We start from the raw sequence: 56,147 nt of genomic DNA, 5'->3' as shown, positions 1-56,147 counted from the left end.
TGAGGGCATGGCGACGATGAACATATCCCTGACGGACGAGATGAAGGCCGAGGTCGACACGGCGGTGTCGACGCGCGGCTATGTGTCGAGCAGCGAGTATATCCGCGACCTGATCCGCAAGGATCTTGAGGTTCAGCGTTTTCGGGCACTGATTGCCGAGGGAATGGACTCGCCGGATGGCGGCGCGATGGATCGCGCCTTCTTCGACCGGATGGATGCCGAAATCGACCGGATGGAGCGCGGGTGACGGCGAAACCGGTTCGATACCGGGTATCGGCCGAAACCAACCTTCGGGATACGGCGCAGTATCTTGTCGGCGAAGGCGGAAAAGCGTTGGCGCGGCGTTTTACGGGTGCCGTCCGGGACGGGGTTGCCCGAATTGCGAACAACCCGGCCATCGGCGCCCTGCGCTATGCGTTGCCGGCGGCTGTTCCAGGCTTGCGGGCGTGGCCGCTGCGAGACTTCCCCTACCTGATTTTCTATCGCGACTTGTCCGACCGGATCGAGGTGCTGCGTGTCCTCCACGCCCATCGCGACATCCCCGCCCTCCTGCGCGACGACTGAAGCCCCGGATTTCGGGCCTTGTCGCCGGACCGGCATTGCCCCGTCCCGGCGGCGGCGGTATAGACAGCGCACCCTTTCTTTAAACGTGCGGACAGATCCATGAAGTTCACCCTTTCCTGGCTGAAAGACCATCTGGAAACCGAGGCGTCGCTGACGGAGATCACCGATGCGCTGACCTCGCTGGGCCTGGAGCTGGAGGGCGTCGACGATCCGGCGGCGAAGCTGAAGCCGTTTACGATCTGCTATGTCCGCGAGGCGAAGCAGCATCCGAATGCGGACCGGCTGCGCGTCTGCATGGTCGAGACCGAGGAAGGCGGCGAGCCGGTCCAGGTCGTCTGCGGCGCACCCAATGCGCGGACCGGGATGAAGGGCGTCTTCGCCCCCGCCGGCGCCTATGTGCCGGGTACGGACTTGCTGCTGAAACCGGGCGTCATCCGCGGCGAGGAATCCAACGGCATGCTGTGTTCCGAGCGGGAGATGGGCCTGTCGGACGACCATGACGGCATCATCGACCTGCCGGAAGATGCGCCGCTGGGGAAATCCTTTGCGGAATATATGGGCCTGGACGATCCGGTCATCGAAATCGCCATCACGCCGGACCGGGGCGACTGCCTGGGCGTGCGCGGCATCGCGCGCGATCTGGCGGCCAAGGGTCTGGGCACGCTGAAGCCGATCGATCTGGAGCCGGTCGCCGGGACCTATGACTCGCCGCTGAAATGGGCGCGGTCGGACGCGATCGGCGATGATTGTTCCTATGTCGCCGGGCGGCATTTCCGGGGCGTGAAGAACGGCCCGTCGCCGGCCTGGGTTCAGCGCCGGCTGACCGCCATCGGCCTGCGACCGATTTCCGCGCTGGTCGACGTCACCAACTATGTCACCCATGATCTGGGCCGCCCGCTGCATGTCTTCGACGCCGCCAAGGTGAAGGGCGACACGCTGCTGATGCGTCACGCCGAGGCCGGGGAGACGATCCTGGCGCTGGACGGCAAGGAGTACACGCTGGAAGCCGGCATGCCGATCATCGCCGACGAGAACGGTCCGCAGGGAATCGGCGGCGTCATGGGCGGCGAGTTGAGCGGCTGCACCGACGAGACCACCGAGGTCTTCCTGGAATGCGCCCTGTTCGATGCGGTGCGCGTGGCCGAAACCGGCCGCCGCCTGGGCATCGAATCCGACGCGCGCTACCGTTTCGAACGCGGACTGGACCCGAAAGGCGCCGAATGGGGCGTCGCCGTCGCCGCGAAGCTGATCGCCGAATGGTGCGGCGGCGAGACCTCTCATGTCGTCGATGCCGGCAAGATCCCGGACAATGTGAAGACGGTCGTGCTGCGCCCGGAGCGTCTCAAGAGCTTCGGCGGACTGGCCGTGAAGACCGAGGAAGCGGTCGACATTCTAGAGCGGCTGGGCTTCACCACCATGCAGCCCTACGGCATGATCACCGTCAATACGCCGTCCTGGCGCAACGATGTCGAGCACGAGCAGTGCCTGATCGAGGAAGTGCTGCGGATCAAGGGCTTCGACCAGATCCCGGCGGTTTCCATGACGCTGGACGGGGAATTGCCGCAGCCCATCCTGACGCTGACCCAGCGCCGCATCGCCTTCGCCAAGAAGGTGCTGGCCCAGCGCGGCATGTACGAGGCGGTGACCTGGTCCTTCCTGGCCAAGGCGGACGCCGTGGCCTTCGGCGGCGACGCCAAGCTTCTGGCCATCGCCAACCCGATCAGCGCCGATCTGGACACGATGCGCCCGACCATCCTGCCGAACCTGCTGGCCGCGGCGCAGCGCAATACCGGGCGCGGCCACGGCGATGTCGCCCTGTTCGAGGTCGGACCGACATATCGCGGGCGCGGGCCGAAGGATCAGGACACGGTCGCGACCGGCCTGCGCTCCGGCAAGGCCGTGCCGCGGCACTGGAACGAGACCATGCGCGAACCGGACGTGTTCGACGCCAAGGCCGACGTTCTGGCGGTGCTGGAGGCCTGCGGCGCGCCGGTCGACAAGCTGCAGTCGGACAACAGCGATGTGCCGGACTGGTATCACCCCGGCCGGACCGGCTGTTTCCGCCTGGGCCCGAACGTTCTGGCCCGTTTCGGTGAAATCCACCCGGCGGTTGCCAAGCGCTACGACCTGCGCGGACGCGTCGCGGCCTTCGAGATCTTCGTCGAGAACATCCCGCAGCCCAAGGCCAAGAAGGGCGCCGGCAAGACCCGGCCGCTGCTGCAGGCCTCGTCCTTCCAGCCGGTCGGCCGCGACTTCGCCTTCCTGGTGGACGCCGATGTCCCGGCGGAGAAGCTGGTGCGCGCCGCGTTGGGCGCCGACAAGGCTCTGGTGGCCGATGCCACCGTCTTCGACGTCTATGAAGGGGCGGAAATGGACGGCAAGAAGTCCATCGCCCTGTCCGTGACGCTGCAACCGGTCGACGCGACGCTGACGGACAAGGAGATCGAGGCGGTCGGCGACAAGATCGTCGCCAATGTCACCAAATCCACCGGCGGCACGCTGCGCCGATAGGGGGTCTATTGGCCGTCCGCATCGGCAAGAAGAAGGTCAAGCAGGCGATCATCGCCGCCCTGTTCCTGGCGGTGACGCTGACCTTCATCCCCGCCATCACCGTAGTCTACATCGCCTGCGGGCTGCTGGACGTAATCCGCAACGAGCGGCGGGATTTCTACCTGTTCCAGCGCTATTTCAGCGGCAACGGCTTCACCACCTGGCTGGTCGCGCCCCTGAATCTCCTCCTCGATCTGGTCAGCTACCGGAACCGCAAGATCTACCGCCCGGAGGATTTTTCGGAAGAATGCCAGGCGGAGCTGGAAACGGTCCTGTCCTTTTTCCGCGACAACAAGGATGCGGTCATCCGGCGGATCGATGGCGAGCTGGGGACCGAGGCCAAGCGCGGCATGTTCCTGTTCCGCTGGTTCGGGCAGCGCTACAACCGCGACTTCGCGCCGCTGAACGGCGATTTCCGGCATATCCGCACCATCGCCGTCTCGGTCTTCCAGGGTACGGAGCGCACCAATTTCCACTTCGGCCCGCTGCGTCTGACCCTGCGCGTGCTCTACAATCTGACGCCGGTGAAGGATGCCGAGGTCTTCATCGAATGCGGCAGGACCAAGCATTACTGGGCCGACGACCCGCTGTTCATCTTCGACGACACGCTGATGCACCGCTCCGTCAACGACCATGACGGCCGCCGCTACGTCGTCTTCATGGACGTGATCCGCCCCAGCCCGGTCCCGGCGCTGCTGCGCGCGCTGATGGTCCCCGTGTCCTGGGCGGCAACAGCGTTCAAGTCGATCTATTACCGCCGCTGGACCATGCTGGGGACGGGTAAGGCACCGGCGGAGTAAAGGCGCCAGGATCCGGCTCAATCCGCGCGGATCAGCGTCCCCGTGCCGTGTTCCGTGAACAGTTCCAGCAGGATCTGGTGCTGGTGGCGGCCGTCCAGGATGACTGCGCCGTCGGCCCCGGCGCGGACCGCTTCGATGCAGGTCTGAATCTTGGGGATCATGCCACCGGAGATCACGCCCTGGTCCTGCAGTTTCTCCGCCTCGGAGACGGTCAGGTCCGGGATCAGGTTGCCGTTCTTGTCCAGCACGCCGGCGACGTCGGTCAGCAGCAGCAGGCGTTTCGCCCCGGCCGCGCCGGCGATGGCGCCCGCCGCGGTATCGGCGTTGATGTTGTAGGTCTCGCCGTTCTCGCCCATGCCGATCGGCGCGATGACGGGGATGAAGTCGCTCTTGCGCAGGATTTCCAGAATGGTCGTGTCGCAGTCATAGGGCTCCCCCACGAAACCGAGGTCGAGCACCTTCTCGATATTGCTTTCCGGATCCTTGGTCGTGCGCTGCAGCTTGCGCGCCTTGATCAAGCCGCCATCCTTGCCGGACAGGCCGATCGCCTGACCGCCCTCCGACTGCAGCGAGGCGACGATCTGCTTGTTGATCGAGCCCGCCAGGACCATTTCGACGATATCGACCGTTTCCTGATCGGTAACCCGCAACCCGTCGACGAAGACGCTTTCCTTCGACATGCGGGACAGCATCTCGCCGATCTGAGGGCCGCCGCCATGGACGACGATCGGGTCGACGCCGACCTGTTTCAGCAGCACGATATCGCGCGCGAAAAGCCGGGCCAGACGGGCATCGCCCATGGCATGACCGCCATATTTCACGACCAGCGTCTTGTCGTTGTATCGGCGCATGAAGGGCAGCGCCTCGGTCAGGATGCCGGCCTGTGCCAGCCATTCGACGCGCCGCCGCGCCTTGTCCGCCGCTACATGGCCGGATTCACCCGTCGTCATCGTCCCAACCTGCTCCCTTGTTATTGTTTGTCGATCCGGTTTGCCGGACCTTACCCCGGCTCGGCGAAGCTTGCCAGTTCGGCGCGCAGTTCTTCGATGCCCAGGCCTTTTTCGGAACTGGTACTCAGCGGCACCGGCACCGCGGCGGGATGCTTCTTCAGGGCTTCGGTGACCGCCGCCTCAACCTTCCGGACACCGCCGCCGCCCAGCTTATCCGTCTTGGTCAGCACGACGCGATAGTTCACCGCCGCCTTGTCCAGCAGGGTCAGCAACTGCTCGTCATTGGCCTTCAGCCCATGACGGCTGTCGACCAGGACACAAAGCCGTCGCAGGACGGCGCGCCCGCGCAGATAGTCGTGGATCAGCTGCGTCCAGCCCTCGACCATCGGCTTCGGAACCTTGGCGAAACCATAGCCCGGCATATCCACCAGGCGCAGCCGGTTCTCGTATTCGAAGAAGTTGATCTCACGCGTGCGGCCCGGCGTGTTCGAGGTCCGGGCCAGCGTCTTGCGGCCGGTCAGCGCGTTGATCAGGCTGGACTTGCCGACATTCGACCGGCCGGCAAAGGCGACTTCGGGCAGGATCGGGTCCGGCAGCTGCGCCATGGCGACGCAGCCCAGCATGAAGCGGCATTCGCCCGAGAACAGCTTCCGGCCCACTTCAAGCTGCGCGGCGTCGGGTCCGGTCTGTTCAAAATCCGGCATCGCGTCAGTCCGACTTGGTCTCGTCGGCCTTCTCGTCGTCAGCCTGATCGGGTTCGTTCTGCGCGTTGCCAGCCTTTTTCGCGGCGGCCTTTTTCGTGGCGGCCTTCTTGCTCTGGGCCTTCTTGCCCTTCGCCTTCTTGCCAGCGGCCTTCTTGGACTCAGCCTTCTTAGGTTCTGACTTCTCAGAATCAGCCTTCTTCGCGGCAGGCTTCTCGATGGCGCGCTTTTCGTTCGACTTTGCCTCGACCGACTTCTTGTCGGCATCCTCGACACGGCCGCCGCCGATCGCCACGCCCATGCGCCGCATGATGACGTATTGCTGCAGGATCGACAGCGAGTTGTTCCAGGCCCAGTAGATCACCAGACCGGCCGGGAATCCGCCCAGGATGAAGGTGAAGAAGATCGGCATCAGACCGAAGATGCGCTGCTGGATCGGATCGGCGGGCGGCGGGTTCAGCTTCTGCTGGAACCACATGGTGAAGCCCATGATGATCGGCCACAGCCCGATGTTGAACAGCACCAGCCAGGCCGGCACCTGCCAGTCGATCAGCCCGAAACCGGTCAGCAGGCCCAGCGGGTCCGGCGCCGACAGATCCTCGATCCAGCCATAGAAGGGCGCATGGCGCATCTCGATGGTGACGAACAGCACCTTGTAGAGCGCGAAGAAGACCGGAATCTGTACCAGGATCGGCAAACAGCCCGACAGCGGGTTCACCTTTTCCTTCTTGTACAGTTCCATCATCTCCTGCTGAAGCTTCTGCTTGTCGTCGCCGAGGCGATCGCGCATCTCGACGATCTTCGGCTGCAGCAGCTTCATCTTGCTCATGGATTTGTAGGACTTGTTGGCCAGCGGGAAGAAGGCCAGCTTGATCGCGACGGTCAGGGCCAGGATCGCCAGGCCGAAATTGCCCAGGATGCCGTTCAGCCAGTGGATCGCCAGGAAGATCGGCTTGGTCAGGAAGTAGAACCAGCCGAAATCGACCGCCAGGTCGAAATTCGTGATTCCCAGATCCTCGCCGTATTTGTCCAGCAGCGTGGTTTCCTTCGCGCCGGCGAAGAACCGGCCGGTGGATTCCGCGCTGGCGCCGGGCGCCACGGTCTGCGGATCGTTCAGATAGTTGACGTGATACTGACCCTCGACGGTGCGCGGCGTCCGGCGGAAGGTTGCCTGAACCGGGCTGCCCTGATCCGGAACCAGCGCCACCAGCCAGTATTTGTCGGTAATGCCCATCCAGCCGCCGGTCGTGGTGAAGCGTTCCGTGCCCTTCGGCTTGTCGGCCAGTTCGTCGTAGTCGCGCTCTTCCAGAACGCCGTCGAAGACGCCGATCAGGCCTTCATGCAGGATGTAGAAGTTTTCCAGCTTCGGCATGCCCGAGCGGAAAATGCGGCCATAGGTCTGGGGCGCGACCGAGGCATCGGACCCGTTGCGCAGACGCTGCGTGACCGTGACCATGTAGTTCCGGTCGATTTCGAACACCTGCTCGAATGTCACGCCGGCGGCGTTGGTCCAGCTCAGCGTCACCGGGCTTTCCGGGGACAGGGTCTCGCCGTCGGCTTCCCAGACGGTCTCGCCATTGGGAACCTCCAGGCCGTCCGCGGCGACCCAGCCGAACTGCACCAGATAGGGTTTTCGGCTGCCGGCCGGCTCCAGCAGATCGATCAGCGGGGAATCGTCCTCGATCGTCTGGTGGTAGCCCTTCAGGGTCAGATCGTCGACCCGCGCGCCGCGCAGATTGATCGAACCGGAGACACGGGGCGTTTCAATGGCGATCCGCGGCGCCTGCTGCAGCGCATTGGCGCGGTTCACCGGATCGACCACCGGCTCGGCCAGATCGCTGGAACCGGAGACATTGGGGACACCGTCATCCATGCCGGGCGTGGGAACGCCGGCCTCGCTGCCGTCGACCGGCGCCTGACCCTGCTGGCCCGTCTGGGCGGTCTGGGTCTGCTGTGGCGGGGCGGGGGGTGACGGGAAAAAGGTTTCCTGAAGGAAGGGCCAGGCAAACAGAACCAGGACCGACAGGCCGATTGCCAGAATCAGGTTTTTTGAATCGTTCATTCCGCCTTGCCTCTTTCCGGGGCCGGTGCCGCCCGGTTTCAGACGTCCCGCCAGAGCTTGAGCCGCTTGAGGGCCCGCTCCAGATCGCCGCGCAGGGCGGCGTAGGAACGGGTGGGAGTGCTCTGCCGGGCGATCAGGACATAGTCAAGACCCGGCACCGCATGCCGGGTCATCACTTCCTCGCTCAATGCCCGAAGGCGGCGTTTGGCCCGGTTGCGGGCCACGGCATTGCCGACCTTCTTGCTGGCAGTAAAACCGATGCGGGCGCCGTCACCGCCGCCCGCATCCTGGAACTCTTCTTCGCTGCCGACGGCTGTCCGGCGGGGTGACATCGTGTCGCTCCAGGGACATGCCTGCAGGACCAGGCCCGGCATGCCCGCGCTGGTTCGCGCCCGCGTCACCCGCAGGAACTCCGCCCGTTTCTTCATCCGCGCCAGAGTGATCGTCCGTTCGGTCATGGCGATCATTCGGCGTTGGGGAACAGCCGGGCGGGCCGTTCCGATCAGGCGGACAGCTTCGCGCGGCCCTTGGCGCGGCGGTTGGCCAGCACCCGGCGGCCGGCCTTCGTGGCCATGCGCGCACGGAAGCCGTGGCGACGCTTGCGGACAAGGCGGCTGGGTTGATAAGTGCGTTTCACGGTTCGTCTCCGACGTCTTTTGGGGTTGCACCCCGGAATTCGACGCCGCTGTATAGTGGGGTGAACCGCCCAAGTCAACGCGATCCGCGCGATTCTCCGCACGGGTCCGGCAAGGATCGTTTCAGCGGCGGGACGACAGATGGATCGGGGGCCCGAATGAAGAGCCTGTCAGCGCGGCTTCTGCTGCTGACCATCATCTTCGTAATGGCGGCGGAAGTGCTGATTTTCGTGCCTTCCGTCGCGCGTTTCCGCGAAACCTACATCCGCGACCGCATGGCGGCGGCGCATCTGGCCGTGCTGGTTCTGGACGCGACGCCGGACGGCATGGTGTCCGAGGAACTGACCCAGGAACTGCTGGGGTTCGTCGAGGCACATTCCGTCGCGGCCCGGCGGGGCGACCTGAAACTGTCGCTGATGCTGAAGTCGCCGCCCGCGGTGGATGCCACCGTCCGGCCGGCTGAGGAAGGCCCGATGACCATGATCGCGGAAGCCTTTTCGGCCCTGACCCAGGAGGAAGGCCGCGTCCTTCGCATCGTCGGACCGTCACCGCGCAACCCGGCGGTCGAGCTGGAAATCGTCATGGAGGATGGCCCGCTCTGTGAGGCGATCCTGGCCTTTGCCTTCCGGGTGTTCTGGTTAAGTCTCGCCATCTCGCTGATCACCGCGTTGCTGGTTTTCCTGGTATTGCGCCGTCAGCTTGTCCGGCCGCTGAAACGGCTGATCCGCAACATGGCCCGGTTCCGGTCCCATCCCGAAAATCAGAACCTGGTCATCCGGCCCAGCGGCCGCCGGGACGAGGTGGGCGTGGCGGAGCGCGAGCTGGCCGCGATGCAGACGACGATCCGCGATGCGCTGACCCAGCGGAAGCATCTGGCCGCGCTGGGCACCGCTGTCGCCAAGATCAACCACGATCTGCGCGGAATTCTGTCCAGCGCACTGGTCGTGTCGGACCGGCTGGAAAATTCCGACGATCCCGAAGTCCGCCGCATCGCGCCCGGCATCCTGGACGCCATCGAACGCGCCGCCGCGCTGTGCGGCCGGACCCTGAACTATGCCAGCCAGGACGGCGGCACGATGCGCTTCGAACCGGTGCCGCTGGCGGCCTTGATCGAGGATGCCGGCTTCGGGCTGCCAAACGGCGCGCGGCTGACCTGCCGGATCGACCCGACCACCACGGTGCACGGCGACCGGGCGCAGTTGTTCCGGGTCTTCGGCAATCTGCTGCGCAACGCGGCAGAGGCCGGGGCGACCGAAATCGCCGTGGCCGCCGAATGCCGAGACGGGGCGGCGGAGGTGACGGTATCCGACAACGGGCCGGGCCTGCCGCCACGGGCGCAGGAAAATCTGTTCAAGCCGTTCGAAGGATCCGCCCGGGCCGGCGGTACCGGGCTGGGCCTGTCGATCGCGCGGGAACTGGCGCGGGATCACGGCGGGGACCTGGAGTTGCGCAGCACCGGTGCCAGCGGAACCGTCTTTGCCCTGCGGCTGCCGGACGGTCCGACGCCGGAAGATGCCTGACCGGCCCTGATCCGCGACTCTCACAGTCCGGTGATCACATCTTCAGAATTGCGCAGGCGGCCCCAAATAGGCGGTATCGGCCTCTTCCCTATCGGCCGGGACGGTCGCCGGACCTTTGCCCCCCACATTGCCCGGCGGCCGTCCACCCCCTCCCACAAAGTTCAATCCATTGGCGGCAGATTCCTGCACAGACGCACGGAATCCGCCCGGTAGCCGCTTTCAAAGAATTTCTCGAAGGTATGGCCTGCCTTGATCGGCAGGGTATCGTCGACCGCCTCATAGGCGACATGGACGGCGGCGCAGCCGTGACGGGCGGCAAGTCTGTCCAGACGCGCCAGCAGCATCTGGGCCGCCAGGTTGCGGCCATAGAGATCCGCGGCGATGAAGGGGTCGACCTGCAGCACCCGGCCATGACGCAGGTCCGGGCGGGCATCGTAGCCGGCCAGCCCCATCAGATAGCCCTTCTCGTCCAGGACGCACTCCATCCCGACATCGTCGCGCGCGCCGGACAGGATCGGCCGGCAAAAGGCGCGCCATTCCGCCAGCGTCAGATCACCGCGCAGCCCGTGTACCAGCGGCAGAGCCATGTCGATCAGGTCCTGCCGCATCGGCACGACCCTCAGATGCACGAGAGCGGGGGAAAGGTCGACAGGCTGCATAACGGGTCTTCCGGTGCGGTTCACCGCCGAACGGCGGGCACGGTTACAATGGCGCGGTCCGGGCGGGCAGACCTTGATACAGGTCAATCTGTCGCATCGCCCGGATACCGGGCCCACAGTTGCAATTCCTCTTACATTTGGCATGATCGGCGAAACTGGCTGGGCAGGATGAAATGAACCGGTGCAACCCTTCGGGATCGCAAGACGATCTGGACATCCTTGGCGCCCCGAGGCCGCTGCCCTACGCCGTCGACAACCCCTGTGCGGCCTGCGAAATCCGTGAAATGTCGATCTGCGGCGTGCTGGATTGCGAAGAGCTGGACGAGCTCGTCAAGATTCTGACCCGTCAGACCCTGGAAACCCACGACCCGATCATCGATGAGGGCGAATCGGCGGATTACGTTTTCAACGTGACCGGCGGCGCGGTGAAACTGTTCAAACTGCTGCCCGACGGTCGGCGCCAGATCACCGGTTTCCTGTTCGAGGGCGATTTCCTCGGCATGGCCATGAACGACACCTATTCCTATTCAGCGGAGGCGGTGGGCGATGTTTCCCTGTGCCGGTTCAACCGCCGCAAGCTGGAGGGCCTTCTGGACCGGTTCCCCAAGCTGGAACGTCGCCTTCTGTCCATGGCCTCCAACGAGTTGGCTCAGGCCCAGGACCAGATGCTGCTGCTGGGTCGCAAGACGGCGCTGGAAAAGCTGTGCAGTTTCCTTTTGAACCTGTCACGCCGGGCGCAGAACCGGGGTTACGACCCATCCATCCTGCATCTGCCGATGAGCCGGAACGACATTGGCGACTATCTGGGATTGACGACGGAAACCGTGAGCCGCACCTTCACCAATCTGAAACGCGACGGGACAATCCGGTTGCTGGAAAGCGGCCGGGTTCAGATTAACGACGTCGACCAACTGCAGGATCTGGCGGAAGGGGCCTGATCCGACCCGCGGTTCGTCGGTGTCAGCGAGGCCGGTTCCATGCGCATTCTCTGCGCGATGCTCAAACACGAAACCAACACTTTTTCACCGATCCGCACCGATCTTGCGCGGTTCGAGGATTGGGGCCTGCATTTCGGCCCGGACGCAGCGGCGGCCTATCGCGACACCGCGATGCCGCTGGCGGCCTATATCAAGCTCGCCGAGGCGGAGGGGGCCGAGATCGTTACCCCCGTCGCGGCGGAGGCGATGCCCGCCGGGCCAGTCACCGCAGAGGCCTATGACCGACTGAACGGTGCCATTCTGGAAGAGGTCGCGCGCGGCTGCGACGTCGCGCTGCTGGACCTGCACGGCGCAATGGTGTCGGAAACGGAACCCGATGGCGAAGGGGCGCTGCTGCGGCGAATCCGCGAAATCGCACCGGACCTGCCGATCGCGGTAACCTGCGATCTGCATTGCAACCTGACGGCCGACATGGTCGAGAACTGTACTGCGCTGATCGGCTACAAGACCTATCCCCATGTCGACATGTACGAGGTCGCGGAACAGGTCGGACGAATTGTCCTGGACGCGGCAAAGGGCACGGCCTCGCCGGTCATGGCCTGGGGCCAGGTGCCGCTGCTGTCCCAGACTCTGTGTCAGGGCACAGATGACGAACCGATGCGCGGGTTGGTCGCCGCCTGCCGCGACTGGGAGGCCCGGGACGGAATCCGTGCCGCGACGGTGTTCGGCGGATTCGCCCTGGCGGATATCGCGGATGCCGGAAACAGCGCGGTCGTGATCGCGGACCGCGCGGATCTGGCAGAGGCGGCGCGGGACGATCTGCTGACCCGGACCTGGGCGGCACGGGAAGATTTCATCTATCGCCATCGCGATCTCACCGACGCCGTCGAAACGGCCAAGGGATACAATGACGGGCCGGTCATCCTGCTGGACCATGCCGACAATTGCGGGTCCGGCGCGACCCAGGACGTGATGACGGTGATCGCGGAAGTGCTGCGCCAGGATCTGGACGATGTCGCGGTCGCCGCGGTCTGGGACCCGGCCGCCGTGGAGGGGATGCGGCATGCCGGGATCGGGGCGACGGTTTCCATCGACCTGGGCGGCAAGACGGACATGCCCAGCATTGCGGAGGCCGGCAAGCCGCTGCGGGTCACCGGCACCGTGGAGGCCCTGTCCGACGGGGAATTCACCGTCGAGGGTCCGATGTATACCGGCGTAACGGTCCGCTGCGGGCCGACGGCGCTGCTGCGGGTGCGCGGTGTCCGGATCATCGTGACCTCGCTGCATCACGAGCCTTGGGATACCGGCATCTTCACCATGATGGGGATCGATCCGGCGCGGACACGGTATCTGCTGCTGAAGTCCCGCATTCACTATCGCGCCGGCTTCGGTGCCCTGCCCAAGCACACGCTGACCCTGGACGGAACCGGGGTGACGACATCGGACAACACGCGGCTGACCTATCGGAACCTGCGTCGGCCGATCTATCCCCTCGACCCCGAAACCACCTGGAGCGCTGCGGAATGAGCGGAATTCATCCCGGGCCGCGCAACAGTCTGACCGACGTTGCGGGCCTGCTGGTCGGCAATGCGCAGGACGAGACCGTGCGCACCGGCACGACGGTCATCCTGTGCGACAGCATCCGGGCCGTGGCGGCGGCCGATGTCCGCGGCGGCGGTCCGGGAACGCGGGAAACCGACGCGCTGGCCCCGGCGCGGCTGGTCGACGGGATCGATGCCGTGGTCCTGTCCGGCGGTTCCGCCTACGGGCTGGACGCCGCCGGGTCCGTGGCCGCCTGGCTGGGCGCACGGCACCGCGGCTTCAACACCGGCGACACCCATGTTCCGATCGTGCCGGCGGCCATCCTCTATGACATGGCCAATGGCGGCGACAAGGAATGGGGCGAGGATCCGCCCTACCGCGCCCTGGGCCGCAGGGCCGCCGAAACCGCATCGGCGGATTTCGCCCTTGGACGGTCCGGCGCGGGATATGGGGCGCGGGCGGGGTCCCTGGCCGGGGGGCTGGGCAGCGCGTCTGCCGTCGATCCGGTCACCGGCGCGACTGTCGCCGCCCTGGTCGCGGTGAACTGCTTTGGGGAGACGGTCTTTCCCGACGGCCGCTTCTTCGCCGCGCCTTTCGAACAGAACGGTGAGTTCGGCGGCCTCGGCGCCTCTACGGGGCCGGCTGATCCGGAACCCGCCTTTCCGAAACTGTCCGGCCATGCCGCGACGCGCCAGAACACCACCATCGCGGTCGTCGCCACCGACGCCATTCTGGGACATACCAATGTTCAGCGCATGACGGTCATGGCGCAGGCCGGGCTGGGACGCGCCGTGCGGCCGATCTATACCCCATTCGACGGCGACACCGTCTTCGGCCTCGCGACCGGCACGGGACCGGTGGTCGATCTGCTCGGGCTCGCCCGGATCGGCGCCATTGCGGCGGATTGTCTCGCCCGTGCGGTGGCGCGCGGTGTCTACGAATCCTCAGCCCATCCCGGCCGGGCGCCGAGCTGGCGGGACCGGTTCGGCGGCGGATCATAGGTCTGCGAACGGAAAGACGCTTCATTCCGGGATGAACCCTTGGTACTGTCCCGGCAACAAGAGCGCCGGCGGGCTCACCGCAGCGCAAAGGACAACAGGGATACAGCGATGAAGAAGATGTTCGGAGCGTGCCTTCTGGGTGCCGCGCTCGGTTTGACCGCCCTTTCCGGAACCGCATTGGCGAAGACCGGCGCAACGCTGGCGATCACGCTGGAACCGCCGCATCTCGACCCGACGGCCGGGGCGCCCGCCGCCATCGATGAAGTCGTCTATGCCAATGTGTTCGAGGGCCTGACCCGGATCGACGCGCAGGGCCTGGTGAAACCCGGTCTGGCCGAACGCTGGGTGATCGAGAATGACGGTCTGACCTATCGCTTCATCCTGCGTGAAGGCGTCACCTTCCATGACGGGGCCACGCTGGAAGCGTCCGATGTGAAGTTTTCCTTCGAACGCGCCGTCTCGGAGAATTCCGAGAACGCGCAGAAGGGCCTGTTTTCGGCCATCGATTCCATCGAGGCGCCGGACGACCGTACCGTCGTCCTGAAGCTGAACCGCAAGGAAGGCCTGCTGCTGTGGAATCTGGGCTGGGGCGATGCGGTCATCGTCGATCCGGCCTCCGCCGACAACAACAAGACCAATCCGGTCGGCACCGGCCCGTTCCGGTTCGAAAACTGGGCCCGCGGCGACACGATCAAGCTGGTTCGGAACACCGGTTACTGGGGCAAGGCCCCGGCGTTGGAGCGCGTCACCTTCAAGGTCATCGACGACGCCGCCGCCCAGGTCGCGGCCCTGCTGGCCGGTGACGTGGACGCCATTCCGAATATCGGCGCGCCCGAAACCGTCGCCCAGTTCGAGGCCGATCCACGTTTCGCCGTTCTGAAAGGCACGACGGAAGGGGAAACCATCCTGTCGATGAACCATCGCCGCCCGTTGCTGCAGGATGTCCGGGTCCGCAAGGCGATCCAGCATGCGATCAACCGCAAGGCCATTGTCGACGGTGCCATGTTCGGGTTCGGCACGCCCATCGGGTCGCATTTCGCGCCGCACAGCCCGGCCTATACCGATCTGACCGGCGTGACCCCATACGACCCGGCGAAGGCCAAGGCCCTGCTGAAGGAAGCCGGGGTCGCCGAGGGGACGAAACTGGTCCTGAAACTGCCGCCGCCGACCTATGCCCGGCGCGGCGGGGAAATCGTCGCGGCGCAACTGGCCGAAGTCGGCTTCGAGGTCGAGCAGATCCCCGTCGACTGGGGTCAGTGGGTGTCCGAGGTGTTCAAGGGCGAGCATGATTTCGACCTGACCATCGTGTCCCACACGGAACCGCTGGATATCGGCATCTATGCCCGGGACGAATACTACTTCGGCTATGAGAATCCGGCGTTCAAGGACCTGATGGCGAAGATCGACGGCGTTTCCGACCCGGCGCAGCGCAACACGCTGTACAAGCAGGCCCAGCGCATCCTGGCGGACGAGGCGGTCAACGGCTTCCTGTTCCAGCTCGCCAAGGTCGCGGTGATCCGAAAGGAACTGAAGGGCATGTGGACCAATGCGCCGATCCAGGCCAACGACATGACCGCCGCGCGCTGGGAGTAACCGGCGTGATCGCGGCACGGTCGGGGGTCTCAACACCATGACGGGTCCCGGATGATCGGGTTCACGATCCGCCGGCTTTCCGCGCTGATCCTGACCCTGCTGGCGGCCTCCATCGTGGTTTTCCTGGCCCTGGAACTGCTGCCGGGCGATGCCGCGCAGCTGCTGCTGGGGACGGAGGTCCGGCCGGACACGCTGGCCGCGCTGCGCAGTCAGCTGGGGCTCGATCGGCCCGCCCCCGTCCGGTACCTGGAATGGATCGGCGGCCTGGCGGTTGGCGATCTGGGAATCAGCCAGGTCTATCGGGTACCGATCTGGGAGATGGTGCGCGACCGGCTGGCGGTCTCCCTGCCGCTGGCGGTGCTGGCGTTCGCGATGTCGACCCTGATCGCCCTGCCGTTCGGCATCGCCGCTGCGGTCCGGCGCGGGGGACTGAGCGATGTTCTGGTCATGGGCTTCGCGCAGATCGGCCTTGCCATCCCCAATTTCTGGTTTGGCATTCTGCTGATCCTCCTCTTCGCGGTGCAGCTCGGATGGGTCGGGGCGGGGGGCTTCCCCGGCTGGCAGGACGGTGTCTGGCCGGGGCTGCGGGCGCTGATCCTGCCCGCCCTCGCGCTCGCCCTGTCGGAGGCCGCGATCCTGTCCCGCATGGTGCGGGCCTCGATGCTCGAAACGCTCGGGGAGGATTACGTGCGCACGGCCCGGGCAAAGGGGTTGAGCGCCGGGCGCATCGTGATCGGGCACGCGCTGGGCAATGCGATGATCCCCATCGCCACGCTGATGGGCCTGCAATTCGCCTTTCTGGTGGCCGGGGCGGTGATCGTGGAGAACGTTTTCTACCTGCCCGGCCTCGGACGGCTGCTGCTGCAGGCGATCTTCGAACGCGACCTGATCCTGGTGCGCGATCTGGTGCTGCTGCTGTCCGGTTTCGTCGTGCTGCTGAGCTTTCTGGTCGACATCGCCTATGGCGTCATCGACCCCAGACTGCGGAGGAGTGGCGGATGAGAGCGCGCGTCCCGCAATTGTGGATCGGCGGTGCGCTGACCGGAATCATCCTGCTGGCCGCGATCGTGTCGCTGTTCTGGACACCCTACGGCATCGATCAGCAATCGATCGTCGACCGGCTGCAGGGGCCCAGTGCCGGCCACTGGCTGGGCACGGACATGTTCGGACGCGATATCCTGTCGCGGATTCTGGGCGGTGCGGGCACGGCACTGCTGGTCGGACTGGCCGCGATCGCACTGGGCCTGGCGGGCGGGCTGCCGCTGGGCCTGGCGGCGGCGATGAACCGCGACGGGCCGGCCGACATGCTGATCGCGCGCGGCGCGGATCTGATTTTCGCCTTCCCGGCGCTGTTGTCCGCCGTTCTGATTGCCGCCGTGCATGGGCCGGGCGCCGTCAATGTCGTGGTCGCCGTCGGCATCTTCAACATCGCCGTCTTCGCCCGCGTGGTGCGCGGCGCGGCGCTGTCAGTCATGGCGCGGCCCTTCCTGCGGGCCGCCCTGGCCATGGGCCGACCCTGGCCGTCGGTGGCGGTGAAGCACCTGCTGCCCAACATCGCCGGCGTCATCGCGGTGCAGGCAACGATCCAGTTCGCGGTCGCAATCCTGGCGGAGGCCGGGTTGAGCTATCTCGGTCTCGGCGTGAAACCGCCCAATCCGAGCTGGGGCAAGATGCTGGCCGACGCCCAGACCCTGCTCTATGTCGATCCGCGCCAGGCGATCTTCCCCGGCCTCGCCATCCTGTGGGCGGTGCTGGGCCTCAACCTGCTGGGTGACGGATTGCGGGACTTCCTAGACCCGCGCCTGCGCAAGATCCGGGCGATCTGAGCGTATCGCTTAACCGACTTTCCGACAGGATGGTCGGAAAGGTCAGCCGCGATCGCGCGTCCGGATCGGCTCGGCATAGGCCAATTCGACGTCCCAGGGGAACAGGATCCAAGTGTCCTGCGAGACCTCGGTGACGAAGGTATCGACCATCGGACGACCGGCCGGCTTGGCATAGACCGTGGCGAAATGGGCCTTCGGCAGCATGTCGCGCACGATCTTGGCGGTCTTGCCGGTGTCGACCAGATCATCGACGATCAACCAGCCCGCACCATCGCCGGCATCGGCCGGTTTCAGAATCGAGGCTTCGCCCTGTTTCTTGTGGTCGTAGGATGCGATGCAGACCGTGTCGATCAGGCGCACTTCCAGTTCGCGCGCGACGATGGCGGCGGGGACCAGCCCGCCGCGCGTCACGGCGACGACACCGTCCAGCGGCTGCAGGTCGGCCAGGCGCCAGGCCAGGGCACGGGCATTGCGGTGAAGTTCTTCCCAGGAGACCGGATAGTCCCGGATGCGCGGCTCTTTCATCGTCCGATCGTCCGTCTATGGTGAATTGGAATGGCGATCTGACTACCCGATGGGCGCGCAACGGGCAAGAAAAACCCCCGGCGAGCTACCCGCCGGGGGTTTTCGGTTCAAGAATGCCCTGTCGGACTAGCGGGCGAAACGCACCGCAATGAAGATCTTGCGGTCGCCGCGCAGCACCTTCAGCAGAACGGAGGACCGTCCTGCATCCAGCGCCTGCTTGACTTCGCTCTCGACCTCACCCGGATTGCCGACCTTGTTCTGGTTGACCTCCAGGATGACGTCGCCGCGACGCAGATCCTTCTCTTCGGCATCGGAACCCTTGGCGACATCGGTGATGATGACGCCGCCGCCTTCACCGCGATCCACGCCAAATTCCTCAGCCAGGACATCGTTCAGGGACGCAATCTCCAGACCCAGGGAATCGAGCTTCTTGACCTGGGCGGACCCGCTACCCTGGCCCCCCTGCTCCCCGGTTAGCGAGGCAAGGTCGATCTTCTCACGCTGGCCCAGCGTCGGCGTCAGGTCGACTTCCTTGCCGTTGCGCCAGACAACCACATCCACCGGCTCGTCGACGGCGGCATTCGCCACCAGCCGCAGCAGTTCACGGGTATCGGCCACCGGCTTGCCGTCGAACTCGATGATGATGTCGCCGGCCTGGAAGCCTGCTTCGGCTGCCGGCCCGCCGTCATGCACGGTGGAAATCAGCGCGCCCTGCGCCGTCGCCATGCCCAGCGAATCCGCGATGTCGTCGGTCACTTCCTGGATGGAAACGCCCAGCCAACCGCGCCGGGTCGAGCCATAGGTCAGGATCTGGCTGACGACATTGGCCGCCTGGTTCGACGGGATCGAGAATCCGATGCCGATCGAGCCGCCGGTCTGCGAGAAGATGGCCGTATTGATGCCGATCACCTTGCCGTCCATGTTGAACAGCGGACCGCCGGAATTGCCCCGGTTGATGGAGGCGTCGGTCTGGATGTAATCGTCATAGGGACCGCTCTGGATGTTGCGGCCGCGCGCGGAGATGATCCCCGCCGTCACGGTGCCACCAAGGCCGAGCGGATTGCCGATCGCCACGACCCAGTCGCCGACGCGCGCCGCGTCGGAATCGCCCCATGGCACTTCCGGCAGGGACTTGCCCTCGGTGTTGATGCGCAGAACCGCCACATCCGTCGCCGGATCCGAGCCGACGATTTCGGCCGTGTATTCGGAATCATCCTGCAGGATGACCTTCACCTCATCCGCGCCGTCGATGACATGGTTGTTGGTGATGACGATGCCTTCCGTGCCATCAATGATGAAGCCGGAGCCCAGGCTTTGGGCGCGGCGCGGCTGCTCGTCCCGATTGCCTCGGCCGAAGCGCTCCAGAAACTCCTCGGGGAACGGGCCCGACCGCTGCACCGCGGTTTCCGAAGAAATGTTCACCACCGCCGGCAGCAGCTGCTCCGCCAGGTCGGCGAAGCTTTCCGGCGCCCCCCGGGCAAAACCCGGGCGCGCGGCAAGGAACAAAACCGCCGTGCAGACCGTCATGATGGTCAGCAGGCGCAGCAGGCGGATCTGACTGGCGGACCCGTCGGCGGCCTGGGTCAGGGCGCGCGGCCGCGACCGGTCGACACCGCTGCGATAGGTTTCGGGCTGTCTGAGATGCGTCATGTGCTTCCTCTATAGTCTCGCGCCGGTGCGTGCCGCCGCGTCTCTGATCGCGGGTTACGATAACATGGCCTGTCGGACGTGCATCCGGTTTTCCCCGGGCCGGTCCCCGGTCCGGCAGTCGCCGCATCGGGAAAAATGCGCTTCTGCGATTTGGTGCGCGAACCGGGCGCCGTCAATGCGGGCTGGCCGCGGGACGGCGCAATGCCACAGTTTCGCCTCAATTTCTGGCGATCCGGGCCAGTCTGCCGCGCCAAAGCAGGGTTGCGAAACACGCAAATGTGATCACCCCGGACAGGGCGATGGCCCAGGCCATGGGCAGGGCCGAGCCGTCGAATCCATGACCAACCAGCAGGCCGACCCCCGAGGCGATGGCGTATTGGAAGGTGCCGTAAAGGGCCGATGCCGTACCGGCCTTTTCGGGATAGGGCGCGACCGCACCCGCCTGGGCATGGGGCAATACGATGCCCATGCCGATGGAGAAGACCACCATCGGTGCCAGGACCGTGGCGACGCTTTCCACGCCGGCCAGCAGGAACAGCAGCATTGTCAGGCCGCCGACGGCATTCAACGTTGCGCCGATGCCGACCGCCCGGCGCCGGTCCGCGATCCGGGATGCGGTCCGTGCCCCGATGATGAAACCCAGCACGGCGGCGGAGAAGCAGAAGCTGAACTGGGTCGGCTCAAGGCCCAACACGGAGATGAAGACGAAGCTGGAGCCGGAAATGAAGGCGAACAGGCCGGAATAGCTGCCCGCCGCGCAGAGCGTATAGCTGATGAACCGCGGGTCGACGGTGAGGCTGCCGATATTGCGGGCGATGCGCCGCGGGGAGGTCGCCGCCGGATCGCGCATCCGGTTGGTTTCGGACAGCATCAGCGCACCGCCCAGAAGGGCCAACCCGCCCGCCGCCGAAAGGGCGACGAAACATGCCTGCCAGCCGAAGGCATCGGTCAGATAGCCCCCCAGAATCGGCCCGACCAGGGGCGCCAGGCCCATCGCCGCGGCGATCTTGGCCAGGACCCGGCCGGATCCGTCCGGGCCGTGCACGTCGCGGACGATGGCGCGCACGATCACCTGCCCGGCACAACCGCCGACGGCCTGGACGAAACGCGCCCCGATCAGCACCTCCATGGTCGGGGCCATGATGCAGGCGATGGAGGCCGCGAAATACAATGCCAGCCCGAACAGGATGACCGGCCGCCGCCCGAACCGGTCCGACAGCGGCCCATAGATCAACTGGGAGAAGGCGAAGGCGATCATGTAGACCGACAGGGTCAGCTGAACGGTCGCGACATCGGTATCGAACGCCGCCTGAATACCCGGCAGGGCGGGCAGATAGAGGTCCGTTGAGATCGGACCGATGGCCACGATCAGGACCAGCAGGGCCGTGGCGGCCCGGCTGGCGGGATCTGAAAGAAACTTCATTCTTGTGGCGGTCCATTGCGGGTGAGGAACAGGAACTGGCACAGCGCGGTGATCGCGACCAGCAGGATGACGACCGCCAGCAATCGCGCCGTTCCGTCATAGAGCGGCTGAACGATCAGGCTGGTACTGGCGGCGCAGAAGAACTGAAAGAAGCCCAGTACCGCCGAGGCGCTGCCCGCGACGCGCGGAAACGGGCGCAGGGCCTCCGCCATACTGCCCGGAATGACCATGCCGAAACCGATCGTGTAGACGCTCATCGGCGCGATGACGCGGAACAGCGTCAGCTCTCCGGACAGGGCCAGCAGCAGCCCGGACCCGCTCAGCAGGAAGCAGCATCCGAACAGGACGACCCGGCGCGGCCCCCAGCGCGGCACCAGCCGGCCGGCCAGAAAACTGCCGGTCGCATAGCCCGCGACGGTGAAGATCATCAGATAGCCGAACGTGTCCGCTCCGATCCCCAGCTCCCCGATGAACAGGAAAGGGGCTTCGGTGAAATAGGCGAAGAACCCGGCGAAGGCGAGGCCCGAAATCAGCACCTGCCCCATGAAGAAAGGCGTGCGCAGAAGGTGAGTATAAATTCCGATCAGCCGCCCCGGCCGCAACGCCTCCAGGTTCTTCGTCTCGTTGGTTTCTTTCAGGCGAAAGACGCAGACGGCCAGAAGAATCAGCGCCAGACAGGTGAGCAGCACGAAACTGGCACGCCATCCGATATGGGTCTGGATCAGACCGCCCAGCATCGGCGCCAAGGCCGGAACAACCGCCAGAGCCGTCCCCAGAATTGCAAAGGCCCCTGCCGCCGACGGGCCGTCGAACATGTCGCGCACCACGGCCCGGCCGACCACCGGCCCGACGCAGGCAACGAACCCCTGCAGGAACCGGCCGGTCTGCAGCGCCTCGATCCCCCAGGCGAAGGCACAGGCCAGGCTGACAATGGCATAGAGAACCAGTCCGGAGAGCAGCACCGGCTTGCGGCCATAGCGGTCGGACAGCGGACCGAACAGCAGTTGTGCGCCGGAAAAGCCGAGGAAGAACAGGGTCAGCGTCAGCTGCGTCTCGCTCGGCGCGACGGAAAACTCCTCGCGGATCGCGGGCAGCGACGGGACATAGAGCGCCATGGAGGCAACGCCCATTGCGACCAGAGCGGTGATCAGCGCCAGGAATCCCGGCGCGATGCGTGTCGCCATGCGACCCGTCCTTTCCTGTCGTACGACCCGCCGACAGGGGACAGTCGGTCAGCCGATCCGGTGCAGCCGCGCACCTTCCGAGCCCAGCCAGTCCCGCGCCGTCCGATACTCCGGATAGACGGAGGCGACGGTGCGCCAGAAGGCCGGGGAATGGTCCATGTGGACGAGATGCGCAACCTCGTGGCTAACCACGTAGTCCAGGATCGGGGGCGGCGCAAGGATCAGCCGCCAGTTGAAGGACAGATCGCCATTGGCGGCGCAGGAACCCCAGCGCGTCCGCTGGTCCCGGATACTGATCCGGCCCGGCCTGCGACCCAGAGCGGCAGCGCGCTCCAGCGCCAGAGGCCGGATTTCCGCACGCGCCCGCCTCTTCAGGAAATCGGTCAGGCGCCGCGACAAATGCTCCGCCCCGCCGGTCACGACCAACGCCCCGTCCTCCGCCCGAACCACGCCGCGCGCTTCCGGCATATGAACGATGCGATGGTCCTCGCCGCGATAGGGCACGATCCCGTCCGGTACGAAGTCCACCTTGTCCGGCAGCCCATCCAGCGCCTTCAGCGTCCAGCCGGCATTGCGGTCGAGAAAGCGCAGGGCCTCCGCCTGCGCCACGCCGGGCGGCACGGTCAGCACCGGCATGCCCTGGGTTGCATCGACGGTCAGCTTGATCCGCCGCGCCCGGGGATGCCGGCGCAGCATGATGTCGACCGGCCGGCCGTGCAGGTCGACGCGGACCTGTGTCTCGCGCGGTCCTTCCGGGGGTCGTTTGACGATGCTGCGGAAAAAGCCCATGGACGCTGTCTAGCCTGAATCGGACTGGTCCGGGAAGCCGTTCCGGCATAAGGTCCCGGCGTCATGACGGTATCCGACCCGCCCACTGCCGGACGATCCGGCCTTTCGCCACGTATTGCGCCCCTGGTTCTGCTGATCCTCGGCAGCATGTGGGGTCTCAACACCTCGTTGATCAAGCTGGCCGGACTGGAGGGCGTGCCGCCGATCGGCCTGTCGACGCTGCAGATGTCCGGCGCCGCCATCATCGTGGTGCTGTTCTGCCGCTGGCGCGGGATCGGTCTGCATTTCGACCGGGCGCATCTCTCCTATTATCTGCATGTCGGGATCCTCGGCACGGCCGTGCCCAGCGTCAATCTGGTCAACACGCTGCGCGAACTGCCCGCCGGCGTCATGGTGCTGGCCATCGCGACCGTGCCGCTGCTGACCTATCTCGGCAGTCTCGCCCTGCGGATGGAGCGATTCGATATCGGCCGCTTCCTGGGTGTGCTGCTGGGCCTGGCCGGCGTCGCGATGATCGTCCTGCCGCGCACCAGCCTGCCGGAAGCAGAGGATACGACATGGTTCCTGATCGGTATGATCACGCCCGTCCTGTATTCCTATTCCGCTATCGCGGCGGCCCGGCTGCGCCCCGACAATGGCAGTTCGGTCGGCCTGGCGGGCGGCATGCTGGTCTGCATAGCCGCCCTGTTATGGCCGATCGCGGCGCTGACGGCGCAGATCTATCTGCCGAATGTCGTCGCGCCGGACACGGCAACGGTGTGCATCGCCATCGTGACCCTGGTCACGGCACTGGCTTACTTCCTGTATTTCGAACTGATCCGGGCGATCGGTCCGGTCAGCATCAGCGTCGTCGGCTATGTCGTCACCCTGACCGGCATGATCTTCGGGATGATCTTCTTCGGGGAGAGCCATTCCGGCTGGGTCTGGGGTGCCGCCGCGCTGATCTTCACCGGGCTCGCCCTCGTCAACGGCCGACAGGCCGCCGGCGCGCTGATGAGTTCTGTGAAGGGATAGGCCGGGTTTCGTGTTCCTGCGAAAGCAGGAGCGCCCGAACCGGCTATTCGTAAACCGCGACAGGGTCGCCTAGAACATCCATCACCGGTTCGATCCCCAGGCCGGGTCGGTCGGAGACGATCAGGCATCCGTCGGCAATTGTGGGCGCGCCGGTAGCGATTTCACCGTCATTGTAGTTCTGCAGATCGGTGGTGTTCAGCAGCATGTCCGGCGGGGTCGAGGCGGCAAGATGGGCGACGGCGGCCGACGCGATCTCCCCGCCCCAGACATCCTCAACCGTCATCGGCAGGCCGCGTGCGGCGCAGATATCGCGGATCAGGCGTGCCTTGGTCAGCCCGCCCTGCTTGGCGATCTTCACACAGATCGTGTCGCAGGCATCGTCGGCGATGGCCCGGAACAGGTCGTCCGGGGTCTTGATGGCCTCGTCCAGTTTCAGCGCATGGGACGTCCGGCGCCGCACCGACAGGCAGTCGTCATAGCTGTCGCAGGGTTATTCGAACGTGACATGCAGGTCTCTCGTTTCGTATGCGAAACGAAGGGCCTGATCCCGACGCCACCCACGATTGGCATCGACGATCAGCGATTCCCCCGGCCGCATCAGTGCGGCGACGGAACGGACCCGTGCAGCCTCCGCCGACGGGTCGCCGCCGACCTTCATCTGGAAATGCCTAAAGCCCTGCGCCCGGTAGTCGGCCAGCCGTGCGTCCAGATCGTCATGCGGCGGCTGCGGGATAGACCGGAAGATCGGCAGCGCCTCCGACCGACACCCGCCCAGCAGCATATGGCAGGGCACGCCCAGCGCCCGTCCCGCCAGATCCCAGCAGGCGACATCGATGGCGGATTTGGCATAGGCGTGACCCTGAAGCCAGCGGTCCATTTCCGCATCCACCGCCGCCGGATTGCGCGGATCGAGCCCCAGCAGGCGGGGCGCCAGTTCCGCCACCACTGCCGGGATGCCCTTGTCATGGGCCGGCAGATAGAAGGCGACCATCGGCGCGCTCTCCCCCCAGCCGGTCAGGCCCGTGTCGCTGTCCAGCGCCACGACATGGGCGGTCCCGGCATGCATCTCGAACCCCTTGCCCCAGCGCCAGGGCCCGCCCTTGATGGGCAGCGGCGCAGCATAGAGACGGATACGGGCGATTTTCATGGCGACCCCTAGGCGGCTGCGGAACGGCGGCGACCTTAGCCGCCTTGCAACTGTGTTGAAAAGCGTATGGATCGACTACCATTCCGGCAAACGGAAACGGGAAGGCGTCACGATGCTGTTGAAACGCGACGAGTTGGAAGCCATCCGGGACGGCCGGCCAACATCCGTCCACCGGGTCTGGCGACGGCCGACGGTGAAGGCGGGCGGGACGCTGAACACGCGGATCGGACAACTGGCAATCGACGCCGTGACGCCGGTGGACCTGGCCTCCCTGCCCGACGCAGTTCAGGCGCAACTGGCCGGACGCGACGGCCAGGCCTATCGCATCGACCTGCATCTTGCCGGGCCGGATCCAAGGATCGCCCTGCGGGAGGATGCCGATCTGACATCAGCGGATATCGCCGGGATCCGGACAAAACTGGCGCGACTGGACAAGGCCTCGGCACGCGGTCCCTGGACGATGGATGCCCTGACCCGCATCGCAGAACAGCCGGGCGTGGTCGCGAAGTCACTGGCGGCAGAGGCGGGGGTGGAGCGGGACCGGTTCAAGACCGACATCCGCAAGCTCAAGGCGATGGGCCTGACAATCAGCCTGGAAATCGGTTACCGCCTGTCGCCCCGCGGCAAGGCCTTTCTGGCCGCTTCCCTTCCCCGGGATGAGACCTAGCTTCCCACCGGAAGATGAGCGAGGGCAGGATGTCCAGGGACCCCAGACGCTGGCTGACGGTGACACCGCAGGGATTGTACTGTGCGGCGGGCGACTTCTATGTCGATCCGACGCGGCCGGTGGAGCGGGCCGTCATCACCCATGGCCATGCCGACCATGCCCGCGCGGGCCATGGCAAGGTGCTGGCAACGGCGGAAACCCTGGCGATCATGCAGAGCCGGTTCGGCGCGGACTGCTGGGGCGCGGCACAGGCGGTCGGCTTCGGCGAGCAGGTCGGGATCGGCAATGCGGCGGTCTCCCTGGCCCCCGCCGGGCATGTCCTGGGCAGCGCGCAGGCGGTGCTGGACCATGACGGCGGTCGGGTCGTCGTTTCCGGCGACTACAAGAGGCGGCGCGACCCGACCTGCGCGGAATTCGAGCCGGTGCCCTGCGATGTCTTCGTGACCGAGGCGACCTTCGCACTGCCCGTTTTCCGGCATCCGGACGATGCGGGCGAGATCGCGAAACTGCTCGATTCCTTGCGCCTGTTCCCGAACCGCACGCATCTGGTCGGCGCCTATGCGCTGGGCAAGGCGCAGCGGGTCATCCGCCTGCTGAGGGAGGCCGGGTATGACCGCACGATCTATCTGCACGGCGCGCTGGAGGCCTTGTGCACGCTTTATGAAGGTCTGGGCGTCGCGCTGGGACCGCTGGAACCGGTCGCCGGGAACAAGAAGGACAAGGCGGGCGAGATCGTGATGTGCCCGCCGGGCGCGCTGAACGACCGCTGGGCGGCGGGCTTCCCCGACCCGGTCACCGCCATGGCATCGGGCTGGATGCGGGTCCGGCAGCGCGCCCGCCAGCGCGGCGTCGAACTGCCGCTGATCCTGTCCGATCATGCCGATTGGGACGAGCTGACGCAGACCCTGCACGATGTCGGCGCGCCGCAGGTCTGGATCACCCACGGCCGGGAGGACGCACTGGCCCATTACGCGCAACAGGCCGGCTTCCAGACCGAGGCCCTGTCGCTGGTCGGGTTCGAGGAGGGCGAGGACGGATGAAGCGCTTCGCCGATCTGATGGAGCGGCTGGTCTATACCGGCGGGCGCAACGCCAAGCTGGCGATCCTGGCGGAGTATTTTCGCACCACGCCGGACCCGGACCGGGGCTGGGCGCTGGCCGCCCTGACCGACGGCTATGAGACGCGCCTTCTGACCCCGGCGGCGGTGCGCAAACTGGCCGAGGCGCGGACCGATCCGGTGCTGTTTCGCCTGTCCTACGATTATGTCGGCGACCTGGCCGAGACGACCGCGCTGATCTGGCCGGACACGGATGAAGGCCCCGTCGATCCCCCGCCCCTGTCCGAGGTCATCGACACGCTGGCCGGGACCAGCCGCGCCCGCGCGCCGCAGCATGTGGCCGATTGGCTGGACCGGCTGGACGGGTCCGGGCGCTATGCGCTGCTGAAACTGCTGATGGGCGGATTGCGGGTCGGCGTATCGGCCCGGCTGGCAAAGACCGCCCTGGCGCAATATGGCGGCAAACCGGTCGAGGAAATCGAGGAGTTGTGGTTCGGGCTGACCCCGCCCTATGGCGATCTGTTCGCCTGGCTGGACGGCCGAACCGCGGCACCGCAGGTCGATACCAGTACGCTGTTCCGCCCGGTCATGCTGGCCAATCCGCTGGAGGACGGAGACCTGGACCGCCTGGCCCCGGCGGAATACCGCGCCGAATGGAAGTGGGACGGGATACGCGTCCAGCTGGCCGCGAAACACGGGGAGGCACGCCTGTTCACCCGCACCGGCGACGAGATCGGCCCGGCCTTTCCGGACATCGCCACCCGGGCGGATTTCGACGCGGTGCTGGATGGCGAACTGCTGGTCCGTCGGGACGGCGAGATTCGCCCCTTCAACGATCTGCAGCAGCGCCTGGGCCGCAAGACGGTCACGGCCGCCATGCTGCGCGACTATCCGGCCCATCTGCGGGTTTACGACATCCTGTTCCATGGCGACCGGGATTTGCGGCCCGACCCGTTCGATACCCGGCGCGCGGAACTGGAAGCCTTCGTCACCGGTCTGAACCGCGACTGGCTGGACCTGTCGCCCCTGGTGCCTTTCGACGACTGGGGTGTCCTGCGCGCGATCTGGGACGGAACGCGGGAGGCCGGGATCGAGGGGTTAATGCTGAAACGGGCCGACGCGCCCTATACCGCCGGGCGCCCGAAAGGACCCTGGTTCAAATGGAAGCGCGCGCCGCTGACGGCCGATTGCGTGCTGATGTATGCCCAGCGCGGCCATGGAAAGCGCTCGTCGCTGTATTCCGACTTCACCTTCGGCTGCTGGCGCGACGGGGCCGACGGCGCCCCGGAACTGGTCCCGGTCGGCAAGGCCTATTCAGGCTATACCGACGCGGAGCTCAGGGAGATCGACCGCTGGATCCGCCGCAACACGGTGGAGAAGTTCGGCCCCGTCCGCTCGGTCACACCCGAGATCGTGATGGAAGTGGCATTCGATTCCGTCCACCCGTCGAAACGCCACAAATCCGGCATTGCCATGCGCTTTCCGCGCATCCACCGCCTGCGCACCGACAAGCCGGCGGTGGAGGCGGACCGGGTCGAGACCCTGGCGGCGATGATAGAGGGATAAGACGGGGCCCTAACCGCGTTCCCCGCGCATCGCCCGGACTTCCGCGCGCAGCGCCTTCAGCTCGGTCATGATCTCCTTATGCTCGCTTCCAAGCTCGCCGCGGGTTTCGGCTTCGGCGGCCTTGTGCTCTTGGCTCATGCTGTCGACGATGATGGCGATGAACAGGTTCAGGACCGCGAAGGTGGTCAGCAGGATAAAGACCACGAAGAACAGCCAGGCCTGGGGATAGACTTCCATCACCGGCCGGACGATCCCCATGGACCAGCTTTCCAGCGTCATGATCTGGAACAGGGAATAGACGGATTCCCCGATGGTCCCGAACCAGTCCGGAAAGGCCTCGCCGAACAGCTTGGTCGCCATGACCGAGGCGATGTAGAAGACCAGCGACAGCAGCATGATGACCGATCCCATGCCCGGAATGGCGCGCAGCAGGGCCTGCACGACCAGCCGCATGGAGGGCACCACCGACACCAGCCGCAGCGCGCGCAGGATGCGCAGCGCCCGCAATACCGACACGCCCTCGCCCGCCGGCACCAGGGTCACGCTGACAATGACAAAGTCGAATACGTTCCAAGCGCTCTTGAAGAAGGACAGGCGATAGACCGCGAGTTTCAGAAGTATCTCGACGACGAAGATCGCCAGTGCGATCTTGTCCAGTGTCTTCAGCAGCCCGCCGGCATGGGCCATCGCCGTTTGCGATGTTTCCAGGCCGAGGATCAGGGCATTGGCCACGATCACCCCTGTGATCGCGTTCTGAAACGCCCGTGATTCAATCAGCGCCTTGATACGGTCCATGAAAATGCGGCCTCCTCACGCCCACAATGTTGCGCGGCATAAGAAGGGGGTAACGGTCGGAAAATCAAGCGCCGGCAGCGCCTGCAATGGCCTGATTCGTCGCCGCCCAGATGCAGAGCTGCGGATAGGTCGGTTCTTCCAGCCCGATCAGAGGCAGGCCGGTCTCTTCCCGGAAGGCCCGGAAGGTTTCGGCGGTAAAGCTTTCCACCGGGACTCCCTTTGCGATGGCCCAGTCGACCGCCTCGATCTCCTGCCCCCAATAGCCCACGCGCGGGGCCGGAACATTGCCGTGGATCGTCTGCATATGGGCGATCTTGGGGTCGTTCCGATAGGTCCGCCAGATATCTACGTAGAGGAAATCCACCGGCACCACCGCCGGGTCGTGACGATATGTCAGCAGGTCATGCTCGACGATCTCGACCTTGTCGCGGGTCGGCCAGTCATCCAGGCCCGCGAAATCCTGCGCCAGGGCGATGACTTCGGCGTCACGTTCGACCACGGTTACCTTGGTGACTTCCGGCTTGGCAGCGACAGCATAGGCCATGATCGCCATGCCCAGTCCGCCGATCAGTACATGACCCGACGCGGCCTCCAGATGCGGCCACTGGCTTTCGATTTCCATCGGGTTGACGGTCATCCAGGCGTCGTTGTTGCGCATCAGCCCGAACTGCATGTGCCGGATCTGACGGTGCCCTAGGAAATAGCCGGGACCGGCCGGAAAATAGGCCTGCCACAGTTTCCAGTTCGCGCCCTGGGCCTTGCGGAATTTCGGGATCGGGAACGGCGCATAAGGCAGCGCCGGCCGGTCGCCCACCGGCTCCGGTACATAGGATTCCACAATCGGCACCGCATCCCCCAGCATCATCGTCTCCTCGCCTCACCGTATCGATGCGACCCTAGGGTGCGATCACCTTGACGTCACGTCTTTTCCGACATTTCTCCCGCCTCCGCCAGCGCCTGCCACAGCGCCTCTCCCACCAGGCCGCCCCGGCGGTCTCGTCGACGCATTACCATCAGGCGCGAATGGCGCACCGGATAGCCGGCGAGGTCGAGCCGGACCAACGCGCCTGACTCCAGATCCTGCCGGATCATATGTTCCGGCATGCCGCCCCAGCCCATGCCGGCCAACAGAATCTCCCTCTTCGCTGCGAAGTCCGTCACGGTCCAGCGCAGCCCGTCCGGCAGGACGTCGCGGGTCTGGTCATAGGCGCCGCGCCCGGTCCCTGCCACGACGACCTGAACAAAGGCGCGCATGGCCGCGTTTTCGATCGGTCCGGTGCCCGGCGCGGGACCATAGCCCGGGCGTGCAACGGGAATGATGTCGAGCTCCAGAAAGGGCACGCCCTCGACCTCGTCCAGCGGTGCGCTGTTGTCCGGGGCAACGATGATATCCGCCGTGCCATGCATCAGCCGGTCTGCCGCACCGCCCAGAACATCCGTCGCCAGCTTGATATGCGTCTGCGGATAACGGCGTCCCACATCGCCGACAATCGACAGGATCGGCGCCATCGGACAGGTGGCGGATACGGACAGCGCGACTTCCGGCTCCTGCCGTTCGGCCAGCCGGTCCGCCAGGGTCTGCAGCTCCTGCATCTGGTTCAGCACGATACAGGCCTGACGGTGGAAGGCCCGTCCCGCGGGCGTCAGGACCGGTCGGTAACCGTCGCGCGACAGCAGGGTCACGCCCGTCACCGTTTCCAGCTGCTTGATCATGTGGCTGACCGCCGGCTGGGTCTTGTGCAGCCTTTCCGCCGCGGCGCGGAACGTCCCCTCGCCGACCACGGCTTGCAGGACGCGCAATTGTTCGTGGGTGATCACGGTTCTCGCCCAATATGATTAGTTCATTTTATCAAGTTTATCAGAAACTATCATTATCTATCTATCATTTATCGCGCCAGATTGAGGGGGCCGGATCGGAATTCGGACCGGCCTCAACCGTCTCACTACTGGAAGGCTGACGATCATGAAGCTTTATATGAAACCCGGTGCCTGTTCCCTGGCCTCTCATATCGCGCTGCGCGAAGTCGGCGCCGCGTTCGATCTGGACCAGGTCGACACCGACGCCAAGACGACCGCCGACGGTTCGGATTACCGGAACGTCAATGCCAAGGGCTATGTCCCGGCGCTGCAACTGGACAGCGGCGAGGTCCTGACCGAGGGCGCGTCGATCCTGCAATACATTGCCGATACGAATCCCGGCAGCGGCCTGGCGCCGGCTGCCGGCACCGTCGAGCGGGCGCGCCTTCAGGAGCACCTGAACTATATCGCATCGGAACTGCACAAGGCCTTCGGCCCGTTCTTCCATGCCGGTGCCAGCGACGCCGACAGACAGTCCGCGGGCAAGGCCGTGGCGCAGAAGTTCGATTATATCGAAAGCCTGCTGGCCGACGGTCGGGCCCACCTGCTGGGCAGCGCCTTCACGGTTGCCGACGCCTATCTGTTCGTCGTGTCGAACTGGGCGAATTTCGTCGGCATCGACCTGGCGGGCTGGCCGAAGCTGAAGGCCTTCGTCGCGCGGGTGGCCGCCCGTCCGACCACCCAGGCCGCGCTGACCGCCGAGGGACTGGTCTGAGCGATGAATACGGACACGGCCCATCGCGCCATTCTCGGCCTGATGCAGACCTATTTCGACGGTCTCTATCACGCCGACACCAAGCGCCTCGGTGAGATCTTCCATCCGGACGCCCGTTACGTGAACACGGTCGACGGACATCGCACCAACCTGTCGGTGCCGGAATATTTCGCCCTGGTCGACGCCCGGACCCCGCCGTCGCAGACCGGACAGGTCCGCCGCGACAGGGTTCTGGCCATCCAGATCGGCGGCCCGAACATGGCCTTTGCCAGGGTCGAAATGGCGATGATGGGCCGGGTCTATACCGACTTCCTGACGCTGGTTTTCGACCGGGACCGCTGGTGGATTCTGGCCAAGGTATTTCATTTCGAAACTGAAACATGAAGGAAAATCCATGCCCTATGTGAACATCAAGGTAACCCGCGAAGGCGGCCCGGCGGGCACCGGCCCGTCGGTGGAGCAGAAGAAGGCGCTGATCGCCGGGGTCACCGATCTGCTGGTCCGCGTCCTTGACAAGGACCCGGCCACGACCTTTGTGGTCATCGACGAGGTCAGCCTCGACAACTGGGGGCTTCGGGGCATCCCGACCCGCGAATACCGGGCGCAGCAGGCCCGATAGAGCAACGCCGCAACGGGCGTCGGAACGAAAGGGTGGAACAGCCATGTTGAAAACCGGACTGACCGATCTTCTGGGGATCGAACACCCCGTCGTTCTGGCGCCCATGGCGGGCGTCAGCGGCGCCGAACTGGCCGCGGCGGTCTCCACCGCCGGTGGACTGGGCCTGCTGGGCGGCGGCTATTGCGACAGCGCCTGGATCCGTCAGGAACTGGACGCATTGCGCGGCAAGCGTTTCGGCTTCGGCGCCATCACCTGGGCCCTGGATCAGGATCCGGGCGTCCTGGACGTCGCCTTGTCCTATGGGCCGGAGGCGGTGTTCCTGTCCTTCGGCGACATCGCCCCCTATGCCGGCAAGGTGCGCGATGCGGGCGTCACGCTGATCGCTCAGGTTCAGACCGTCGAAGGCGCGAAAGACGCCGCCGACAAGGGCGCGGATATCATCGTGGCGCAAGGGACCGAAGCCGGCGGCCATGGCGGCGCGCGGGCCACCCTGCCCCTGGTCGCCGCCGTGGTCGATGCCGTGCCCGACCGACCGGTCCTGGCGGCGGGCGGCATCGCCGACGGCCGCGGGCTGGCCGCCGCCCTGATGCTGGGGGCGCAGGGCGTACTGGTCGGTACCGCCTTCTGCGCGGCCGAGGAATCGCTGGCCAGGCCCGGCGCCAAAAAGACCATGGAAACCGCCAGCGGCGACCGCACGATCCGTAGCACGGTCTTCGACATCGCCCGTGACAAGGACTGGCCGAAGGACTGGAATCTGCGCACGCTGCGCAATGATTTCACCGACCGCTGGCATGACGACCCCGCCGCCATGCTGCCCCAGGTCGACACCATCCGCGCCGCCTACAATGCCGCCCTGGACAAGGGTGACTTCAACGAGGCGGCCGTGATCGTCGGCGAGGCGATCGATCTGGTCCATGCCGTCGAACCCGCCGCCGACATCCTGCAGCGCATCGTCCGGCAGGCGGAAGACCGCATCGCCGGGGCGCTGACCTTCCTGCGCACGCCGTGATTGGGGTTGCTGAAGACAGATGATCCGCCATTTCGTCTTTTTCACCGCCCGGGACGGGGTCGACGCCGAACGCCTGCGCGACGGTCTGTCGATCCTGACCGACATCCCCCATGCCCGCCTACTGGAAGTCGGCCTGAACCAGAAGACCGACCCCCTGAGCCGCGAGGTCGATATCGTGGTCTATGGCGAATTCGACGACGAGGCGGCCCTGGCGGCCTACAAGGCGCATCCGATCTATCGTCAGTCCATCGAACGGGTCCGTCCGCTGCGCGAAATGCGCCTTGCCGCCAATTTTGACGCGCAGGCGGCCGTTACCGCGCCGCGGATCGATCATGAGGCGGGCTAAGGAAACGCGCCTTCAGGAGCGTTCGTCCGGCTGCTTGTCGCGGCCGATCGATTCCGCCGCGACGGTCCCCGTTTCGGACAGGGTCTGCGCCGCGACGGCAGACCGCGTGAAGGTGACCCGATCCTCGCGCGCCACCGGACCGCGGCGCAGCAGGCGCCACAGGACGAAGGCGACCAGCGCGCCGTGGATCAGCGCGGTATAGGTGAACAGCGCCGGAAACGGCAGGCCGGATTGCAGCAGGGACGCCAGCACCGGCCCCATCGCCGCCCCGGCACCGAAGACCAGCAGCAGGCCGCTGGACACTTCGACCATCTGGTCGGGTCTGGCATGGTCGTTGGCATGGGCGACGGACAGCGCATAGACCGGCATCGCCCCGGCCCCCAGCAGGGCGCCGATGCCCAGCAGCGCCCAGAGATTGTCCCCCGCAAGGAAGGTCAGGGCGAGGCCGGCGACGCAGGCCAGCGCCGCCGCGGCGATCACGACATAGCGGCGGTCGACCCGGTCGGACAGCGCCCCGAAGGGCCATTGCGCCACCGCCCCGCCTAGCACGATCGCGCTCATGAACAGGCCGACACCGGACGGGTCGAGGCCGTGCGACTGGGCGAAGAGCGGCGCCAGCGCCCAGAAGGCGCCATTCGCGAACCCGACCGCCGCGCAGCCGACGAAGCCCACCGGAGAAATCCGGTAGAGGCGCTTCAGATTGGCCCGGATCGGGGTCGCCGGGCTCGGTGAGGCCGAGGTGGTGAAGGCCAGCGGCAGCGCCGATACCGAGATCAGGATCGATGTGACCGCGAACAGCAGAAACGTCTCCGGCGATGCCAGCCCGACCATCATCTGCCCGATCGTCACCACCGTCAGATTGACGATGGTATAGACTGAAAACACCGTCCCGCGATTGGCATTGGTGGATTTCTCGTTCAGCCAGCTTTCGATGACGATGTACAGAACGGCGAAGCAATAGCCGGTGATCCCGCGCAGGGCGGCCCAAAGATAGGGTTCCGGCATCATGGCATGCAGCAGCGCCGTTACCGAGGTCAGCGACGCCATCGCCATGAAGGTGCGGATATGCCCGCCGCGGCTCAACAGATAGGGCCCGGTGAAGCAGCCGATTGTGAAGCCCAGAAAATAGAAGGTCCCCTGGACGCCGATCTGCAGATTGGAGAAGGATTCCGCTACGCCCCGGATCGGCAACAGCGTCCCCTGCAGCCCGTTGCCCATCAGCAGCAACGCCACGCTGACCAGCAACGCCGCCACCGGCGCCAGGGCCCCCCGCAACGCCATCCCGCCGGTCTGGCTTTCTCCCCGTTTCATGCAACCTCCGCTTGTCGCGACTCCCTGGCGCTCCACGATGGTCAGGGTGTTCGCATTTCCCGCAGGATGCAACAGGGCCAAAGCCCGGCAGGGTTCGGGAGACCGGTCCGGCCCCCCGATTCCGCATCAGATATAGAAGGGCGAATTCATCTCACGGCTCGCCGCCGCCGTCGGCTTGGCATCAAAGACCCGCGTGTAGAACGCGGCGTTCAGCGCCTTTGCTTCGGTCGGGAAATAGTTCAGCGCGAAGGAAGTCGCGTTCTCGACCGTATCGAAAGCATAGATCCCGCCCGGCGTGCCGGTATGCAGGCCGCTGAGCCACGTCTTCGACATCAGGCCCGGTTGCTGTTTCAGGACCGGATTGAACTGGCGCCAGGGCGCATTGTCGAACGGCAGGGCGCTCAGCCAGACCTCCGTATAGACGAAGGCGCCCGGTTCCGCGTCCAGCGTGCCACCCGGATAATGGACCGAGTTCATCTCCCGGCTGGCCTCTTCCGTCGCGACGGCGTCGAAGATGCGCGTTGTCTGGGCAACCCCGAACTTCCGCGCCTCGTCCGGGAAGTAGCCGGTCACGAAGGCCTCGGCATCGGCCACCGTCTCGAAACTGTAGATGCCGCCGGCCGAGTTGTTGCCGACACCGCTGAGCCAGGTCTTGTTCCGGAATCCCGGCAGGGCGCGGATCGCGGCATTGATGTCCCGCCAGGGGACCTGGTCGAAGGGCACGGAAATCTGCAATTCCGTGTAAACGAAGGCTTCCTGTTTCATTCTCTCTTCCTTTGATTGCGTCTGAATGTCCGCCGCCGCCATGCGGAACGGGATGCCGGCGAGTGCCGCGCCAAGACCGAGACCGAGACCGGCGGCACCGGCCCTCAGGACCCCGCGGCGGTCGATCCCGGCACTTGATCCGGGGGATTTCGAATTCATCGTGACCTCTCGATTGTTGAAAACGACCGTCCTGCGCATTAACATAACGATCGCTATGTCAATTAATATAGCGGTCGCTATGTTTCAATGAGAAATATAGTGATCGGTATCTTTTTGGTGGATGATGGCCAGAAATCCGGACCGAAAGCGGGATACACAGCAGAAAATGGTGGATGCGGCGTCGCGCCTGTTCCGCCGCAACGGCTATGACGGCATCGGTGTTGCAGGGGTGGCGAAGGAAGCCGGGGTGACCTCCGGCGCCTTCTACGACCATTTCGGATCGAAGGACGGCGCTTTTACCGCCGCGCTCTGCGCCGGACTGGACGAAGTGATCGAGGCCGTGCCCGTATTCCAGGCGGAACACGGCGCGGACTGGGTCGCCGCCTTCGCCGACTATTATCTGGGCGCCGCCCATCGCGGCGATGACGACCGGTTATGCGCCATGACCGCGCTGTCCCCCGACGTCGCCCGTGCCGGGCCGGAGATCAAAGCCGCCTATGACGAAAAGATGGGCCGCATCGTCGACCTGATCGCGCAGGGCCTGGACGGCGACACCGATGCCAACCGCCGCCGCCGCGCCTGGCAACTCCTCAGCACCCTGATCGGCGGCCTGACCCTCGCCCGCGCCACCGGCTCACCTGAACGGGCTGCGGAGATTGCAGCGGATGTGATCGCGGCGGCGAAGGGGGATTAACCCCGCACCGGCACCCGTCGATAGCCCAGCGCCTCCGCCACATGGACGCGGCGCACCGTGCCTTCGTCCTGCAGGTCGGCAAGGGTGCGGGCGACGCGCAGGACGCGGTGGTAGGCGCGGGCGGAGAGTTTGAGGCGGTCGGCGGCTTCGGTCAGGAGCTTGCGGCCCTCGGCATCCGGGGTGGCGATGTCCTGCAGGATCTGGCCGTCGGCCTGGGCGTTGGTGCGCGGCCGGCCGTCGACCGGATAGTCGGCGAAGCGGCGGGTCTGGCGCAGGCGGGCGGCGGCAACACGAGCAGCGACCTCCCGCGAGCCCTCGGCCGGCGGCGGGCGGTCCAGGTCGCTGGCGCGCACGGCAGGCACGTCGACGGTCAGGTCGATGCGGTCGAACAGCGGCCCGGAAATCTTCGCCTGATAATCGGCGGCGCAGCGTGGCGCGCGGCTGCAGGCTAGGTCGGGATCGTCCAGATGGCCGCAGCGGCAGGGATTCATCGCGGCAACAAGCTGAACCCGCGCCGGATAGGTGACATGGGCGTTGACCCGCGCGACCACCGCGCGGCCCGTCTCCAGCGGCTGGCGGAGCGATTCCAACGCGCCGCGCTGGAATTCCGGCAATTCGTCCAGAAACAGCACGCCGTTATGGGCCAGCGAGACCTCGCCCGGGCGCGCGCGCTGGCCGCCGCCAACCAGAGCCGGAGTGGAACTGGAATGATGCGGGTCGCGAAACGGCCGCGTATGGGACAGGCCATTGTCGATCATCAGCCCGGCGACGGAATGGATCATCGACACTTCCAGCGCCTCGGTCGGCGTCATCGGCGGCAAAATGCCGGGCAGGCGCGCGGCCAGCATGCTCTTGCCCGAACCCGGCGGGCCGATCATCAGCACGTTATATCTTGAATACCCGAACGCATTTGGATTATTCAGAAACTATGACAAAGACACGCGCTTACAGCTACGTCCGCTTCTCTACCCCAGAGCAAAGCCGTGGAGACAGCTACCGACGTCAGACAGAATTGAGCCGACAATTCGTTCAAGACCATCGCCTGGAACTCGATGAAACTCTCACTTTCCAAGACCTTGGCGTGTCAGCTTTCACCGGGCGAAACATCGATGGGGGGGCGTTGGGGGCGTTTGTCCAAGCCGTGGATGAAGGCCGTATCCGTCGCGGCTCATATCTCCTCGTGGAGAGCCTGGACCGCCTCAGTCGTGATCAAGTCCACAAAGCATTCCTTCAGTTCACATCGCTCCTTGAGAAAGGCATCGTGATAGCCACCCTTCAAGATGGAAAAGTCTACCATCCCGAGACTTTCTCCAACAACTTCGGCGACCTTATGGTCTCTTTGTCAGTGATGTATCGCGCACATGAAGAAAGCCTCACGAAGTCGAAACGGCTGAAAGCGGCATGGGCCATGAAGCGGCAGGACGTCTACGGTGGCGGGAAGAAACTGACAGCCCGCGCCCCGGCATGGCTGAAGCTGGCCGAGGATCGCCGTTCCTTCAATATCCTCGATGACCGGGCCGAGGTGATCCGCAGGATTTTCTCTCTGACACTGGAAGGGATCGGGGCTGGGAAAATTGCCTCTATCTTCAATGAAGAAAGAGTTCCTACATTCGGTCGCTCTCAAGGCTGGCAGGAGTCGTACATCAAAAAAATCCTGAGCAATGAGTCTGTCACCGGTGAGTTTCAGCCTATGCGGAAGGAGCGCACGGACGGAGGTTATGTTCGTCTTCCCGATGGAGACCCAATCCCCAACTACTTCCCCGCCGTTATTGATCGGGAGACCTTCCTCAAAGCCAAGATGATGCGGATCTCCAAACGGATCGAGGGGGGCAAGCGGGGTGAGCGGTTCTCCAACCTATTCACGGGCCTTGCGAAATGTGGTGTTTGTGGCGGGGCAATGCATTTCATCAACAAGGGGAAGGGTGAGCACTACCTCACCTGCTCCAATGCACGGCGGAAAGTAGGAAACTGCGCCGCCCCTTCATGGCAGCACAGGCCGGTTGAAGCCTTCATTTTATCAATGCTTCAGGAGGTGGACTATCGAGAACTTTTCCCCTCCGTCTATCAGGCCACAACTGACACCATCAAACGGCTTGATGCTGACCTCCTGGTGAAAGAGGAAGACCTCCGCAGGATCGTGGAACAGATAGACAATGTAGTCTCCCTGTTGGTCTGTCGCCCGGACAGTCCTGCCTTGATTGCGAAGCTGGATAACCTGGAGCAAGAAAGGGCTTATATGGAACAGGAGGTCTCGGCCCTTCGGCAACGGGTGGACCAAGAGCGCGACAGGTTGGAAAGCCTCCAGCATGACCACGGGGAGACCAAAGACGCCTTGGAGCGTCTCCGGGAGGTACAGCGGCACGGGGATGACAATGAGGCGTTCCGGCTCCGTAGTCGCCTCCATCAACTCCTGAAACGGACCCTCCGCTCCCTCACCTTCCGGCATATCTCCTACCGGGAGACGGAGTGGGAATGGGATGCTGAGAACACGCCCGTGCCCGAGGATCATTTCTTCATGTTCGTCCCCGAGACCCCGGAGACCGAGGGTAAGGACTGGCACGGGATGATTGAGATAGAGTTCATCAGCGTCCAGGGCATTCAACGCCACCTTTGGCTTGAGGCCGGACAGAAGGCCGCATGGGGCTTCAAGGTGGTCTCCGGTGAACTGGTGCCCGGGAGTGTTCGCTCCTATGGCCTGGAAGACGGCGGTACAGTTCAAGAAGCCGCGTGTGAGGTTGCGTAGGGAGACAAAGCGGAATGACCTGGAACCTTGATCCCCCGGACCTACCGGATACGCCGCTGGAGCGGGCCTTGATGCTCCAGAACATGTTGATTGCCGTGGCACAGAACGGCGACTTGGATCAGACCACCTATCACCAACTCCGCTCCGAGTTCATAGAAGGCGAGGCCCGCTCCCTGCTCCCCACCTTCATCCGGACTTGCCGTGACCAGGGGCAGCTATGGGGACACCTCAGGCAGGTTGCCTCCGGTGCGGGATCATGGGCGCAGCGGAAGAAACACATCTACGAAGCCTTCCAACCGCTCCTGGATCACCTGGAGGGCCGCAACAAGGCCCCGGCGGACACGGCCATTTCCGAGGCCCTGTCTTCCTTCAATCCCGATGGAGTCCACCGGGCATGGGAGAAGGCTTTGGCCAGACGGCATGAAGACCCCGAGGGAGCCATCACCGCCGCCCGGACGCTCCTTGAGACCGTCTGTAAACGCATCCTGGACGAAGCCGGGGAGACCTACGGGGACGATGACCTTCCCAAGCTGTACAGCAAGACAGCCAAGGTGCTGAACCTGTCTCCCTCGCAGCACACCGAGGAGACCTTCAAGGCCATCCTTGGCGGGTGTCATAACGTGGTCCAGAACCTCGGAACCCTTCGTAACAGGATCGGGGATGCTCATGGGCAGGGACGGAACCCGGTCAGACCAGCGCCACGCCATGCGGCCCTTGCGGTCAATCTTGCTGGGTCTATGGCGACCTTCCTGGTGGAGACTTGGCAGGGCCGGGGCGGATGACCGTCATGGGTTGGGCATGAAAAGCCGCTCTGGGAAATCAGCCCAAAACTGCCTCAGAGCATCGGCTATTTGATCGAACTCCGCTTCGGAAACGCTCAGGTTTTCATGGTCCGGGGCTTTGAGCCAGGAGCCCGCCCCGAGGTTATCAAATGGCCCCTTGAAGTATTGGGGATAGTCTTGGGCCAGTTCATCCAGCGACCGGCCTTTGCCGTGCTTATGGACGTTCACAATCAGCCGACAGGCGCTGACCAGCGGGAACCAAGGAGCCTGACGGAGCGGCCATCCCCATTCCTCCAGAACGTCAAATAGCTTCCCAATGTTGGGTTGCCAGCAGTTTCTTTCCACTTCGGCACGGTCAAAGGAATGGGCAAGTTGCCTTTCCATGAAGTCGCGGAAGTCTTTGTCCCATTGGTGAAACAAGGAAGCCAGGGCCCCGAGAGTCGTCTGTGTCTTCAAGTCACTGAGCATCATGTAGAAGTCCGCCCCGTGCTCAAAAGCGGCCTCGGCAGCAACAGACATATCCCCGTCGCCATAGGAAGGCATCGAGCCAATCCGTTCATACACCTCCTCTGAAAACCGGTTCGCCTCCTCCTCCATGTTGTTGAAGTTGCCAAGGACGCGGGCCTTCGTCTGCTCCATGTAGAAATCATGGCGAGCCAGAAGCAACTCCCGCTCGCCGGACCACAGATAGATTTGCGGTTCCATCATTGATCCTCCTGCAACACCAGCTTGCCCACAGACCCGCCCGGATAGTGGTGGTTCCCTATTGAGGTTTCCTGCCTGTTCAGGACGCCAATGCGGATTTGATCCAGGCGGTATGGTCCCCACAAGGTCAACTCCCTCCACCGCTTGGAGGTCTTCCAGTAGCCCCCGGTACTCTGTTCGTTACCGTCCGAGTCATACCAAGATGAATGGTCAACGTAGATTTGGTGCTTATCGAGTTTGTACCTCCACAGCGCCTTGGCCTTGGGATCGTACATCCAGGGTTCCCCGTAGTAGAACCCATGAACCCACTTTTCCAAGGGACGAGCCGTGAAGCGTTCAATCCGGTAGTCTCCGTCGTCGCCGGGACCGAGACGTTCTGTAGACCCCCAGTTCTTCGGATGCAGGAAGGGTATCCATATAACCGGCACCCCGGCTTGAATGTAACTTCGGGTGCGGTGCTCGAGGTTGTCATAGTCAACCCCTGTGTGCTGAAGTTCGAGAGCAAACCGTTGCCCCCGGGGGGACCACACCAGTACATCTGCCCGTCTGTCATCGGGAAGAGTTTGGACTTCGTGCTCCACTTCCGCCCTGAGACCGCGCCGAACAAACTCCTCCTTGAATAGTTTTTTGGCTTCACGGTGTTCATGGGTTTCACCCTTGCCCCAGGTGCAGTTGACCGGGGGCTTGTGGGCGAAGTGGTGAATTTTGATCCTGCCCTTCTTGAGAACCACAACAGCATGACAGTTTGGACACCTGTACTCAGGGCCCTTTTCCGCTGCATCTGCCTCCATGCGTTGGCCTTCAAGTATGGAAACCAGCATCCTTTTGCGTTCTCCTCAATTCAATAGAGCAACGCAAAATATCACCACTTTTGGTATTCACCTCCTCTGTTTTCAAACTCTTATGTAAACACCAAAGATCGAAGACACTCACCAGCGGGGACTGCGTGGCGAACCACTTCATGAGGTAACTCAAAGTCGCGAGATGAGACGTGAAATAGTTCAGTTCAGAATTGAACGCATCCCAGTTCAGGATGCGGTTACCGTATTGGTAGGGTGAGGATGTGTAACTTCGGGAACCAACTCCTATCAACACGGCCCGTGAAGTCTTTGCGCCGTAGGGCATGAGCTACACCGTCGAGAAAGCGATAGAGTTCAAAATCTGTCACCATCGTGGGCACTACCTTCACCGTCGTCACTACCCTGTAGTCATAGTCTTCCACGACACCCCAACACCTGCCGCATTCATCGCTCTGTTCTCTCAAGAGGCCGTCGAGTAAGTCTATGAGATCAAAGGCTCCAGGTGTTTCAGCGAAAAAATCTGAGCGGGTTATCCTACTATAGAAGATGCGGCTTTCCCCCGGTATAGGGGTGGGGGGTCAAGGGCACCATACAAGGGCGCAGAGGTAGTCACTTTCTGTCATGCCAGCCCGAGACTGATTGACAAACTGTTTCGTAGTTTATTACGTTTCATCGTAACGGACATAGCGATGGAATGTAACGACGTGACCCGGTATGTAGCCTATTACCGAGTATCGACCACCAAACAAGGACAGAGCGGTTTGGGCCTGGAAGCCCAGGAAGCGACCGTGGCCCGGCATATGAAGCCCGGGGACGAATTGATCGCACCGCCATTCATCGAGGTAGAGAGCGGGAAGCGCAACGACCGCCCCGAGTTGGGCAAGGCGCTTGCCCGCTGTCGCGTTATGGGCGGAACCCTCATTGTCGCCAAAGTGGACAGGCTCACTCGGTCTGCATCCTTTCTGGAGACAGTCCTTGCCTCTGGCGTCCCGGTAGTCTTCTGCGACCTTCCAGGCGTGGAAGGAGCTGTTGGGGAGTTCATTCTCAGGCAAATGGCGAACATCGCCCAACTCGAAGCAGGCTTGATTTCGGAACGAACAAAGGCGGCCTTGCGAGCCAAAGTCGAGCGGGATGGACAGTGGGATCGAAATGCCTCCCATCACCTTGTGCCTGGAGCAGGGCGGGAAGCTGCCACCAAGGCCCGACAGGAAAAGGCAAAGGCACGAGCCTCCGACCTTCTTCCTGTTATTCAAGAAATTCGAGAGAGTGGGGTCGCGTCGTTCGGTGGGATTGCCAAGGCTCTGAACGAAAGAGGCATAACCACCGCGAGAGGCGGGAAGTGGCAAGCCGTCCAGGTGCAGAGGGTCCTGGATCAAGCCGTTTGAGCCTGAGTTTCGATTAGGTTCCACCCTAGGGCAGAGAACCGGTCAGATCAGAGACGATCTGGCCGGATTTTCTTTTTGTCTCTGTCCCTCGGGGGACGGACGCGAAATCCATCAACATCATCAAAAGGACGACAATGAAAAGACCCTGCCAAATCAGCGGGTGCTCGGGGACGACGAGCGCCTATGGGCGATACTGCCCGACTCACAAGACCAGACTGCGCCGCCACGGCCATCCCTTGCAACAGGGTGTGACCAAGGGTGACTTGAAGCATTACTTGGCGCTGGTCGATGAAGTCATTGAGCGCAACCGGGACAATTCCACCTGGGACATTGCCAGCCAGCGATGGGGAGCCTTGGTCCACCGCTGCCGGGCGATCGAGGCGGCCTACCTGAACGGCACACCAATGATCAAGTTCGAGGTACAAGCAGCTCGCGAAGTGATCCGGCTTTCCGAGAACGTAAAGGTGCAGGAAGTTATTCGCACAGTATGCGCGATCTATCTTCTGGCCGAGCATCGACCCCGAACCTTCCAGTCCGACAATGCCTTTACCCATCAACTCGTTCGACGTTGCAGGGGGCTGACAGAGGCCAACGCCGGTACTTGGTACGATCACGCAACTGGAAAGATGAAGCGCGTCTATCGAGACCTTCCGCCACGCACAGTCATCACTCTTGGCCAGATGATAGCCGAAATCCTTGGGCCGGTGGGCCTCGTGGTGGCGAGAACGGATCAGAGAAGACGTGAGCACGAAAAGAAACAGCGAGAGAACCTGAAGAACGCTTTGGAGGAACTGCGGTGATCGAGAAGCAAACCATGACCGGCGCCTCAGAAACCCTTGAGCTTCTTTCCAGCAAACTGAAAAACACCAACGAGCCCATGAGCCTGCCCAACCGGCTCGAATTCGGACTGATCGACCTTCACCCGGACCTCTTCCAGCCTCGACACGAGGTCTTGGATGAGCATCACGTACAAGAGTTGGCTCGGACGATTAAGAGGCAGGGTGACCTTGATCCCATCCTCTTGCTACCTGTGGGTCAGCGGGGCGTGGTGATAGATGGACATCATCGGTTGGAGGCTTACAAACTCGCCTGTGTGACCAACACTGTCCCGGTGAACTGGTTCTGTGGGTCAGTGGAAGAGGCCGTCCTGGAAGCTGGGCGGATCAACAGCAAGGTGCGTCTGGTGATGGGCACACAAGAGCGCATGAACTACGCTTGGCGACTTGTGCTCCTCGATAGGTACACCAAGCCTGAAATGATGGAAGCATCCGGCGCTTCGGATGGGCAACTCGGCAAGATGCGCCGTTTGAAGCGCGAACTGGGCGACGCCGCCTATGATTTCACCGTATGGCAAGAAGCCCTGAACCACCATCAGATGAACAGCCGGAAGCCAATGGATGACGATGAGAGGGAGGCATACCTGGAGGCTCTGGCGAACGAATACGCCGACCGCTTGCACAAGGCTTTTGGAACCATACTCGGGCAAAACCCAGAGGTTGCCGCAAGAGCCCTCGCGTTTCACTTGGGGCGACGGCTTGAGGACGTGGTAAAGGAACTACTGCACTACGTCAGCGAGGATGCAATGGAAGAAAACGAGGATTTTTGACAATCACCATGCACCTCCTGGGACCTGCATAATGCAGGCAATCTCAAAACGGGAAGAGGAGGGTTGTTTGGCCCTCCTTCTCCCGGCGACCCAGACACCTATTCTGCGTCAGCTTTGTAAAGAGGATGCTCGTTATAGGTCGTGCGAACAGGTGCACGGTTTTGTATTTGGCTCAAGACGCTCGGTTCATTATCTCAAACGACCAGCGATAGACTGCCGAACTCACTTCGTCTTGCATACCAGAAGCTCAAAGATACGTCTCCAAAGCGTCGCTACTCATCGGATGAACCGGATTGCTCAAGAAGGGCCTCCGCTGCCTGTACGGAGTCCGCGAGCTTCGCGTTGAGCAACATACCATTTTGGCCGTAGTGGATCTCCCGATGGCAGTTGGGGCATACGGCTCCCACGTAGCTCGGGTGATCAGGGCCACCGTCGCTCAGCCGCCGGATGTGATGCGGTTCAAGGTAAGGGGCACCCTTCTGCGTCTTGAACGGAGCTGGACGACCACAAGACTCGCAGACTCCCTTTGCTCGGGAGAGAACATAGGCTTTGACGATGGCGCTACGGGTGTAGCAACTACGCTTAGCATCTGATGGCTTGCCGGCGCCGCCACCCGTAGCGGCATCGGTGGCCCTTCGACGCAGTTCCAGCAAGTCAGTTGGCAACTCTTCCAGATCAGCCTCACCCTCGCCAATGCGCTCGAGAGGAACCAGGTTGAATACTATCGCCTGTCGGGGCGCATTACGACGGTCAGGGGCTTCAACCCACTCATGACCGGCAGCCACGAATTGACCCATACAACGGACCTGTCCGCCCCCAAGCGTCTCAAAAAGGAGCAGGTCCTTGCCATCTGGAACGTGGTCGCGGATTGCTTTGTTCCCTCCCTTCCAGCGCATGTTGCCTTCTTGCCCTTCACCAAAATAGCGAAAGACTCCGTGATCCGTCCAACCGTCGGCATAGCCATGCTGAGCACCGCTGCTGCCTGTGAAGGCGAAAATCACAGGATGTTTCGCTGGCGTTGCAATCCCACCCTGCTGCTGACCGCGAAACAACGCATGTATGTCCGCTCGTCTATTATAGGTCTCACCTACTTTGAAATCTCCGAACATCTCCCTCCCTCGTTTACCTTTGACGACCAGGCAACAACTCTACCCAAGGACAAACCGCAGCGAAAGGCCGGGTATTGGAGATATAATATGAACAGGTTGTGACCGCCCGCCGCCGCGACTTCCAGCACCCGCTTGGCGGTTTCCTGCCCCTTGATATCGGCGAGGTCCGGCGGGTCCTGCATCGGCGGGGCCAGTTTCGGTTCCGGCACCGGCATGACCTGGCTGCCGTTCAGATGGTTGATTAGGGCAATCAGGTCCGGCGCGGCGGCGATGTCCATCTCACCCGCCCAGGCGGCCTCGCCGCCCTGGCTGGCCGGGCAGATCAATGCCTTGTCCATGCCGACCGCCGCCATGGCCGCGGGCAGTACCCCGGCGACCGGCGCGATGCGGCCGTCCAGACCCAGTTCCCCCAGCGCCAGATGACCGTCCAGCGCGTCGCTGGGAATCGCCTCCATCGCCAGCAGCAGGCCCAGCGCGATGGGCAGGTCGTAGTGACTGCCCTCCTTCAGGACATCGGCCGGCGACAGGTTGACCGTGATCCGCTTCGGCGGCTGGGCCAGACCGATGGCCGCCAGCGCACCACGCACCCGTTCCCGGCTTTCGGCCACGGCCTTGTCGGGCAGCCCGACCACGTTGAAGGCCGGTAGGCCCGAGGTCAGCTGGACCTGGACGTCGATCGGCATCGTTTCGACGCCCTGGAAGGCAACGGTTGTGACATGTGCGACCATAGGTCGGTTATGCCCCAAGCCCGACACGCTGTCAGTGCAAAATCACCGTCCTTCAGATTGTCTTAAATTTTTCGTGCGATTCTGCACGGATCAATCCAGCTCCTTGCCACCGGCGCCGGTCCGGCGCATCGTGCGGCTCAGGGGCGTATTGAAACGGGTGATGCGTGGATTCGCTTGAACAGAAGAGATTGCAGGCGCTGCGGGACCTGAATGTCCTGGATACCGGCCCTTCGCCGGAGCTTGACCGGATCACCGGCCTGGCGTCGCGTATTTTCGGCGCCCCCATCGCGCTGGTGTCCCTGGTCGATGAGAACCGGCAATGGTTCAAGTCCCGCTGCGGTCTGGACGCCACGGAGACGCCAAGGGAATGGGCTTTCTGCGATCATGCGATCCGCAGCGCCGACGTGATGGAGGTTCTGGACGCCCGGGCAGACCCGCGCTTCCGGGAGAACCCGCTTGTCACCGGACCGCCCGACATCCGCTACTATTGCGGCGCGCCGCTGATCACACAGGACGGGGACCGGCTCGGCACCCTGTGCATCATCGACGACAAACCGCGTGGGGAAGCCATGTCGCAGGGCAAGCGCCTGTTGCTGTCGGAACTGGCCGGCCAGGCGATCCGCGAGATCGAGCGGCTGAACGCGGCCGAGCCGGCTGTCGCAGCCGCGGTCGGGACCTAGAGCAATCAGCGTTCGCGCGCCCCACAAGAATTTTGCGTCCGTTTTGCAGCATCTTCGTCTTACCGGGTGACACTTCCCGCGAAATGGAGACGCGACATGAGACTGCAACTGGCCCTGAATGTTTCGGACATCGATGCGGCGGTGGCGTATTACAGCCGCCTGTTCGGGACGGAACCGCACAAGAGACGACCCGGCTATGCCAATTTCGCGATCGACGATCCGGCACTGAAGCTGGTTCTGTTCGAAGCGGCGGATGCGCCGGAACACCTCAACCATATCGGCGTCGAAGTCCTGGATCCGGCGGACATGCCCGTGGTTCGGGAGCGGCTGTCCGGAAACGGCATCCTGAACCGCGTGGTCGATCAGTCGACCTGTTGTCACGCGACCCAGGACAAGCTGTGGTCCGACGGGCCGGACGGGCTGAACTGGGAATGGTATATTATCACCGACGATCAGCCGATGGCCCGGCCCAATGACAAAACCTGCTGTGCCTGAGGCCCGGCAGATGGACGACCGGGCGCCAATCGGCCGGCAAGCGGGATGAGGAATCCGTGACCGAGACCGCACATGCCCGTCGCGGCGAACGCGAAGAACCGGACTGGTCGGAATTCAGGACCCGGCTGGCGCAGTTTGTCCGCCGCCATGTCGGCCCGGCCGAGGTGGAGGAAGTGACGGGCGACGTTCTGCTTCGGCTGGTCCGGCATCAGGACGCCCTGACCGGGGCGCGAAACCCGGTCGCCTATATGCATGGCGTCGCCCGCAACGCGATCACGGACCTGTACCGCCGCCGCGCCGCCGAACGCCGGGCCACCGAAGGCGCGGCGCTTCTGGAACTCGCCTCCGACGCACCCGTCAATGTCGAAATGGCGCCGTCGGAAGCGCTGGCGACCTGCCTTGTCCCGCTGATCCGCGGCCTGCCGGAACGCTACGCCGAAGCCCTCATGCTGACGGAGATCGAGGGGATGAGCCGGGACGCGGCGGCGGCGCGGCTCGGCCTCTCTCAATCCGGGATCAAGTCCCGTGTGCAGCGCGGCCGCAGGCTGCTCAAACACGCCCTGTTGCGCTGCTGCAAGGTCGAAACCAATGCCCGCGGCGACATCCTCGACTATCGACCGGTCGACGCCCGGCAATGCGGTTGCAGCCAGTCCTGAAACGCGCCCCTTCCGCCCACGGCAACCGTCTTCGGTGGGATCGCAACCCATGCCTGAATTTGAAACCGTTCTGATCTTTTCATATAGTTTCGGGAACAGACGGGAGGCGAAACCATGCGAACTGGCGCTGGACGGAAGTTGGGGCTCGGCATGGTCGCAATTCTGCTGTCCCTGACGGTCGCGGCCGGGGCCCATGCCGATCGCCGGATGGCGCTTGTGATTGGCAATTCCGACTATGCCATCGGCCCCCTCAAGAATCCGGTGAACGATGCCGCCTTGATGGTCGCTGTCCTGGAGGAAGCCGGGTTCGAGGTCACCCATGCGGAGAATCTGGCATATCGCGATCTGCAGCGCACCGTGGTCGCTTTTGGTCTGGCCCTCCGCAGCGCAGGTCCGGATGCGGTCGGCATGGTCTATTACGCCGGCCATGCCGTTCAGTCGGACGGCGTGAACTACCTTATTCCTGTCGACGCGGATATTCAGGATGAGCTGGATCTGCAAATCTCGACCCTGGCCGTCCCGACGATGATGTCCGCCCTCGATAAGGCTGGAAACCGATTGAACCTGGTCGTCCTGGACGCCTGCCGGAACAATCCGTTCGCGGCCCTCGATCGGTCGGCCAGCCGCGGCCTGGCCAAGATCGAGGCGGCGTCGGGCACGCTGCTGGCCTATTCGACAGCGCCCGGTGCCGTAGCCGCCGACGGGACGGGACGCAATTCACCTTATACCGCCGCCCTGGCACGGGCCATGCGCACGCCGGGCCTGCCGGTGGAACAGGTCTTCAAGCGCGTCCGCATCGAAGTGATGGAAAAGACCGGCGAACGCCAGGTGCCCTGGGAAAGCTCGTCCCTTACCGGTGACTTCGTCTTCATCGATGCGCTGCCGGAAACCGTGGTCGACACCACGCCGCCGCCCCCCGACAACACCGCTGAAATCCAACTCTGGACATCGATTGCGGTGGCGGAGGACCCGGACGTCTTCCGCGGCTATCTGGAGGCTTACCCGAACGGCCTGTTCAGCAACATCGCGCGGCAGCGGATTGCCACATTGGAGGCTCAACGGCAGCAGTCTGCCGCGCTCAGCGCACGGCGGGAACGCGAAGCCGAAGCCAGAACCGCCTGGGCGGCGGTAAAGGACAGTGACGACGCGGCGCTGCTGCGTTCCATTGCCGAGCGGTTCGGCGACACCGTTTATGGCGAACTCGCCCAGGTCAAGCTAGAGGCACTCGAAAAGCCGCCGGCGGCGGCGCCCGTCCCATCGTCCGTCCCACAGGTGGCGGCGTTAACGCCGCAGGCGACGTCGCCGCAAACCACCCTGCCGGCTCCCCCCGGCAATCCGGTCGACGGCACCTATCTGGTCCGCACGGAACTGCGTACGCGACAGGCATCATCCGCCAACCACATCTGCAAACAATCGTCATTGGAGGGCCGGATCGTGATCACCGACGGCCGGATCGACGCCGATATCAACGAATCCGGGGCGAACGACCACTTCTCCCTCGACGGAAAGGTGGCGGCGGACGGAACCGGCACGATCACAGTGGCCTTTCGGGACTGGTTCGGGATCAACCGCACGAAGAACCGGGTAAAGCGGCAGCAGGACGGATCATTTGCCCTGGATTTCTACGTCAGCGGCAGCAATTGCAGCGGCCGCATCTATCTGACGCGCGCGGACTAGGGCGCGGCGGCGCTCAAGGTACCGTCACCCGCCGCAGGGTCAGGTTGATCCGGCCCGGCGCGTCCAGCAGGGTCGATGTGCCTGGCAGGATCCTGTCCACGCCGTGGCGTGACTCCCGGGCCGGGCCCGTCAGCAGGGCGACATCACCGGAAGACAGCCGCACCGACCCAGTCTTCGCCCCCTTTCGGGCCGGGCCGAGACGGAAGATTGCCGTGTCACCCAGGGAAACCGACAGGACCGGCGCATCGCGCGCCGCCTCGTCGCTGTCCCGGTGCAGTCCCATCCGGGCACCCGGCGCATACCAGTTGATCAGGCAGGCTTCCGGCGGCGCGCGATAACCGGAAAGTTCCGCCCAGGCCTCCAGCAACGGTTCGGGGATCGACGGCCAGGGCCGGTCCGTCACCGGATGATGCGCCTGATAGCGATAGCCGCCCGTCCGGTCGGAGACCCAGCCGAGGGCGCCGGCATTGCTCATCCTCACGCTGAATGCCTTGCCGGATCGCGGCATGACGGGCGTATAGAGCGGTGCCTCGATCAGGCAGCGGCGAACGGCCGCGACCAGATCTTCCTGGGCGGTGCGGTCGAAAAACCCCGCATGCAGTTTGAACCCGTCGATCATCGTGCCTAATATTTAAAGACTGAACCCGAATGCCGGTATGAGGCGCCCTTTGCGTCGAATGATCGGGAACCCGAGCAAACGACGACGGATATGCTGAACAAGATAGTCGATTTCTTCAAATCCGAGGCCCAGAGTCACAAAAGCGGCCAACATGACGAACGCGAGCTTCACATCGCGGCGGCGGCCATGCTGATCGAGGCCGCAATGACGGACGGCCAGGTGGATTCGGTCGAACGTGAGCGCATCGGCGTGCTGATCGAGCGTCATTTCGGTGTCTCGCGCACCGATGTCGAGCAAATTCTGGTCGAGAGCGAGGCCAAGGCCGAAGCCGCGGTGGACATCTATTCCTTCCTGCGTGTCGTCAACGAGCATTTCGACCATGACGAACGCATCGCGCTGGTTGAGATGTTGTGGGACGTGGTCTACGCGGACGGCGAACTGCATGACCACGAGGCCAATCTGATCCGGCGCGTGTCCAGCATGCTGGGCCTGACCGATATCGAAAGCGGCGAAGCCCGGAAGCGGGTCCTGGCACGGCGGGAGAATGGCGTGGAGGATTCCGATGCCCTTCACCCGGTCGGCAATTCCGGCTGACACGGTGATGGCCGGAAGGGATCAGGCATGAGCGATATGTCGAAATCACCCTTCGAGCGACGCGCCTTCGGCAGCGGGTCCATCCTGTTCAAGGAAGGGCAGGAAGGGAACGAGGCCTACCTGATTGAAAGCGGTCGGGTGGAAATCGCCAAGCGCGGCCGCACCGACCGGCGGGTTCCGCTCGGCGTGCTGGGGCGAGGCGAGTTGGTCGGCGAAATGGCATTGATTTCGGGCCAGGCGCGCATCGCCTCGGCCGTGGCCCTGAGCGACGTCACCGTGATCGTCATCCCGCGCAGCGATTTCGAATCCCGGATCACCGCCATGGACCCGGTCATGTCCCGGGTTCTCCAGACCCTGACCCGGAAACTGCGCGACATGTCAGAGCAACATGTCGACGAAGTGGTCAAAATCCGTTGATCGTGCTGGAAAGCCTTTGACCGCACGGGCAAACTCGCAACCCTGACACGACAAACAATCGGGGGAGTGAGCGTCATGGTGCAGGCGGCAGGGACGGTCGGTGATCTGATCGACAGGGCAACAGGCAGGAATCCGGAGGCGCCGGCAATCGGCGCACCGGAGCGGGACGATCTGTCTTTCGGGGCCCTGCAGGATCAGCTCACACGCTGCGGCGCGGCACTGGCCGGGGCCGGGATCGGACCGGGGGACCGTGTCGCCATCGTGCTGCCCAACGGGCCTGCCATGGCGAGTTGCTTTCTGGCCGTCGCGACCCATGCCTGCGCCGCCCCGCTAAACCCCGCCTATCGCGAGGACGAATTCGATTTCTACATCTCCGACCTGGGCGCAAAGGCGCTGATCGTCGCCGAAGGGTCGGATACGCCCGCCATCGCCGTCGCCGAACGCCACGGCGCCAGGATCCTGACCCTGGCCGAACCACCCGCCGGGCCCGCCGGCGCCTTTACCCTGAATACCGGCGCACCGGAGGGCACTGCACGCCGCGCCGCGCCGGGTGATACGGCGCTGGTCCTGCATACGTCCGGCACGACATCCCGACCGAAGATCGTGCCGTTGAGCGGCGCCAATATCTGCGCTTCCGCCGCGCATATCGGCGCCACACTGGCCCTGAAACCGGCGGATCGATGCCTCAACATCATGCCGCTGTTTCATATTCACGGGCTGATTGCAGCGGTTCTGAGCTCCGTCGCGGCGGGCGGGTCGGTACATTGCGCGCCCGGGTTCAACGCGTTGAAGGTCTTTCAGTGGCTGGAACAGGTGAATCCGACCTGGTACACGGCGGTCCCGACCATGCATCAGGCAATCCTGGGCCGCGCGGCCCGCAATCCCGATATCGTTTCGAAACTGCAACTACGTCTGATCCGGTCCTCCAGCTCGTCGCTGCCGCCACAGGTGATGACGGATCTGGAAGCGACCTTCGGCTGTCCGGTGATTGAAAGCTACGGCATGACGGAGGCCGCCCATCAGATGGCGTCCAGCCCGCTGCCGCCCGGCGCGCGCAAGCCGGGCTGTGTCGGCCTGCCGGCGGGGCCGGAGGTCCGCATCATGGATCCGGATGGCGGTTTCGTCGCGCAGGGCGGCGAAGGCGAGATCGTGATCCGCGGGCCGAACGTCACCGCCGGATACGAAAACAATCCCAAGGCCAACGCGGAAAGCTTCCCGCCCGATCCGGATGGTCAGGGCGGGGTCTGGTTTCGCACCGGCGATCAGGGCCGGCTGGACGAGGACGGTTATCTCTGGATCACCGGGCGCCTGAAGGAGATCATCAACCGTGGCGGTGAAAAGATCGCCCCGCGCGAGGTCGACGAGGTGCTGATGGACCACCCTGCCGTTGCCCAGGCCGTCACCTTCGCCATGCCCCATGACAAGCTGGGTGAGGAAGTAGCCTGCGCCATCGTCCTGAAGGAAGGAGCGGCGGCGGCGGATCAGGAGCTGAAGGATTTCGCGGCGCAGCGGCTGGCGGATTTCAAGGTCCCGCGCCGCATCCTGATCGTCGAAGAGATTCCGAAAGGCGCGACCGGCAAGCTGCAACGCATCGGCCTGGCCGAGAAGCTGGGACTGGTCTAGCCCTTTCATGCTGCGCCGCCTTCGCCTGATCACCGGACTGACGCTGTTCGTCTATATCGCGACCCATACCTTTCCGCTGATCCTGGGCAATCACTCGCTGGCGGTGATGGAGGCGATCCGCCCCTACTGGCACGCCCCGTGGGAAACCTGGCTGGGCCAGCTGACGCTCTATGGCGCCCTTCTGACCCATATGTCCCTGGGTCTCTACGCCATCTACCGGCGCCGGCGCTGGAGCGGTATTCCCCGGGGCGAGGCCATCCAGCTGCTGTTCGGCCTGTCTGTGCCGGCCCTGCTGGCGCTTCATCTGGTCAGCACGCGGATCGCCGCCCTGCAGTACGGGATCGAGCCGTCCTATCCCTGGATCATGGCGATCTATCTGAAATACGACCCTGTTGCCGGCTGGCGGCAGGCGACGGTGTTTCTGGTCGCCTGGACCCATGGCTGCATGGGGCTCTACTACTGGCTGCGCCTGAAGCCGAGCTGGCCGAACGTCCGGTTCGGCCTCTACACCGCATCCCTGTTGTGGCCCGCGCTGGCCATGACCGGATTCTACAAGGCGGGCAGCGAGGCGGCGGAACTGACCATCGATCCGGGCTGGGTCGACATGGTGCTGCGCTATGTCGGCAATCTGGACCGCGCGGCCCAGGCCGATCTGTATCGGATCGAGGACTGGATCCTGATCGGGCTGGGGACCCTGCTGCTGGGCGCGCTGGCGGCAAGATGGCTGCGTCAACAGCATGAGAAGCGGCGCGGCATGGTGACCCTGCGCTATGAGGATGGGCGCGAATATCGCTTCAATCAGGGCCTGACGATCCTGGAGGCCAGCCGGGAATGCCGCTATCCCCATGCCAGCGTATGCGGTGGGCGCGGCCGATGTTCGACCTGCCGGGTGCGAGTGCGCCACGGCATGGACCTGCTGCCCCCGGCCAGCGACGCCGAAAGGCGCGTCCTGCGCCGGGTGCGTGCGGCGGACGATGTGCGTCTGGCCTGTCAGGCGATCCCCGCACCGGGGCGACTTGAGGTCACGCCGCTGCTGCCGCCGAACGCCACCGCGAAACAGGGCCACCCCCGGTCCGCCATGCTGGAAGGCAAGGAAGCGACCATCGCGGTCATGTTCTGCGACCTGCGCGGGTTCACACGGCTCAGTGAGGATCGTCTGCCCTATGACACGGTGTTTCTGCTGAACCGGTATTTCGATGCGATGGGCCGGGCAATCGAGGAAAGCGGCGGGCATCTCGACAAGTTCATCGGCGACGGCATCATGGCGCTGTTCGGCATCGAACAGGGGGAGGAAACCGGTTGCCGCAACGCCCTCACCGCCGCGCGGCGCATGGCGGAGCGACTCAAATCCCTGAATGACGGCCTGTCCCAGGATCTCGACGAACCCCTGCGCATCGGCATCGGCATACATGTCGGAACCGTGATCGTCGGCGAAATGGGCTACGGCCGGGCGACCCAGCTGACCGCCATCGGCGACGCGGTCAACACGGCCAGCCGACTGGAAGCCACGACAAAGGAGTTTTCGGCCCAGCTGGTGGCATCGCGGGCGGTCTTTCGGGCCGCCGGGGTTGCGTATCGCGACCGCGACTGGGGGGAGCACGAAATCCAGATCCGTGGTCGTGCACGGCCGATCCATGTCGTTGCGGTCACCGATGCGACGACCCTGGATGGCGAAGCGGCAGAGGCCTGATCGGCGCAGGCGCGGATCGCCTGCTACTGAGCGCCGGCGTCCAGCAAAGTCTGCTCCATGCCCGGGGTTCGGCTGTCGCGGGCCCAGTCCAACGCGCTGCGCCCGGTATAGTCCCGGACGTTCAGGTCCGCCTCTTCCCTGATATAGAGCTCCACCAGATCGCGGAATCCCGCCCGGGCCGCAACCATTGTCGGCGTCAAACCGCGCCGGTTGCGAACATTCACATCCGCTCCGTTCTCGATCAGGAATTTGGCCATGTCATAATCGCCGTCTTCCGTCGTCCAGAGCAGCGCGCTGTTGCCGATCTCGTCCTGAGCATTGATCGGCACGTCGACGGTCAGCAGATATTCGACCATGGCGTAATCGCCGTTCCGGGCGGCAATGGCGATGCCGTTCATCCCGGCAGAATCCGACGAGGACGGGTTTTCGCCCTGGATGACAAGAGTTTTGACCCGCGTCAGATCGCCGGACCGCACAGCCCGAACCATCTCCGATTCGACGCCGATCACCGTCTGGGCAACCACCTCCGGCGCCCGGACCAGTCCGAACGCCGCGACGACGAATGCCACAACAACAGCCAGACAGGATAAGCGCAACATTCGTCAGTCTCCCTCGATCGGCGCGGTCTCTTCCAACCAACGCAGCACCGCCTCAATTTCCGTCGCAAAGGCCAGGGCCGGCCGAACGGGACGGCGCAGCATGGCAACCGGTATTCCCAGCGCCCGCGCCGCGTCCAGCTTGGCCCGCGTCGATACGCCGCCGGCATTGCGGGACACAAGCACATCGATCCCGCGCTGCGACAGTAAGGTGCGCTCCCCCGCCAAGTCAAACGGTCCCCGGTCCAGAATGACCTCAACCTCCGGGTGATCCGGCAGGTGGGACGGCGGGTCGATCGCGCGGATCGTCAACCGCATGCCGCGCGCCGCCGAAAAGGCTGCGAGGTCCGCGCCGCCGAGGGTCACCAGTGCATGGCGGCCCAGGCCCGGCAGGGCAGACGCCAAGCCTTCCAGATCGTCGAATTCGATCCATCGGTCACCCGGTTCGGCCGTCCATCCCGGCCGGTCGAAGCGCAGGATCGGCACGCCGGTCTCGGCCGCCGCCCCGGCGGCGTTGGCGGCCATGCGGGCGGCATAGGGATGCGTCGCGTCGATCAGGGCGGAAACATGTTCGGACCGCAGATAATGCGCCAACCCCGCCATGCCGCC

57 protein-coding genes and 2 pseudogenes (1 of these 59 only partly in view) are annotated in these 56,147 nt (G+C 64.3%); 34 read left to right on the top strand and 25 right to left on the bottom strand.

The genetic code is table 11. From position 1 onward, the window contains the following. The first annotated feature begins 16 nt into the window (after window positions 1-16). From R8L07_08625 to R8L07_08610, 4 genes are all read left to right on the top strand, one after another. Window positions 17-247: a ribbon-helix-helix domain-containing protein gene (locus R8L07_08625; GenBank protein MDW3205597.1), complete on the top strand. Its 231-nt coding sequence runs from the start codon at window positions 17-19 to the stop codon at window positions 245-247. Further along, window positions 244-564 (top strand): type II toxin-antitoxin system RelE/ParE family toxin, encoded by a 321-nt coding sequence (locus tag R8L07_08620; GenBank protein MDW3205596.1) that lies wholly within the window; start codon window positions 244-246, stop codon window positions 562-564. Before R8L07_08625 ends, R8L07_08620 begins: the two co-directional genes overlap by 4 nt. 99 nt (window positions 565-663) lie before the next feature. After that, entirely contained in the window at window positions 664-3,075 is a 2,412-nt protein-coding gene (gene pheT / locus R8L07_08615) for a phenylalanine--tRNA ligase subunit beta (protein ID MDW3205595.1), read from the top strand. An 8-nt stretch (window positions 3,076-3,083) separates the two neighbouring features. Beyond that, window positions 3,084-3,914: an aspartyl/asparaginyl beta-hydroxylase domain-containing protein gene (locus R8L07_08610; GenBank protein ID MDW3205594.1), complete on the top strand. Its 831-nt coding sequence runs from the start codon at window positions 3,084-3,086 to the stop codon at window positions 3,912-3,914. Window positions 3,915-3,931: 17 nt separating this feature from the next. Here the strand turns inward: R8L07_08610 and argB are convergent, their stop codons facing one another. Genes argB through rpmH form a run of 5 tightly spaced genes read right to left on the bottom strand, consistent with a single transcriptional unit; the run spans window position 3,932 to window position 8,264 of the window. Further along, window positions 3,932-4,864 (bottom strand): acetylglutamate kinase, encoded by a 933-nt coding sequence (argB, locus tag R8L07_08605; GenBank protein MDW3205593.1) that lies wholly within the window; start codon window positions 4,862-4,864, stop codon window positions 3,932-3,934. A gap of 50 nt (window positions 4,865-4,914) precedes the next feature. Further along, on the bottom strand, window positions 4,915-5,568 hold the full coding sequence (gene yihA / locus R8L07_08600; GenBank protein MDW3205592.1) for a ribosome biogenesis GTP-binding protein YihA/YsxC: 654 nt from the start codon (window positions 5,566-5,568) through the stop codon (window positions 4,915-4,917). Between the two features lie 4 nt (window positions 5,569-5,572). Further along, window positions 5,573-7,627 (bottom strand): membrane protein insertase YidC, encoded by a 2,055-nt coding sequence (gene yidC / locus R8L07_08595; protein MDW3205591.1) that lies wholly within the window; start codon window positions 7,625-7,627, stop codon window positions 5,573-5,575. Window positions 7,628-7,665: 38 nt separating this feature from the next. Next, window positions 7,666-8,085 carry a ribonuclease P protein component gene (gene rnpA, locus R8L07_08590; protein MDW3205590.1) on the bottom strand — a complete coding sequence of 140 codons (420 nt, stop codon included), beginning with the start codon at window positions 8,083-8,085 and terminating at the stop codon, window positions 7,666-7,668. 44 nt (window positions 8,086-8,129) lie between these two features. Further along, entirely contained in the window at window positions 8,130-8,264 is a 135-nt protein-coding gene (rpmH, locus tag R8L07_08585; protein ID MDW3205589.1) for a 50S ribosomal protein L34, read from the bottom strand. Between the two features lie 156 nt (window positions 8,265-8,420). Between rpmH and R8L07_08580 the strand changes: the two genes are divergently transcribed. Next, window positions 8,421-9,782 (top strand): HAMP domain-containing sensor histidine kinase, encoded by a 1,362-nt coding sequence (locus R8L07_08580; protein MDW3205588.1) that lies wholly within the window; start codon window positions 8,421-8,423, stop codon window positions 9,780-9,782. A 161-nt stretch (window positions 9,783-9,943) separates the two neighbouring features. Here the strand turns inward: R8L07_08580 and R8L07_08575 are convergent, their stop codons facing one another. Further along, the gene (locus R8L07_08575; protein ID MDW3205587.1) at window positions 9,944-10,441 is read right to left on the bottom strand and encodes a hypothetical protein; all 498 of its coding nucleotides are present in this window, start codon (window positions 10,439-10,441) and stop codon (window positions 9,944-9,946) included. Window positions 10,442-10,614: 173 nt separating this feature from the next. Here R8L07_08575 and R8L07_08570 point away from each other — a divergent pair, with 173 nt between their 5' ends. The 6 genes from R8L07_08570 (at window position 10,615) to R8L07_08545 (ending at window position 17,341) form a co-directional block, all read left to right on the top strand. Then, window positions 10,615-11,379, top strand: a complete 765-nt coding sequence (locus tag R8L07_08570) for a helix-turn-helix domain-containing protein (GenBank protein ID MDW3205586.1) — start codon at window positions 10,615-10,617, stop codon at window positions 11,377-11,379. Between the two features lie 39 nt (window positions 11,380-11,418). Then, the gene (locus tag R8L07_08565) at window positions 11,419-12,906 is read left to right on the top strand and encodes a M81 family metallopeptidase (GenBank protein ID MDW3205585.1); all 1,488 of its coding nucleotides are present in this window, start codon (window positions 11,419-11,421) and stop codon (window positions 12,904-12,906) included. After that, window positions 12,903-13,922 (top strand): P1 family peptidase, encoded by a 1,020-nt coding sequence (locus R8L07_08560; protein ID MDW3205584.1) that lies wholly within the window; start codon window positions 12,903-12,905, stop codon window positions 13,920-13,922. The genes R8L07_08565 and R8L07_08560 overlap by 4 nt, the downstream gene beginning before the upstream one ends. A 108-nt stretch (window positions 13,923-14,030) precedes the next feature. Further along, the gene (locus R8L07_08555) at window positions 14,031-15,515 is read left to right on the top strand and encodes an ABC transporter substrate-binding protein (protein ID MDW3205583.1); all 1,485 of its coding nucleotides are present in this window, start codon (window positions 14,031-14,033) and stop codon (window positions 15,513-15,515) included. A 51-nt stretch (window positions 15,516-15,566) separates the two neighbouring features. Beyond that, window positions 15,567-16,517: an ABC transporter permease gene (locus R8L07_08550; GenBank protein ID MDW3205582.1), complete on the top strand. Its 951-nt coding sequence runs from the start codon at window positions 15,567-15,569 to the stop codon at window positions 16,515-16,517. Beyond that, window positions 16,514-17,341, top strand: a complete 828-nt coding sequence (locus tag R8L07_08545; protein MDW3205581.1) for an ABC transporter permease — start codon at window positions 16,514-16,516, stop codon at window positions 17,339-17,341. The genes R8L07_08550 and R8L07_08545 overlap by 4 nt, the downstream gene beginning before the upstream one ends. A gap of 42 nt (window positions 17,342-17,383) precedes the next feature. On the opposite strand, the gene gpt is transcribed toward R8L07_08545, so the two are convergent. The 5 genes from gpt to R8L07_08520 all read right to left on the bottom strand — a co-directional run bounded on the left by gpt (window position 17,384) and on the right by R8L07_08520 (window position 22,912). Continuing rightward, window positions 17,384-17,866, bottom strand: coding sequence for a xanthine phosphoribosyltransferase (gene gpt / locus R8L07_08540; GenBank protein MDW3205580.1), 483 nt, complete (start codon window positions 17,864-17,866; stop codon window positions 17,384-17,386). A 126-nt stretch (window positions 17,867-17,992) separates the two neighbouring features. Further along, window positions 17,993-19,516: a DegQ family serine endoprotease gene (locus R8L07_08535; protein MDW3205579.1), complete on the bottom strand. Its 1,524-nt coding sequence runs from the start codon at window positions 19,514-19,516 to the stop codon at window positions 17,993-17,995. A 217-nt stretch (window positions 19,517-19,733) separates the two neighbouring features. Beyond that, entirely contained in the window at window positions 19,734-20,939 is a 1,206-nt protein-coding gene (locus tag R8L07_08530; protein MDW3205578.1) for a multidrug effflux MFS transporter, read from the bottom strand. Further along, window positions 20,936-22,123 (bottom strand): multidrug effflux MFS transporter, encoded by a 1,188-nt coding sequence (locus R8L07_08525; protein MDW3205577.1) that lies wholly within the window; start codon window positions 22,121-22,123, stop codon window positions 20,936-20,938. The genes R8L07_08530 and R8L07_08525 overlap by 4 nt, the downstream gene beginning before the upstream one ends. 48 nt (window positions 22,124-22,171) lie before the next feature. Then, entirely contained in the window at window positions 22,172-22,912 is a 741-nt protein-coding gene (locus tag R8L07_08520) for a SprT family zinc-dependent metalloprotease (protein MDW3205576.1), read from the bottom strand. A gap of 63 nt (window positions 22,913-22,975) precedes the next feature. On the opposite strand from R8L07_08520, the gene R8L07_08515 reads away from it, so the two are divergent. Continuing rightward, window positions 22,976-23,926 (top strand): DMT family transporter, encoded by a 951-nt coding sequence (locus R8L07_08515; protein ID MDW3205575.1) that lies wholly within the window; start codon window positions 22,976-22,978, stop codon window positions 23,924-23,926. Window positions 23,927-23,969: 43 nt separating this feature from the next. On the opposite strand, the pseudogene R8L07_08510 reads toward R8L07_08515, so the two are convergent. Beyond that, window positions 23,970-24,992: pseudogene (locus tag R8L07_08510) on the bottom strand (enolase C-terminal domain-like protein). A 79-nt stretch (window positions 24,993-25,071) separates the two neighbouring features. Between R8L07_08510 and R8L07_08505 the strand changes: the two are divergent. From R8L07_08505 to R8L07_08495, 3 genes are read left to right on the top strand one after another with little or no spacing between them, the layout of a single operon-like run. Continuing rightward, the gene (locus R8L07_08505; GenBank protein MDW3205574.1) at window positions 25,072-25,740 is read left to right on the top strand and encodes a hypothetical protein; all 669 of its coding nucleotides are present in this window, start codon (window positions 25,072-25,074) and stop codon (window positions 25,738-25,740) included. Between the two features lie 29 nt (window positions 25,741-25,769). Beyond that, window positions 25,770-26,780, top strand: coding sequence for a ligase-associated DNA damage response exonuclease (locus R8L07_08500; protein ID MDW3205573.1), 1,011 nt, complete (start codon window positions 25,770-25,772; stop codon window positions 26,778-26,780). After that, the gene (locus R8L07_08495) at window positions 26,777-28,363 is read left to right on the top strand and encodes a cisplatin damage response ATP-dependent DNA ligase (protein ID MDW3205572.1); all 1,587 of its coding nucleotides are present in this window, start codon (window positions 26,777-26,779) and stop codon (window positions 28,361-28,363) included. The genes R8L07_08500 and R8L07_08495 overlap by 4 nt, the downstream gene beginning before the upstream one ends. A 9-nt stretch (window positions 28,364-28,372) precedes the next feature. Here the strand turns inward: R8L07_08495 and R8L07_08490 are convergent, their stop codons facing one another. From R8L07_08490 to R8L07_08480, 3 genes are all read right to left on the bottom strand, one after another. Then, window positions 28,373-29,158 carry an ion transporter gene (locus R8L07_08490; GenBank protein ID MDW3205571.1) on the bottom strand — a complete coding sequence of 262 codons (786 nt, stop codon included), beginning with the start codon at window positions 29,156-29,158 and terminating at the stop codon, window positions 28,373-28,375. A gap of 64 nt (window positions 29,159-29,222) precedes the next feature. Further along, the gene (locus tag R8L07_08485; protein MDW3205570.1) at window positions 29,223-30,023 is read right to left on the bottom strand and encodes a hypothetical protein; all 801 of its coding nucleotides are present in this window, start codon (window positions 30,021-30,023) and stop codon (window positions 29,223-29,225) included. Window positions 30,024-30,076: 53 nt separating this feature from the next. After that, on the bottom strand, window positions 30,077-30,976 hold the full coding sequence (locus R8L07_08480; protein MDW3205569.1) for a LysR family transcriptional regulator: 900 nt from the start codon (window positions 30,974-30,976) through the stop codon (window positions 30,077-30,079). A gap of 145 nt (window positions 30,977-31,121) precedes the next feature. Here R8L07_08480 and gstA point away from each other — a divergent pair, with 145 nt between their 5' ends. From gstA to R8L07_08455, 5 genes are read left to right on the top strand one after another with little or no spacing between them, the layout of a single operon-like run. Further along, entirely contained in the window at window positions 31,122-31,730 is a 609-nt protein-coding gene (gstA, locus tag R8L07_08475; GenBank protein ID MDW3205568.1) for a glutathione transferase GstA, read from the top strand. Between the two features lie 3 nt (window positions 31,731-31,733). Then, window positions 31,734-32,114: a nuclear transport factor 2 family protein gene (locus R8L07_08470; GenBank protein MDW3205567.1), complete on the top strand. Its 381-nt coding sequence runs from the start codon at window positions 31,734-31,736 to the stop codon at window positions 32,112-32,114. 10 nt (window positions 32,115-32,124) lie between these two features. Further along, window positions 32,125-32,349 (top strand): 4-oxalocrotonate tautomerase family protein, encoded by a 225-nt coding sequence (locus R8L07_08465; protein MDW3205566.1) that lies wholly within the window; start codon window positions 32,125-32,127, stop codon window positions 32,347-32,349. Between the two features lie 43 nt (window positions 32,350-32,392). Further along, the gene (locus R8L07_08460) at window positions 32,393-33,358 is read left to right on the top strand and encodes a nitronate monooxygenase (protein ID MDW3205565.1); all 966 of its coding nucleotides are present in this window, start codon (window positions 32,393-32,395) and stop codon (window positions 33,356-33,358) included. Between the two features lie 19 nt (window positions 33,359-33,377). Beyond that, a complete protein-coding gene (locus R8L07_08455; GenBank protein MDW3205564.1) occupies window positions 33,378-33,704 on the top strand; it encodes a Dabb family protein in 327 nt (108 codons plus the stop codon). A 12-nt stretch (window positions 33,705-33,716) separates the two neighbouring features. Here the strand turns inward: R8L07_08455 and R8L07_08450 are convergent, their stop codons facing one another. Beyond that, window positions 33,717-35,015, bottom strand: a complete 1,299-nt coding sequence (locus R8L07_08450) for an MFS transporter (GenBank protein MDW3205563.1) — start codon at window positions 35,013-35,015, stop codon at window positions 33,717-33,719. Window positions 35,016-35,141: 126 nt separating this feature from the next. Further along, window positions 35,142-35,939, bottom strand: coding sequence for a YdhR family protein (locus tag R8L07_08445; protein MDW3205562.1), 798 nt, complete (start codon window positions 35,937-35,939; stop codon window positions 35,142-35,144). Between the two features lie 166 nt (window positions 35,940-36,105). On the opposite strand from R8L07_08445, the gene R8L07_08440 reads away from it, so the two are divergent. After that, a complete protein-coding gene (locus R8L07_08440) occupies window positions 36,106-36,633 on the top strand; it encodes a TetR/AcrR family transcriptional regulator (GenBank protein ID MDW3205561.1) in 528 nt (175 codons plus the stop codon). Here R8L07_08440 and R8L07_08435 read toward each other — a convergent pair. Beyond that, window positions 36,630-37,523 (bottom strand): annotated as a pseudogene (locus R8L07_08435) (ATP-binding protein). The gene R8L07_08440 and the pseudogene R8L07_08435 overlap by 4 nt on opposite strands. Before the next feature lie 38 nt (window positions 37,524-37,561). Between R8L07_08435 and R8L07_08430 the strand changes: the two are divergent. Together R8L07_08430 and R8L07_08425 are read left to right on the top strand one after the other, a co-directional pair. Next, the gene (locus R8L07_08430; GenBank protein MDW3205560.1) at window positions 37,562-39,376 is read left to right on the top strand and encodes a recombinase family protein; all 1,815 of its coding nucleotides are present in this window, start codon (window positions 37,562-37,564) and stop codon (window positions 39,374-39,376) included. A 14-nt stretch (window positions 39,377-39,390) separates the two neighbouring features. Then, a complete protein-coding gene (locus tag R8L07_08425) occupies window positions 39,391-40,158 on the top strand; it encodes an abortive infection family protein (GenBank protein ID MDW3205559.1) in 768 nt (255 codons plus the stop codon). A gap of 3 nt (window positions 40,159-40,161) precedes the next feature. On the opposite strand, the gene R8L07_08420 is transcribed toward R8L07_08425, so the two are convergent. Further along, window positions 40,162-40,866: a hypothetical protein gene (locus tag R8L07_08420; GenBank protein ID MDW3205558.1), complete on the bottom strand. Its 705-nt coding sequence runs from the start codon at window positions 40,864-40,866 to the stop codon at window positions 40,162-40,164. Further along, entirely contained in the window at window positions 40,863-41,684 is an 822-nt protein-coding gene (locus tag R8L07_08415; protein MDW3205557.1) for a competence protein CoiA family protein, read from the bottom strand. The genes R8L07_08420 and R8L07_08415 overlap by 4 nt, the downstream gene beginning before the upstream one ends. 668 nt (window positions 41,685-42,352) lie before the next feature. On the opposite strand from R8L07_08415, the gene R8L07_08410 reads away from it, so the two are divergent. From R8L07_08410 to R8L07_08400, 3 genes are all read left to right on the top strand, one after another. Then, window positions 42,353-43,048, top strand: a complete 696-nt coding sequence (locus R8L07_08410) for a recombinase family protein (GenBank protein ID MDW3205556.1) — start codon at window positions 42,353-42,355, stop codon at window positions 43,046-43,048. Window positions 43,049-43,323: 275 nt separating this feature from the next. Next, window positions 43,324-43,848, top strand: a complete 525-nt coding sequence (locus R8L07_08405) for a hypothetical protein (protein MDW3205555.1) — start codon at window positions 43,324-43,326, stop codon at window positions 43,846-43,848. Continuing rightward, on the top strand, window positions 43,845-44,654 hold the full coding sequence (locus R8L07_08400; protein MDW3205554.1) for a ParB N-terminal domain-containing protein: 810 nt from the start codon (window positions 43,845-43,847) through the stop codon (window positions 44,652-44,654). Before R8L07_08405 ends, R8L07_08400 begins: the two co-directional genes overlap by 4 nt. Before the next feature lie 272 nt (window positions 44,655-44,926). Here R8L07_08400 and R8L07_08395 read toward each other — a convergent pair whose 3' ends face one another. Then, the gene (locus R8L07_08395) at window positions 44,927-45,763 is read right to left on the bottom strand and encodes an HNH endonuclease signature motif containing protein (GenBank protein MDW3205553.1); all 837 of its coding nucleotides are present in this window, start codon (window positions 45,761-45,763) and stop codon (window positions 44,927-44,929) included. Beyond that, the gene (locus R8L07_08390) at window positions 45,742-46,491 is read right to left on the bottom strand and encodes a magnesium chelatase domain-containing protein (GenBank protein ID MDW3205552.1); all 750 of its coding nucleotides are present in this window, start codon (window positions 46,489-46,491) and stop codon (window positions 45,742-45,744) included. The genes R8L07_08395 and R8L07_08390 overlap by 22 nt, the downstream gene beginning before the upstream one ends. Before the next feature lie 164 nt (window positions 46,492-46,655). On the opposite strand from R8L07_08390, the gene R8L07_08385 reads away from it, so the two are divergent. The 4 genes from R8L07_08385 to R8L07_08370 all read left to right on the top strand — a co-directional run bounded on the left by R8L07_08385 (window position 46,656) and on the right by R8L07_08370 (window position 49,999). Further along, window positions 46,656-47,171: a GAF domain-containing protein gene (locus R8L07_08385; GenBank protein ID MDW3205551.1), complete on the top strand. Its 516-nt coding sequence runs from the start codon at window positions 46,656-46,658 to the stop codon at window positions 47,169-47,171. A gap of 96 nt (window positions 47,172-47,267) precedes the next feature. After that, a complete protein-coding gene (locus tag R8L07_08380) occupies window positions 47,268-47,666 on the top strand; it encodes an ArsI/CadI family heavy metal resistance metalloenzyme (GenBank protein ID MDW3205550.1) in 399 nt (132 codons plus the stop codon). Window positions 47,667-47,722: 56 nt separating this feature from the next. Continuing rightward, window positions 47,723-48,322: a sigma-70 family RNA polymerase sigma factor gene (locus R8L07_08375; GenBank protein MDW3205549.1), complete on the top strand. Its 600-nt coding sequence runs from the start codon at window positions 47,723-47,725 to the stop codon at window positions 48,320-48,322. A gap of 114 nt (window positions 48,323-48,436) precedes the next feature. Beyond that, entirely contained in the window at window positions 48,437-49,999 is a 1,563-nt protein-coding gene (locus R8L07_08370; protein ID MDW3205548.1) for a caspase family protein, read from the top strand. A 13-nt stretch (window positions 50,000-50,012) separates the two neighbouring features. Here the strand turns inward: R8L07_08370 and R8L07_08365 are convergent, their stop codons facing one another. Next, a complete protein-coding gene (locus R8L07_08365; protein ID MDW3205547.1) occupies window positions 50,013-50,618 on the bottom strand; it encodes an alpha-ketoglutarate-dependent dioxygenase AlkB in 606 nt (201 codons plus the stop codon). A 90-nt stretch (window positions 50,619-50,708) separates the two neighbouring features. Between R8L07_08365 and R8L07_08360 the strand changes: the two genes are divergently transcribed. The 4 genes from R8L07_08360 (at window position 50,709) to R8L07_08345 (ending at window position 54,942) form a co-directional block, all read left to right on the top strand. Beyond that, window positions 50,709-51,212, top strand: a complete 504-nt coding sequence (locus R8L07_08360) for a TerB family tellurite resistance protein (protein ID MDW3205546.1) — start codon at window positions 50,709-50,711, stop codon at window positions 51,210-51,212. A 27-nt stretch (window positions 51,213-51,239) separates the two neighbouring features. Continuing rightward, window positions 51,240-51,629, top strand: coding sequence for a cyclic nucleotide-binding domain-containing protein (locus R8L07_08355; GenBank protein ID MDW3205545.1), 390 nt, complete (start codon window positions 51,240-51,242; stop codon window positions 51,627-51,629). A gap of 75 nt (window positions 51,630-51,704) precedes the next feature. Further along, window positions 51,705-53,252, top strand: coding sequence for an acyl--CoA ligase (locus R8L07_08350; protein ID MDW3205544.1), 1,548 nt, complete (start codon window positions 51,705-51,707; stop codon window positions 53,250-53,252). Between the two features lie 7 nt (window positions 53,253-53,259). Next, window positions 53,260-54,942, top strand: a complete 1,683-nt coding sequence (locus R8L07_08345; GenBank protein ID MDW3205543.1) for an adenylate/guanylate cyclase domain-containing protein — start codon at window positions 53,260-53,262, stop codon at window positions 54,940-54,942. 23 nt (window positions 54,943-54,965) lie between these two features. Here R8L07_08345 and R8L07_08340 read toward each other — a convergent pair whose 3' ends face one another. After that, window positions 54,966-55,541 carry an ankyrin repeat domain-containing protein gene (locus R8L07_08340; protein ID MDW3205542.1) on the bottom strand — a complete coding sequence of 192 codons (576 nt, stop codon included), beginning with the start codon at window positions 55,539-55,541 and terminating at the stop codon, window positions 54,966-54,968. A 3-nt stretch (window positions 55,542-55,544) separates the two neighbouring features. After that, window positions 55,545-56,147 carry the 3' portion of a cobalt-precorrin-6A reductase gene (locus tag R8L07_08335; GenBank protein MDW3205541.1) on the bottom strand. Its footprint extends 150 nt past the window's final position, so the window shows 603 of its 753 coding nt (coding positions 151-753); the start codon falls outside the window, past its right edge; its stop codon occupies window positions 55,545-55,547.

The organism is Alphaproteobacteria bacterium, from assembly GCA_033344895.1.
In the GTDB taxonomy this organism is placed as follows: Bacteria; Pseudomonadota; Alphaproteobacteria; order UBA8366; family Aestuariispiraceae; genus Pacificispira.
Note: the sequence above shows the minus strand (reverse complement) of the source record. Positions and strands in the feature narration are given on the sequence as shown.

Coding starts and splice junctions, on each gene's coding strand:
- R8L07_08365 (MDW3205547.1), bottom strand. CDS start 50,618: ATGATCGACGGGTTCAAACTGCATGCGGGGTTTTTCGACCGCACCGCC.
- R8L07_08625 (MDW3205597.1), top strand. CDS start 17: ATGAACATATCCCTGACGGACGAGATGAAGGCCGAGGTCGACACGGCG.
- argB (MDW3205593.1), bottom strand. CDS start 4,864: ATGACGACGGGTGAATCCGGCCATGTAGCGGCGGACAAGGCGCGGCGG.
- R8L07_08395 (MDW3205553.1), bottom strand. CDS start 45,763: ATGTTCGGAGATTTCAAAGTAGGTGAGACCTATAATAGACGAGCGGAC.
- yidC (MDW3205591.1), bottom strand. CDS start 7,627: ATGAACGATTCAAAAAACCTGATTCTGGCAATCGGCCTGTCGGTCCTG.
- R8L07_08485 (MDW3205570.1), bottom strand. CDS start 30,023: ATGATGCTGGGGGATGCGGTGCCGATTGTGGAATCCTATGTACCGGAG.
- R8L07_08390 (MDW3205552.1), bottom strand. CDS start 46,491: ATGGTCGCACATGTCACAACCGTTGCCTTCCAGGGCGTCGAAACGATG.
- R8L07_08580 (MDW3205588.1), top strand. CDS start 8,421: ATGAAGAGCCTGTCAGCGCGGCTTCTGCTGCTGACCATCATCTTCGTA.
- R8L07_08560 (MDW3205584.1), top strand. CDS start 12,903: ATGAGCGGAATTCATCCCGGGCCGCGCAACAGTCTGACCGACGTTGCG.
- R8L07_08360 (MDW3205546.1), top strand. CDS start 50,709: ATGCTGAACAAGATAGTCGATTTCTTCAAATCCGAGGCCCAGAGTCAC.
- R8L07_08500 (MDW3205573.1), top strand. CDS start 25,770: ATGTCCAGGGACCCCAGACGCTGGCTGACGGTGACACCGCAGGGATTG.
- R8L07_08530 (MDW3205578.1), bottom strand. CDS start 20,939: ATGAAGTTTCTTTCAGATCCCGCCAGCCGGGCCGCCACGGCCCTGCTG.
- R8L07_08415 (MDW3205557.1), bottom strand. CDS start 41,684: ATGCTGGTTTCCATACTTGAAGGCCAACGCATGGAGGCAGATGCAGCG.
- R8L07_08425 (MDW3205559.1), top strand. CDS start 39,391: ATGACCTGGAACCTTGATCCCCCGGACCTACCGGATACGCCGCTGGAG.
- R8L07_08520 (MDW3205576.1), bottom strand. CDS start 22,912: ATGGGCTTTTTCCGCAGCATCGTCAAACGACCCCCGGAAGGACCGCGC.
- R8L07_08380 (MDW3205550.1), top strand. CDS start 47,268: ATGAGACTGCAACTGGCCCTGAATGTTTCGGACATCGATGCGGCGGTG.
- R8L07_08370 (MDW3205548.1), top strand. CDS start 48,437: ATGCGAACTGGCGCTGGACGGAAGTTGGGGCTCGGCATGGTCGCAATT.
- yihA (MDW3205592.1), bottom strand. CDS start 5,568: ATGCCGGATTTTGAACAGACCGGACCCGACGCCGCGCAGCTTGAAGTG.
- R8L07_08445 (MDW3205562.1), bottom strand. CDS start 35,939: ATGAATTCGAAATCCCCCGGATCAAGTGCCGGGATCGACCGCCGCGGG.
- R8L07_08350 (MDW3205544.1), top strand. CDS start 51,705: ATGGTGCAGGCGGCAGGGACGGTCGGTGATCTGATCGACAGGGCAACA.
- R8L07_08535 (MDW3205579.1), bottom strand. CDS start 19,516: ATGACGCATCTCAGACAGCCCGAAACCTATCGCAGCGGTGTCGACCGG.
- R8L07_08340 (MDW3205542.1), bottom strand. CDS start 55,541: ATGTTGCGCTTATCCTGTCTGGCTGTTGTTGTGGCATTCGTCGTCGCG.
- R8L07_08440 (MDW3205561.1), top strand. CDS start 36,106: ATGGTGGATGCGGCGTCGCGCCTGTTCCGCCGCAACGGCTATGACGGC.
- R8L07_08525 (MDW3205577.1), bottom strand. CDS start 22,123: ATGGCGACACGCATCGCGCCGGGATTCCTGGCGCTGATCACCGCTCTG.
- gpt (MDW3205580.1), bottom strand. CDS start 17,866: ATGAAAGAGCCGCGCATCCGGGACTATCCGGTCTCCTGGGAAGAACTT.
- gstA (MDW3205568.1), top strand. CDS start 31,122: ATGAAGCTTTATATGAAACCCGGTGCCTGTTCCCTGGCCTCTCATATC.
- R8L07_08465 (MDW3205566.1), top strand. CDS start 32,125: ATGCCCTATGTGAACATCAAGGTAACCCGCGAAGGCGGCCCGGCGGGC.
- R8L07_08565 (MDW3205585.1), top strand. CDS start 11,419: ATGCGCATTCTCTGCGCGATGCTCAAACACGAAACCAACACTTTTTCA.
- R8L07_08515 (MDW3205575.1), top strand. CDS start 22,976: ATGACGGTATCCGACCCGCCCACTGCCGGACGATCCGGCCTTTCGCCA.
- R8L07_08450 (MDW3205563.1), bottom strand. CDS start 35,015: ATGAAACGGGGAGAAAGCCAGACCGGCGGGATGGCGTTGCGGGGGGCC.
- R8L07_08545 (MDW3205581.1), top strand. CDS start 16,514: ATGAGAGCGCGCGTCCCGCAATTGTGGATCGGCGGTGCGCTGACCGGA.
- R8L07_08570 (MDW3205586.1), top strand. CDS start 10,615: ATGAACCGGTGCAACCCTTCGGGATCGCAAGACGATCTGGACATCCTT.
- pheT (MDW3205595.1), top strand. CDS start 664: ATGAAGTTCACCCTTTCCTGGCTGAAAGACCATCTGGAAACCGAGGCG.
- R8L07_08355 (MDW3205545.1), top strand. CDS start 51,240: ATGAGCGATATGTCGAAATCACCCTTCGAGCGACGCGCCTTCGGCAGC.
- R8L07_08460 (MDW3205565.1), top strand. CDS start 32,393: ATGTTGAAAACCGGACTGACCGATCTTCTGGGGATCGAACACCCCGTC.
- R8L07_08345 (MDW3205543.1), top strand. CDS start 53,260: ATGCTGCGCCGCCTTCGCCTGATCACCGGACTGACGCTGTTCGTCTAT.
- R8L07_08430 (MDW3205560.1), top strand. CDS start 37,562: ATGACAAAGACACGCGCTTACAGCTACGTCCGCTTCTCTACCCCAGAG.
- R8L07_08490 (MDW3205571.1), bottom strand. CDS start 29,158: ATGGACCGTATCAAGGCGCTGATTGAATCACGGGCGTTTCAGAACGCG.
- R8L07_08575 (MDW3205587.1), bottom strand. CDS start 10,441: ATGCAGCCTGTCGACCTTTCCCCCGCTCTCGTGCATCTGAGGGTCGTG.
- R8L07_08555 (MDW3205583.1), top strand. CDS start 14,031: ATGAAGAAGATGTTCGGAGCGTGCCTTCTGGGTGCCGCGCTCGGTTTG.
- R8L07_08470 (MDW3205567.1), top strand. CDS start 31,734: ATGAATACGGACACGGCCCATCGCGCCATTCTCGGCCTGATGCAGACC.
- R8L07_08455 (MDW3205564.1), top strand. CDS start 33,378: ATGATCCGCCATTTCGTCTTTTTCACCGCCCGGGACGGGGTCGACGCC.
- R8L07_08420 (MDW3205558.1), bottom strand. CDS start 40,866: ATGATGGAACCGCAAATCTATCTGTGGTCCGGCGAGCGGGAGTTGCTT.
- R8L07_08410 (MDW3205556.1), top strand. CDS start 42,353: ATGGAATGTAACGACGTGACCCGGTATGTAGCCTATTACCGAGTATCG.
- R8L07_08505 (MDW3205574.1), top strand. CDS start 25,072: ATGGCGACCCCTAGGCGGCTGCGGAACGGCGGCGACCTTAGCCGCCTT.
- R8L07_08495 (MDW3205572.1), top strand. CDS start 26,777: ATGAAGCGCTTCGCCGATCTGATGGAGCGGCTGGTCTATACCGGCGGG.
- R8L07_08550 (MDW3205582.1), top strand. CDS start 15,567: ATGATCGGGTTCACGATCCGCCGGCTTTCCGCGCTGATCCTGACCCTG.
- rnpA (MDW3205590.1), bottom strand. CDS start 8,085: ATGACCGAACGGACGATCACTCTGGCGCGGATGAAGAAACGGGCGGAG.